Annotated in this window: 47 protein-coding genes and 2 rRNA genes (1 of these 49 running past the window's edge); 34 read left to right on the forward strand and 15 right to left on the reverse strand. The window is 70.5% G+C overall.

Features of this window, described 5'->3' with window-relative positions; all coding sequences use genetic code 11:
* A 23S ribosomal RNA gene (locus tag ABZX37_RS31735) occupies window positions 1-95 on the forward strand; the annotation flags it as partial.
* An 87-nt stretch (window positions 96-182) separates the two neighbouring features.
* Window positions 183-299: ribosomal RNA gene (rrf, locus tag ABZX37_RS31740) — 5S ribosomal RNA — on the forward strand.
* A gap of 233 nt (window positions 300-532) precedes the next feature.
* Here the strand turns inward: rrf and ABZX37_RS31745 are convergent.
* Window positions 533-2,362 (reverse strand): hypothetical protein, encoded by a 1,830-nt coding sequence (locus ABZX37_RS31745; RefSeq protein WP_354745783.1) that lies wholly within the window; start codon window positions 2,360-2,362, stop codon window positions 533-535.
* Window positions 2,363-2,392: 30 nt separating this feature from the next.
* Here ABZX37_RS31745 and ABZX37_RS31750 point away from each other — a divergent pair, with 30 nt between their 5' ends.
* The 9 genes from ABZX37_RS31750 to ABZX37_RS31790 all read left to right on the forward strand — a co-directional run bounded on the left by ABZX37_RS31750 (window position 2,393) and on the right by ABZX37_RS31790 (window position 11,180).
* Window positions 2,393-2,956: a hypothetical protein gene (locus ABZX37_RS31750; RefSeq protein WP_354745785.1), complete on the forward strand. Its 564-nt coding sequence runs from the start codon at window positions 2,393-2,395 to the stop codon at window positions 2,954-2,956.
* On the forward strand, window positions 2,949-3,926 hold the full coding sequence (locus ABZX37_RS31755) for an HAD-IIA family hydrolase (RefSeq protein WP_354745787.1): 978 nt from the start codon (window positions 2,949-2,951) through the stop codon (window positions 3,924-3,926). The genes ABZX37_RS31750 and ABZX37_RS31755 overlap by 8 nt, the downstream gene beginning before the upstream one ends.
* A 16-nt stretch (window positions 3,927-3,942) precedes the next feature.
* On the forward strand, window positions 3,943-4,149 hold the full coding sequence (locus ABZX37_RS31760; RefSeq protein WP_354745789.1) for a hypothetical protein: 207 nt from the start codon (window positions 3,943-3,945) through the stop codon (window positions 4,147-4,149).
* A 5-nt stretch (window positions 4,150-4,154) separates the two neighbouring features.
* Window positions 4,155-4,982 (forward strand): TlyA family RNA methyltransferase, encoded by an 828-nt coding sequence (locus ABZX37_RS31765; protein ID WP_354745791.1) that lies wholly within the window; start codon window positions 4,155-4,157, stop codon window positions 4,980-4,982.
* Window positions 4,979-5,908 (forward strand): NAD kinase, encoded by a 930-nt coding sequence (locus ABZX37_RS31770; RefSeq protein ID WP_354745793.1) that lies wholly within the window; start codon window positions 4,979-4,981, stop codon window positions 5,906-5,908. The genes ABZX37_RS31765 and ABZX37_RS31770 overlap by 4 nt, the downstream gene beginning before the upstream one ends.
* A gap of 97 nt (window positions 5,909-6,005) precedes the next feature.
* Window positions 6,006-7,790, forward strand: coding sequence for a DNA repair protein RecN (gene recN, locus ABZX37_RS31775; protein ID WP_354745795.1), 1,785 nt, complete (start codon window positions 6,006-6,008; stop codon window positions 7,788-7,790).
* Window positions 7,791-7,800: 10 nt separating this feature from the next.
* On the forward strand, window positions 7,801-8,949 hold the full coding sequence (locus ABZX37_RS31780; RefSeq protein WP_354745797.1) for a DUF1266 domain-containing protein: 1,149 nt from the start codon (window positions 7,801-7,803) through the stop codon (window positions 8,947-8,949).
* Between the two features lie 102 nt (window positions 8,950-9,051).
* Complete coding sequence (gene steA / locus ABZX37_RS31785) at window positions 9,052-10,236, forward strand: putative cytokinetic ring protein SteA (protein ID WP_354745798.1); 1,185 nt, start codon at window positions 9,052-9,054, stop codon at window positions 10,234-10,236.
* Window positions 10,233-11,180 carry a copper transporter gene (locus tag ABZX37_RS31790; RefSeq protein ID WP_354745800.1) on the forward strand — a complete coding sequence of 316 codons (948 nt, stop codon included), beginning with the start codon at window positions 10,233-10,235 and terminating at the stop codon, window positions 11,178-11,180. The genes steA and ABZX37_RS31790 overlap by 4 nt, the downstream gene beginning before the upstream one ends.
* A 212-nt stretch (window positions 11,181-11,392) precedes the next feature.
* On the opposite strand, the gene ABZX37_RS31795 is transcribed toward ABZX37_RS31790, so the two are convergent.
* Window positions 11,393-13,303, reverse strand: coding sequence for a glycosyl hydrolase family 18 protein (locus tag ABZX37_RS31795; protein ID WP_354745802.1), 1,911 nt, complete (start codon window positions 13,301-13,303; stop codon window positions 11,393-11,395).
* Window positions 13,304-13,686: 383 nt separating this feature from the next.
* Here ABZX37_RS31795 and ABZX37_RS31800 point away from each other — a divergent pair, with 383 nt between their 5' ends.
* Window positions 13,687-14,823: an acyltransferase gene (locus ABZX37_RS31800; protein ID WP_354745803.1), complete on the forward strand. Its 1,137-nt coding sequence runs from the start codon at window positions 13,687-13,689 to the stop codon at window positions 14,821-14,823.
* 4 nt (window positions 14,824-14,827) lie between these two features.
* Here ABZX37_RS31800 and ABZX37_RS31805 read toward each other — a convergent pair whose 3' ends face one another.
* Both ABZX37_RS31805 and ABZX37_RS31810 read right to left on the reverse strand, forming a co-directional pair.
* Window positions 14,828-15,538 carry an aspartate/glutamate racemase family protein gene (locus tag ABZX37_RS31805; protein WP_354745804.1) on the reverse strand — a complete coding sequence of 237 codons (711 nt, stop codon included), beginning with the start codon at window positions 15,536-15,538 and terminating at the stop codon, window positions 14,828-14,830.
* On the reverse strand, window positions 15,538-16,965 hold the full coding sequence (locus ABZX37_RS31810) for an NCS1 family nucleobase:cation symporter-1 (RefSeq protein ID WP_354745806.1): 1,428 nt from the start codon (window positions 16,963-16,965) through the stop codon (window positions 15,538-15,540). Before ABZX37_RS31810 ends, ABZX37_RS31805 begins: the two co-directional genes overlap by 1 nt.
* A 114-nt stretch (window positions 16,966-17,079) precedes the next feature.
* On the opposite strand from ABZX37_RS31810, the gene ABZX37_RS31815 reads away from it, so the two are divergent.
* Both ABZX37_RS31815 and ABZX37_RS31820 read left to right on the forward strand, forming a co-directional pair.
* Window positions 17,080-17,781, forward strand: coding sequence for a GntR family transcriptional regulator (locus ABZX37_RS31815; RefSeq protein WP_354745808.1), 702 nt, complete (start codon window positions 17,080-17,082; stop codon window positions 17,779-17,781).
* A gap of 167 nt (window positions 17,782-17,948) precedes the next feature.
* Entirely contained in the window at window positions 17,949-18,794 is an 846-nt protein-coding gene (locus ABZX37_RS31820; protein ID WP_354745810.1) for an alpha/beta hydrolase, read from the forward strand.
* Here ABZX37_RS31820 and aroA read toward each other — a convergent pair.
* Window positions 18,787-20,073, reverse strand: a complete 1,287-nt coding sequence (gene aroA / locus ABZX37_RS31825) for a 3-phosphoshikimate 1-carboxyvinyltransferase (protein ID WP_354745812.1) — start codon at window positions 20,071-20,073, stop codon at window positions 18,787-18,789. The two genes, ABZX37_RS31820 and aroA, sit on opposite strands and share 8 nt — an antisense overlap.
* A gap of 97 nt (window positions 20,074-20,170) precedes the next feature.
* On the opposite strand from aroA, the gene ABZX37_RS31830 reads away from it, so the two are divergent.
* The 9 genes from ABZX37_RS31830 (at window position 20,171) to ABZX37_RS31870 (ending at window position 29,640) form a co-directional block, all read left to right on the forward strand.
* Entirely contained in the window at window positions 20,171-21,871 is a 1,701-nt protein-coding gene (locus ABZX37_RS31830) for a CTP synthase (protein ID WP_354745814.1), read from the forward strand.
* Entirely contained in the window at window positions 21,868-22,500 is a 633-nt protein-coding gene (locus ABZX37_RS31835; protein WP_354745816.1) for an NUDIX hydrolase, read from the forward strand. The genes ABZX37_RS31830 and ABZX37_RS31835 overlap by 4 nt, the downstream gene beginning before the upstream one ends.
* A 40-nt stretch (window positions 22,501-22,540) precedes the next feature.
* A complete protein-coding gene (gene xerD / locus ABZX37_RS31840) occupies window positions 22,541-23,473 on the forward strand; it encodes a site-specific tyrosine recombinase XerD (RefSeq protein WP_354745818.1) in 933 nt (310 codons plus the stop codon).
* Between the two features lie 132 nt (window positions 23,474-23,605).
* The gene (locus tag ABZX37_RS31845) at window positions 23,606-24,637 is read left to right on the forward strand and encodes an AAA family ATPase (protein WP_344277542.1); all 1,032 of its coding nucleotides are present in this window, start codon (window positions 23,606-23,608) and stop codon (window positions 24,635-24,637) included.
* Window positions 24,634-25,050: a cobyrinic acid a,c-diamide synthase gene (locus tag ABZX37_RS31850; RefSeq protein ID WP_354745820.1), complete on the forward strand. Its 417-nt coding sequence runs from the start codon at window positions 24,634-24,636 to the stop codon at window positions 25,048-25,050. Before ABZX37_RS31845 ends, ABZX37_RS31850 begins: the two co-directional genes overlap by 4 nt.
* Window positions 25,050-26,030, forward strand: a complete 981-nt coding sequence (locus ABZX37_RS31855; protein ID WP_354745822.1) for a segregation/condensation protein A — start codon at window positions 25,050-25,052, stop codon at window positions 26,028-26,030. Before ABZX37_RS31850 ends, ABZX37_RS31855 begins: the two co-directional genes overlap by 1 nt.
* A 26-nt stretch (window positions 26,031-26,056) precedes the next feature.
* Complete coding sequence (gene scpB / locus ABZX37_RS31860) at window positions 26,057-26,908, forward strand: SMC-Scp complex subunit ScpB (protein WP_354745908.1); 852 nt, start codon at window positions 26,057-26,059, stop codon at window positions 26,906-26,908.
* Window positions 26,898-27,650, forward strand: coding sequence for a pseudouridine synthase (locus ABZX37_RS31865; RefSeq protein WP_182896874.1), 753 nt, complete (start codon window positions 26,898-26,900; stop codon window positions 27,648-27,650). The genes scpB and ABZX37_RS31865 overlap by 11 nt, the downstream gene beginning before the upstream one ends.
* 88 nt (window positions 27,651-27,738) lie before the next feature.
* Window positions 27,739-29,640 (forward strand): Xaa-Pro dipeptidyl-peptidase, encoded by a 1,902-nt coding sequence (locus tag ABZX37_RS31870; protein WP_354745824.1) that lies wholly within the window; start codon window positions 27,739-27,741, stop codon window positions 29,638-29,640.
* Between the two features lie 60 nt (window positions 29,641-29,700).
* Here ABZX37_RS31870 and ABZX37_RS31875 read toward each other — a convergent pair whose 3' ends face one another.
* Genes ABZX37_RS31875 through ABZX37_RS31885 form a run of 3 tightly spaced genes read right to left on the reverse strand, consistent with a single transcriptional unit; the run spans window position 29,701 to window position 31,778 of the window.
* A complete protein-coding gene (locus ABZX37_RS31875; protein ID WP_344277524.1) occupies window positions 29,701-30,891 on the reverse strand; it encodes a cation:proton antiporter in 1,191 nt (396 codons plus the stop codon).
* Complete coding sequence (locus ABZX37_RS31880) at window positions 30,891-31,373, reverse strand: cation:proton antiporter regulatory subunit (protein WP_354745826.1); 483 nt, start codon at window positions 31,371-31,373, stop codon at window positions 30,891-30,893. The genes ABZX37_RS31875 and ABZX37_RS31880 overlap by 1 nt, the downstream gene beginning before the upstream one ends.
* Before the next feature lie 36 nt (window positions 31,374-31,409).
* The gene (locus tag ABZX37_RS31885; RefSeq protein ID WP_354745828.1) at window positions 31,410-31,778 is read right to left on the reverse strand and encodes a DUF4267 domain-containing protein; all 369 of its coding nucleotides are present in this window, start codon (window positions 31,776-31,778) and stop codon (window positions 31,410-31,412) included.
* A gap of 195 nt (window positions 31,779-31,973) precedes the next feature.
* On the opposite strand from ABZX37_RS31885, the gene cmk reads away from it, so the two are divergent.
* The 5 genes from cmk to ABZX37_RS31910 all read left to right on the forward strand — a co-directional run bounded on the left by cmk (window position 31,974) and on the right by ABZX37_RS31910 (window position 40,496).
* Entirely contained in the window at window positions 31,974-32,699 is a 726-nt protein-coding gene (gene cmk, locus ABZX37_RS31890) for a (d)CMP kinase (RefSeq protein WP_354745910.1), read from the forward strand.
* Entirely contained in the window at window positions 32,696-33,352 is a 657-nt protein-coding gene (locus ABZX37_RS31895; RefSeq protein WP_354745830.1) for a lysophospholipid acyltransferase family protein, read from the forward strand. Before cmk ends, ABZX37_RS31895 begins: the two co-directional genes overlap by 4 nt.
* Window positions 33,353-33,367: 15 nt before the next feature.
* On the forward strand, window positions 33,368-34,852 hold the full coding sequence (der, locus tag ABZX37_RS31900) for a ribosome biogenesis GTPase Der (protein ID WP_354745832.1): 1,485 nt from the start codon (window positions 33,368-33,370) through the stop codon (window positions 34,850-34,852).
* Window positions 34,853-35,170: 318 nt separating this feature from the next.
* Window positions 35,171-39,058 (forward strand): Pls/PosA family non-ribosomal peptide synthetase, encoded by a 3,888-nt coding sequence (locus tag ABZX37_RS31905; RefSeq protein ID WP_354745834.1) that lies wholly within the window; start codon window positions 35,171-35,173, stop codon window positions 39,056-39,058.
* An 82-nt stretch (window positions 39,059-39,140) separates the two neighbouring features.
* On the forward strand, window positions 39,141-40,496 hold the full coding sequence (locus ABZX37_RS31910) for a M1 family metallopeptidase (protein ID WP_354745836.1): 1,356 nt from the start codon (window positions 39,141-39,143) through the stop codon (window positions 40,494-40,496).
* Here the strand turns inward: ABZX37_RS31910 and ABZX37_RS31915 are convergent.
* Window positions 40,427-41,671, reverse strand: coding sequence for a glycosyltransferase (locus ABZX37_RS31915; RefSeq protein WP_354745838.1), 1,245 nt, complete (start codon window positions 41,669-41,671; stop codon window positions 40,427-40,429). The two genes, ABZX37_RS31910 and ABZX37_RS31915, sit on opposite strands and share 70 nt — an antisense overlap.
* A 60-nt stretch (window positions 41,672-41,731) precedes the next feature.
* Window positions 41,732-42,457: a hypothetical protein gene (locus ABZX37_RS31920; protein ID WP_354745840.1), complete on the reverse strand. Its 726-nt coding sequence runs from the start codon at window positions 42,455-42,457 to the stop codon at window positions 41,732-41,734.
* Between the two features lie 249 nt (window positions 42,458-42,706).
* Here ABZX37_RS31920 and ABZX37_RS31925 point away from each other — a divergent pair, with 249 nt between their 5' ends.
* Window positions 42,707-45,004, forward strand: coding sequence for a hypothetical protein (locus tag ABZX37_RS31925; RefSeq protein ID WP_354745842.1), 2,298 nt, complete (start codon window positions 42,707-42,709; stop codon window positions 45,002-45,004).
* Between the two features lie 20 nt (window positions 45,005-45,024).
* The gene (locus ABZX37_RS31930; protein ID WP_354745844.1) at window positions 45,025-47,313 is read left to right on the forward strand and encodes a Tat pathway signal sequence domain protein; all 2,289 of its coding nucleotides are present in this window, start codon (window positions 45,025-45,027) and stop codon (window positions 47,311-47,313) included.
* 1 nt (window position 47,314) lies between these two features.
* Here the strand turns inward: ABZX37_RS31930 and ABZX37_RS31935 are convergent, their stop codons facing one another.
* The 5 genes from ABZX37_RS31935 to ABZX37_RS31955 all read right to left on the reverse strand — a co-directional run bounded on the left by ABZX37_RS31935 (window position 47,315) and on the right by ABZX37_RS31955 (window position 53,695).
* Window positions 47,315-49,045, reverse strand: a complete 1,731-nt coding sequence (locus ABZX37_RS31935; protein WP_354745846.1) for an FAD-dependent monooxygenase — start codon at window positions 49,043-49,045, stop codon at window positions 47,315-47,317.
* 18 nt (window positions 49,046-49,063) lie between these two features.
* Window positions 49,064-50,971: a maleylacetate reductase and hydroxyquinol 1,2-dioxygenase domain-containing protein gene (locus ABZX37_RS31940; protein ID WP_354745848.1), complete on the reverse strand. Its 1,908-nt coding sequence runs from the start codon at window positions 50,969-50,971 to the stop codon at window positions 49,064-49,066.
* 94 nt (window positions 50,972-51,065) lie between these two features.
* Window positions 51,066-51,947, reverse strand: a complete 882-nt coding sequence (locus ABZX37_RS31945) for an AraC family transcriptional regulator (RefSeq protein WP_354745850.1) — start codon at window positions 51,945-51,947, stop codon at window positions 51,066-51,068.
* 42 nt (window positions 51,948-51,989) lie between these two features.
* Window positions 51,990-52,814: an NAD(P)-dependent oxidoreductase gene (locus ABZX37_RS31950; RefSeq protein ID WP_354745852.1), complete on the reverse strand. Its 825-nt coding sequence runs from the start codon at window positions 52,812-52,814 to the stop codon at window positions 51,990-51,992.
* Between the two features lie 83 nt (window positions 52,815-52,897).
* Window positions 52,898-53,695 (reverse strand): IclR family transcriptional regulator, encoded by a 798-nt coding sequence (locus tag ABZX37_RS31955; RefSeq protein ID WP_116199354.1) that lies wholly within the window; start codon window positions 53,693-53,695, stop codon window positions 52,898-52,900.
* Between the two features lie 129 nt (window positions 53,696-53,824).
* On the opposite strand from ABZX37_RS31955, the gene ABZX37_RS31960 reads away from it, so the two are divergent.
* The 4 genes from ABZX37_RS31960 to ABZX37_RS31975 all read left to right on the forward strand — a co-directional run.
* Window positions 53,825-54,757 carry a 5-dehydro-4-deoxyglucarate dehydratase gene (locus tag ABZX37_RS31960; RefSeq protein WP_354745854.1) on the forward strand — a complete coding sequence of 311 codons (933 nt, stop codon included), beginning with the start codon at window positions 53,825-53,827 and terminating at the stop codon, window positions 54,755-54,757.
* Window positions 54,757-56,013, forward strand: a complete 1,257-nt coding sequence (locus tag ABZX37_RS31965) for a glucarate dehydratase family protein (RefSeq protein WP_354745856.1) — start codon at window positions 54,757-54,759, stop codon at window positions 56,011-56,013. Before ABZX37_RS31960 ends, ABZX37_RS31965 begins: the two co-directional genes overlap by 1 nt.
* 4 nt (window positions 56,014-56,017) lie before the next feature.
* Entirely contained in the window at window positions 56,018-57,166 is a 1,149-nt protein-coding gene (locus tag ABZX37_RS31970) for a hypothetical protein (protein ID WP_354745858.1), read from the forward strand.
* Between the two features lie 415 nt (window positions 57,167-57,581).
* Window positions 57,582-57,671, forward strand: partial view of an aldehyde dehydrogenase (NADP(+)) gene (locus ABZX37_RS31975; protein ID WP_354745860.1) — the 5' end (the start) only. It continues 1,365 nt past the right edge of the window; 90 of the gene's 1,455 nt are visible here — the first part of the coding sequence; it begins with the start codon at window positions 57,582-57,584; the stop codon falls past the right edge of the window.

Raw genomic sequence — 57,671 nt, forward strand, 5'->3', positions numbered from 1 at the left:
GCCCCCAAGAGACGATTGGGTTGATAGGCCAGAAATGGAAGCACAGTAATGTGTTGTCGAGTTGACTGGTACTAATAGGCCGAGGACTTGCCCACGAAGATGTTACGCATCCACTCTACGGTTCTGAAACACCACACCGGCTGTCACCGTCTAGGTGGCGGGTGTGTGTTGTTTCGGAGTGTTTCGGTGGTTTTAGCGTCAGGGAAACGCCCGGTCCCATTCCGAACCCGGAAGCTAAGCCTGACTGCGCCGATGGTACTGCAACCGAAGGGTTGTGGGAGAGTAGGACACCGCCGAACTTACTTGAAGGAAGTCTGGGCCCCGGTCCGAGAACCCACGCGGTTCTCCCGGGGCCCAGACTCATGTTCGCGTCCGCTCGAGCAGGGCGCGGGCCGGCCGCAGGTCCGCCCGCGCGAGGTTGCTCCGAACGGGCCCGTAGGATAGTCAATTGGCCCTCGTACCGGGGGCCGTCCTCAGAATTCCAGAGTTGTCTATGGCAGGAGGCCAGGTGTCCGAGTTCGGTCGACGAGACTCAGCGGATGAGGGGTCCGGTCGGTCGGGACGCCGCGACCAGGACTCCCGCGGCGGCAGGTCCGACGCGCCCCGGGGAGACCGGCGCGGCGCGCGGCAGGACCGCGGCGGACGGGACAACGCCCACCAGGGCCGGCCCCGTCGGGACGACCGCGGCGCACGCGGTTCCGGCGGCTTCGCCGGCCGCCCCGGCCAGGGCGACGGTCCCCGCGAACAGCGCGGCGGATACGCCGGCAAACGCGACGACGACCGCGACTTCCGCCGCCGCGGCAAGCGCGAGTTCGACCGTCCGCAGGGCAAATCCTACGGCGACCGCTCCGGCGGACCCGGCGGCAAGTCTTCCTACGGCGACCGCTCCGGGCGTCCGGAAGGACGCTCGTCCTACGGCAACCGTTCCGAGGGGCGCTCCTCGTACGGCGAGCGTTCCGGCGGGCCCGGCAAGTCTTACGGTGACCGTTCGGGCCGTCCGGAAGGGAAATCCTCCTACGGCGACCGCGGGCGGCCGCAGGGCAAATCCTCGTACGGCGAGCGGTCCGGCGGGCGCTGGAACGACGACCGGCGCGGTGGCGACGACCGCCGTGGCGGTTACTCGGGCGGCGACGACCGGCGCGGGCCGGGCGGATACCGCGGCAAGGACTCCCAGGGCGGCGGTTTCCGCGACGATCGGCGCGGTGGCTACGGCGATCGCGACAACCGCGGCGGCAAGCCGGGTGATCGCGACAACCGCGGCAGTTATCGCGACGACCGCGGCGGCAAGCCCGGCGGGTACCGGGACCGGGACGACCGCGGTCCGCGTGACGGTGGATTCCGTGGCGGGAACCGGACTTCCGGTGGATTCCGCGACGATCGCACCGGCGGGAACCGGGGAGAGCGGCGCGACGACCGCGGGTTCCGTAGCGACCGCAATGACCGCGACGACCGCCGGGACAACCGTTCGGGCGGCTTCCGCGGCGATCGGCGCGACGAGGGCGGTTACCGCGGCGGGGATCGCCGGGACGATCGCTCCGGCGGGTTCCGCGACAACCGGCGGGACGACCGGCCGGGCGGGTACCGCGGCGAGCGGCGCGACGAAGGCGGTCACCGCGGTGACCGTCGGGATGACCGCTCGGGCGGGTTCCGCAACGACCGTGACAACCGTCGGGACGACCGTTCCGGCGGGTTCCGCACTGAGCGTCGTGACGAGGGCGGTTACCGGGGCGACCGGCGGGACGACCGGTCCGGCGGTAAGCGGCCTGGCGGCGACCGTCCGGGCGGGTTCCGGCGTGATCGCGACGGCGACTCCGGCGGGTTCCGCAAGGATCAGCGTGACAGTGGTTTCCGGAAGGACCGTCAGGACGACGGCTTCCGGGGGCGACGGGACGAGGTCGAGGAGACCCAGCCAGCCGCCGAATCCGCGGTAGCCGACGAGGCAACTGCGAGCGCTGACGTCCCGGCGGAGCGCGTCGAGCGTGCCGAGGTAGCTGAGGGCCAGGAGCGACGCGACACCAGTGAAGACCGGGGCGAGCGGCAGGACCGTCGGGAGCGCGACAACCGCAGCGACCGCGGCGGCCGGGACAGCCGGGGAGACCGCGACAGCCGTGACCGTCGCGACCGCAGGGACGACCGTCCCCGCACCAAGCGGCCGGTGACTGTCGAGGAGCAGGACGCCGCTCTGGCGCGCGAGCTGCTCGAAGCGCCGGAACTGCCCGAGGACATCGAGTTCTCCGACCTCGACGAGGAAGTCCGCCGTGAGCTGCGGACCCTGCCGAAGGGGCTCGCGGAGACCGTCGGGAAGCACCTGGTCGCCGCCGGCGGGCTCGTCGACAGCGATCCGGAGGCCGCGCTCGAGCACGCCCGGTACGCGAAGACCAAGGCGTCGCGGGTGCCGATCGTGCGCGAAGGGCTCGGGCTGGTCGCCTATCACGCGGGCAACTGGCAGGAAGCGCTGTCCGAACTGCGCGCCGTCCGGCGGATGACGCGCAGCGACGAGCACATCGCGATCATCGCGGACGCCGAGCGCGCGCTGGGCCGCCCGGAGCGCGCTCTGGACCTCGCCAAGGAGACCGACAAGGAACGGCTCACCAAGGCGACCCAGGTCGAGCTGGCGATCGTCGCGGCGGGTGCGCGGCGCGACCTCGGGCAGCTGGACGCGGCCGTCGTGTCCCTGCAGGGGCCGGACCTCGCGGCGGCCAAGCGCGACCCGTGGAGCGCGCGCCTGTTCTACGCCTACGCCGACAACCTCGAGGCCGCCGGGCGCAAGGAAGAGGCCGTGCAGTGGTTCCTGAACGCCGCTGAGGCCGACGCCGAGGACGAGACCGACGCCGCCGAGCGCGCCGCGGACCTCGCGAACGAATCGAACGAGGCGAACGCGCCGAAGGAGCCAGCCGAGTCGGCCGAGGCAGCGGAGCCGACCGAGTCAGGCGAGCCGACCGGGTCGGATGACTGACGTGGCCTACGACGCGCTGCTGTTCGATCTCGACGGCACCGTGTACCACGGGCCGCAGGTGATCGACGGGGCCGCGGAAACCGTGGCCGCCGTGCGCGAGCAGGGCACGGCGGTCCGGTTCGTGACCAACAACGCGTCAAAGGCCCCGTCCGCGGTCGCCGAGCACCTCCGGGACCTCGGCATCACCGCGGACACCGACGAGGTGCACACGAGCGCTCAGGCGGCAGCCGCGCTCCTGCGGGACCGGCTGCCCGCCAGCGCGAAGGTGCTCATCGTCGGCACGGCCTCGCTCGGCGACCAGATCACCGCGGCGGGGCTCGAGCCCGTGCGGACCGCGGGCGACGACGTTTCCGCTGTGGTGCAAGGACATTCGCCGGAAACCGGATGGGCGGACCTCGCCGAGGCGAGCATCGTGATCCGGGCGGGCGGGCTGTGGGTCGCCACGAACACCGACACCACGCTGCCGACCGAGCGCGGGCTGATGCCGGGCAACGGATCCATGGTCGGCGCGCTGAAGATCGCCACCGGCGCGGAACCGGTGGTCGCCGGGAAACCGGAGCCGTTGCTGTTCGAGACGGCTGCGCGCTCGGCGAAGGCGAAGCGTCCGCTGGTGGTCGGGGATCGGCTCGACACCGACATCGCGGGTGCGGTCGCGGCGGGTCTCGACTCGCTGTGCGTCCTCACCGGGATCGCGACTCCGGCGACGCTGCTCACCGCGATTCCGGCGGAACGGCCTACTCATCTGAGTGCGGATCTCACCGCGCTCGCGCGGCCAGCGGACGAATTGCGCGTCGGAAAGCGGTCCGGCTGGGAAATCAGCGAAAACGACGTGCTGACCGTGCGCGGCGAAGGGGACAAGCTCGACCTGCTGCGCGCGCTGTGCGATTCGGCGTGGCGGACCGGGGCGACCCAGGTGCGCGCGGAAGGCGACGCGGCCGCGTCGGCAGTGACCGGGCTCGGGCTCGCCTGACTGGTAGTTTGGGCCTGTGCACCCGAACGTTCCGCGGCCGGTTCCCGGACCCCCGCTGATCCCCGGACCCGGCCCGCAGCAGACTGACCCGCGGGCGGGCATCGACGAGGCCGTCGCCGGGCTCGACGACCTCGACACGCTGCCGCCCGCCGAGCACGTGGACCGCTTCGAGGCCGTGCACACCGAGCTGACCGTGGCCCTGTCCAGCATCGACAAGGTCTGACCGGCGTGGCCAAACGGGCCAGGCTCGACGCGGAACTCGTGCGGCGCGGACTCGCCCGCTCCCGCGAACAAGCCTCCGTGCTGATCACCGGCGGCAAGGTCACCGTGCGCGGCATGGTCGCCACGAAACCCGCCACCGGCGTGGAAAACGACGCGCCGATCGTCGTGAAGGACGAGGACGACCCGGGCTGGGCGTCGCGCGGCGCGCACAAACTCCTTGGCGCGCTTGACCGTTTCGGGCCGGAAGGGCTGACCGTCGAGGGCCGCCGCTGTCTCGACGCGGGCGCATCCACTGGCGGGTTCACGGATGTCTTGCTGCGGGGCGGCGCGGACAAGGTCATCGCCGCGGACGTCGGGCGCGGGCTTCTCGTGTGGAAGCTGCAGACCGACGATCGCGTCGTGGTTCTCGACCGCACGAACGTCCGCAACCTGACTCCGGACGTCCTCGGCGGCCAGGTCGACCTCGTCGTCGGCGACCTTTCCTTCATCTCGCTCAAGCTCGTGCTGCCCGCGCTCGCCGCCTGCGCCCGCGACGGCGCGGATCTCGTGCCGATGGTCAAACCGCAGTTCGAGGTCGGCAAGGACCGGCTCGGCAGCGGCGGCGTGGTCCGCGATCCCGAACTGCGCGTCGAATCCGTGCTGGGCGTGCTCGCCGAAGCCGCGAAGCTCGGCCTGTCGCTGCGCGGGGTCGTCGCGAGCCCGTTGCCCGGGCCGTCCGGGAACGTCGAATACTTCGTGTGGCTCCGCAAAACGGGGCCGGAAGACAGCGGCATCGACGACATCGGCGATGCCGAGCGGCTCGTTCGCGCCGCAGTCCAGGAAGGACCTCAGTGACCGCCGACCGTGAAGTGCTCCTCGTGGTGCACCCCGACCGGGACACCACCCGGGAGGCCGCCCGCGAGGTGTCCCAGCGATTCGCGAAGGCCGGGATCCGGCTTCGCGTGCTCGACGAGGACGTTCTCCGGCTGATCGACCCGGACGGCTGCATGGCCAAGCCGTGCACCGTGGTCGCGCCCGAGCACAATCCGGCCGAGGGGGCCGAGCTCGTGTTCGTGCTCGGCGGCGACGGAACCCTGCTGCGCGCCGCGGAACTCGCCCGCCCGGCCGAGGTGCCGGTGCTCGGCGTCAACCTCGGCCGCGTCGGCTTCCTCGCCGAGGCCGATTCGGACGCGCTCGCCGACGCCGTGCAGCGCGTGGTCGACCGCGAGTACCACGTAGAGGACCGGATGACGGTCGACGTCACGGTCACCGTCGACGGCGCGGAGATCTACCGCACCTGGGCGCTCAACGAGGCCAGCGTCGAGAAGTTCAGCCGCGAGCGGGTGCTCGACGCGCTGATCGAGGTCGACGGCCGTCCGGTGTCGTCCTTCGGCTGCGACGGCGTCCTGTGCGCGACGCCGACCGGCTCCACCGCGTACGCCTTCTCCGCGGGCGGGCCGGTGCTGTGGCCGGACGTCGAGGCGCTGCTGGTGGTGCCGAGCAACGCGCACGCGATGTTCTCCCGGCCGCTGGTCGTGTCGCCCGGGTCGGTGATCACCGTCGGCATCGACCCGACCGGTCCGAAAGCGGCGCTGACCTGCGACGGGCTGCGATCGTTCGACTTGGCGCCGGGCGCTTCGGTGCGCGTGGTGTGCGGCAGGCAGCCGGTCCGGCTGGTGCGGCTGTGGGACGGCGTGTTCACCGACCGGCTGGTGTACAAGTTCGGCCTGCCGGTGCGCAGCTGGCGCGACCGGCGCGGCGGGGAGCGTCCGGGCAGCTGATTCGCGACGCGCCCGCACAAGTGTTCGACCAGCGAAAAGAAGAGTTAGCGGACCTCGGGCGCACAGAACGTCGGTGCGGGCCGCTACCGTATGCGTCGTGCTGGCCGAGATGCGCATCCAGGGCCTCGGAGTCATCGAGGAAGCCCTGCTGGAACTGCACGCGGGCTTCACCGTGGTCACCGGTGAGACGGGTGCGGGCAAAACCATGGTCGTCACCGGGCTGCATCTGCTTTCGGGCGGACGGGCCGAGGCGTCGAAGGTCCGGAACGGGATGCTGAAGGCATTCGTCGAGGGCCGGTTCACCGTGGGCAAGGACGACGCGGCCGCCCGCATCGTCACCGATTCGGGGGCCGACGTCGACGAGGACGGCAGCGTCATCGCGCTGCGCACCGTCGCGGCCGACGGGCGCTCGCGGGCGCACCTCGGCGGCCGGTCGGTGCCGGTCGGGGTGCTGGCCGAGCTGTCCGAGCAGGTGATCGCCGTGCACGGGCAGAACGACCAGCTGCGGCTGCTGCGCCCGGCCGAGCAGCGCGCGGTGATCGACCGGTTCGCCGGCGAGGACGTCGGCGGGCCGCTCGCGCGGTACCGCCAGGTCCGCGAGGAATGGCTGGCCGTGCTCACCGAGCTGAGCGAGCGCTCCAACCGCTCCCGCGAGATGGCGCAGCAGGCGGACCTGCTGAAACACGGGCTGAACGAGATCGACGCGGTCGCGCCCGAACCGGGCGAGGACGTCGAGCTCACCGAGCAGATCAAACGCCTGGCCGCGGTCGACGAACTCCGCGCGATGGCCACCGAATCGCACGCGGCGGTGTCCGGCGCGCAGGACGGCGACCCGGACGCACCGGGCGCGCTCGGCCTGGTCGGCGAGGCGGTGCGAAGGCTCGCCTCGGCGGAGGATTCCGCGCTGCGCGACCTCGTGCCGCGGCTGGAGGAAGCTTCCACGCTGCTGAGCGACGTCGGCGCGGAGCTGGGTAGCTACGTCGAGAATCTGGACGCGGACCCGGCGCTGCTGGAGAAGGTGCTCGCGCGCCAGGCCGATCTCAAACGGCTCACCCGCAAGTACGCCGCCGATGTCGACGGCGTGCTGGCGTGGGCCGAGGACGCGCGGCGCCGGCTCGAGTCGATGGACACCTCCGAAGAGGCATTGGCCGGGTTGGCGTTACGCCGCGACGAGCTGGCTGTGCAGCTGGTCGCGCACGCCACCGAGGTTTCCGCCGCGCGCGGCAAGGCGGCCGCCGAGCTCGCGACGGCGATCACCAAGGAACTGTCCGGTCTCGCGATGGGCCAGGCGGAGCTGGAGATCACCGTCGAACAGCGTCCGGCCGAGCACGGCGACCGGCAGGCGCTCGCGATCGACGGACACGCGGTGCACGCGGGCCCGGACGGCGTCGACGAGGTGGAACTGCTGCTGCGGGCGCACAACGGCGCGCCGCCGCTGCCGGTGCACAAGGCCGCCTCGGGCGGTGAGCTGTCGCGCGTGATGCTCGCGATCGAGGTGGTGCTGGCGCACGCGGACACCGTGCAGACGCTGGTGTTCGACGAGGTCGACGCCGGGGTCGGCGGCCGGGCCGCGGTGGAGATCGGACGGCGGCTGGCGCGGCTCGCGCGCACGCACCAGGTCCTGGTGGTCACGCACCTTCCGCAGGTCGCCGCGTTCGCCGATCAGCATCTGGTGGTGGACAAGGGAACCAGCGGCGGCGTCACGCGCAGCGGCGTGAAGACGCTCGACCAGGGCGACCGGGTGCGCGAGCTGGCGCGGATGCTCGCGGGCATGGACGGCACCGAGACCGGCCGCGCGCACGCCGAGGAATTGCTTGCCACCGCGGAGAAAGACAAGGCGAAGAACACCGGCGCGAAGCGCAAGCGCGCGAAGAAGGGCTGAGGCGGATTCCATGACCTGGGCCACGCTGGCCGACGTCGAAGCCGAACTCGCCCGCGCGCGGCGGGAGGACGATCTCGACCGCTTCCTCGAACTCCTCGGCGACGAGGAGCTCTTCGTGCCGATCCACCGGGACGAGGCGGAGCGGCTCGCGCGGGAGCGGACCTGGTCGCCCGCGAAAGCCTGCTGCGCGCACGGCGGCGAACCGTCGCTGCAGGTGTTCACCCGCGGCGCGCTGCCGGATTTCGGCACCGACGTGGTGTTTCTCAGCGGGGATCTCGACTGGGCCACGCACGGTCTCGGCCACGGGGAACAGGTTGTGTTCAACCGCGGCACGCTCGCCGAATGGCGGGTGGGCGCGAACGCCGTGCTGCCGTGGGTCGACGCGAACCCGCACCGGGTCACCGCGGTGGAGCAGCAGGTCGAGCGGCTTTACACGGCCAGGTACGGGCTTCTCGACGGTCCGGTCGCGCACGCGCTCGCGTGCGGCGCGCACCAGGCGGTGCTGTCGGCCGAACCGTGGAACGTCCTCGACGCGCGCTACCACGATTACGTCGCCGAGGTCCGCGGCCTGCGCGACTGGTGGGGCGTCGCGGACGCGACCAGCTGGCGGGCCGCGATGGACCGGCTGCTCGGCGATTCCTACCAGCTCACCACCGGAAACCTCGTGCTCGTGCTGCGCGCCCGCAGCGGGCTGGCGCTGGACGTGTACGGCTGGGTCGAAGTGGTCCGGGAATGGTGCGCCGAAAACGACGCCGAGGACCAAGCCGAGCCGCTCGTCGACGCGGTGCGCCGGATCGTGCGGTACGAACAGCGGTTTCGCGCCGACGGCCTGCTCGCTCCGGACGGCGTGGTGGACAGCATCATCGGCTGGGACGTCGGCCGCGCGGTCGAACTGGCGCGCTGGGGCCTGGCGGTCGGGTACTGCGACGCGCTCACCGCGGAATTGATGGTGCTGGAGGCGGGCGCGATCGCCCGCCGCTACCACGAATCGTGGGCGGAACTGGCCACCGGCTATGTGCTGGGCAGGCTGCTGGCGCTCGACGGCGAGGAGTTCGGGCCGGAGTACGTTTCGGCCGCCCGGGTCCGCCACCGGCTGCTGAACGATCCCGCGAGCCCCTGGTCCACCCTCGATTTCGGAGCGTGCGGACCGCACAGTTAATCCCGGCTCCGCACTCCGCGCGACATGGCTCACCACAATGAGTCATGTCCGCTTCGGCGCGTCGGCTCCGTACCCACGCACAAATTTGTCACCATCAGCCACATGAAGCTCACTGGTCTTCTCGCGCGGAACCACGAAGCCCTTCCCGGCGTCATCGGTGTCGCGCGGGTCGACCGGCGCACGCGGGAGCTGCTGCGCCGGGTCAGCGCGGGCGACATCGTCGTGCTCGACCAGCTCGACCTCGACCGGGCCACCGCCGACGCGCTGGTCGCCGCCGAGGTCGCCGCGGTGGTCAACGCCTCGCCGTCGATCTCCGGCCGGTTCCCCAACCTCGGCCCGGAAATCCTGGTGGCGGCGGGCATCCCGCTGATCGACTCGGTCGGCGGCGAACTGCTGCGCACCGTCAAGGACGGCACGAAGCTGCGCGTGCACGAGGGCGCGGTCTACCTGGGGGAGCGGCAGCTGGCGACCGGGGTCGAGCAGACCCCGGAAAGCGTCGCCGACCAGATGATCGAGGCCAAGGCCGGGATGTCCACCCAGCTGGAAGCCTTCTCCGCCAACACGATCGAGTTCCTCCGCCGCGAGCGGACGCTGATCCTCGACGGCGTCGGCGTGCCGGAGCTGAAGGTCCCGGTGCGCGACCGGCACGTGCTGGTCGTCGCCGCGGGGAACGGGCACGCCGAGGACCTCAAGAAGCTCAAGAAGTACATCGGCGAGCACCGGCCGGTGCTGGTCGGCGTCGACGCCGGCGCGGACACCCTGCGCGCGCAGGGCTACCAGCCGGACGTCATGGTCGGCGACCCGACCGGGATCGGCACCGCGACGCTGCGCAGCGGCGGCGAGGTCGTCGTCCCCGCGCAGCCGGACGGGCACGCCCCGGGCGTCGAGCGGATCCAGGACCTCGGGATCGGCGCGGTCACCTTCCCCGCGACCGGCAACGCCGAGGACCTCGCCCTGCTGCTGGCCGACGCGCACGGCGCGAGCCTCGTCGTCACCGTCGGGTTCCAGGCCACGCTGCGGGAATTCCTCGACCACGGCCGGTCCGGGTCGAACCCGTCCACGTTCCTCACGCGGCTCAAGCTCGGCACCAAGCTGGTCGACGGCAAGGCCGTCGCGACGCTGCACCGCAGCCGGGTGTCGCTCGGCGCGGTCGCCCTGCTCGTCCTCGCCGCCATCGTCGTCGTCGTGGCCGCGCTGCTGGTCTCCGACGTCGGCTCCGTCTACCTCGAGTGGATCCAGCACACCTGGTCCACGTTCGTCGCCTGGGTGAAGGGTCTCTTCACGTGATTTCCCTGCGGTACCACATCGTTTCCATCACCGCGTGCTTCCTGGCGCTGGCCGTCGGCGTGGTGCTGGGCTCGACCGCGCTCAACGGTTCGCTGCTGTCCGGGCTCGCGGACCAGAAGAAAGACCTCGGCACGCAGGTGTCCGACCTCGAGGCGCAGCGCAACGCGCTCAAGGCGCGGCTCTCCGACGCGGACGCGTTCGCCGGGACGATGGGCCCCAAGGTCGTCGCGGGCGCGCTCGACAAGCGCAGCGTCGTCATCGTCACCACGCAGGACGCGCGCCCGGCCGACCGCGACGCGCTCAAGAAGCTCGTCGGCCAGTCCGGCGCCTCGGTGACCGGCGAATTGCAGCTCACCAACGCGTTCACTGACCCGGCGAAGGCCGACCAGCTGCGCGACGTCGTCACGCGGCTGCAGCCGGCCGGGGCGAAGTTCCCGACCGCGGGCGACTCCGGCACGCTCGCCGGCGCGCTGCTCGGTTCGACGCTGCTGCTGGACAAGGCGAGCGCGAAACCGCAGTCGAGCGGCGACGAACTCGCCGCCGCGCTCGGCGGACTGACCGACGGCGGCTTCGTGAAGCCGAGCCAGGGCGTGCAGCCCGCGCAGCTCGCGATCGTGCTGACCGGAGCCCAGGAAACCGGCGACGGCGCGGGGGACCGGGCCGCGACGATCGCGCGGTTCGCGGCACAGATGGACCGTTCCGGTGCGGGCACGGTGCTTGCCGGCGACCCGGGTTCGGCCGAGGGCGCCGGTCCGATCGGCGTGGTGCGCGCGGACACCTCGGCGACGTCGATCCTGTCCACTGTGGACAACGCGGATTCGGCGGCGGGCCGGGTCGCGACGATTCTGGCGCTGCAGGAACAGCTCAACGGCGGTTCCGGTCGTTACGGCATCGCGGGCAACGCACAGGCGATCGCGCCGGGCGTGACCGCTTCGGGGAACTGAACGAGAGACTTTCCGCCTCCCGCAGAAGAGTCAGCGGCGGTACTGGATTCCCTTCGAGGGTGGGGGAATCCGGTACCGCCGCTGACTTTGTCGCGCCCGTCGCGGTCGGGCGGACGTCGGCAATGCGGACAAGAGTCGGCGGCGGCACCGGATTCCCTTCGGGGTAGGGAAATCCGGTACCGCCGCCGATCATTCACGCGCCTGCTGCGGGGTCAGCAGGCGCCGTTGTCAGCCCAGACCGCGGCGCTGCCGGGCTGTTCGCCTCGCGTCCACCACTTGGCGGACCAGCGGTGGCCGTTGAAGGACACCACCGCGCCCGCGTTGTAGGACTGGGAGGTGTTCCACGCGGCCGGGCACGCGGTCGTGGGACCGCCGCCGCCCGCGCAGGCTCCGTTGTCCGTCCAGACGTCGGCGCTGCCGGGCTGCTCGCCCTGCGTCCACCACTTCGCCGTCCAGGTGTGGTTGTTGTACGACACGACCGCGCCGCCGTTGTAGACCTTGCCGGAGTCCCAGGCCGCCGCTGTGCACTGGCCGCCCGGCGGAGTCGTGGGAGTGGTCGGCGTAGTGGGCGTGGTCGGGGTCGTCGGAGTGGTCGGCGTAGTCGGGGTCGTGGGTGTGGTCGGCGTGGTAGGCGTGGTAGGCGTCGTCGGGGTGGTCGGCGGCGGGCCGGAACAGCCCTCCGTCGGCGCGGCGAGCCCGTCCACGACGGCGTGGAACAGCGTCGAATCAGGGTCGAGGTCATACAGCGAGAACATCATCGCGCCGCCGAGGCCGTTGCAATGGATGTAATCGGTGCGCGCCTTGATCGACTGTTTCGACGAGCCGCCGTAGAAGCTCGTCCCGTCGTAGAACCACGCGGATTGCGTTGTCGGGTCCCAGAACGTCGTCGACGGATTGTCGACCACGCCGGAAAGTTCCTTGTACATCGCGACCCCGGGAACGTTGCCGCTCAACGGATGCGGAGCGGACGGACCGGTGGCCGTTTGGTACAGCCCGTGGTTCGAGCCCGCGGGCACGCCTGTCCAGCCGCGATAGTAGAACGGAATGCCCAGGGTCAGCTTCGACGCCGGGAACCCGCCGGGGATGCCGTACGCCGGATCCCCTTGCGTGTAAGCCTTCATCACCTGATCGATGGTGTATTTCTCGGTGCCCGGCGGGATCGTCGGGGACGGGTCGTTCGGCGCCGGGTAAAGCGGGTCCTGGAAGTTCGTCGGACCGGTCTTGTCCCACGCGCCGTGCATGTCGTAGGTCATCGGGTCCGCGAAGTCCATGTACTGGTGGATCTTGTCGGTCTCGATCTTCGCGATCTTGTCCTGGCCGCCGGGCAGGGCGGCCGAGAGCGCGTAGTGCTTGCCCAGTGCGTCCATCTGGCTGCGGAACTCCGCCAGCAGCGCGGTGAAGTTCTGGGTGTCGTTCGGGCTGTAGTGGTTGCCCGTGTGCCCGCCGGGGTGCGCCGGGTACTCCCAGTCGATGTCGAACCCGTCGAAGATGTTCGCGGCGGTGCCGGGGCCGCCGAAGCCGCCCGCGTTCGGGATGTTGCCCTTGATGAACATGTCGATGCAGGAGCTGACGAACTTCTTGCGCGAGGCGTCGCTCGCCGCCGCGTCGGAGAAGTACTTCGAATACGTCCAGCCGCCGAGCGACAGCAGCACCTTCAGGTTCGGGTGCCGTGCCTTGAGTTCCTGCAGCTGGTGGAAGTTGCCGACGATCGGCATGTTGTAGGTGTCGGCGGAGCCGTCGACGCTGATGTCCGAGCCGAACGACTTCTGGTAGTCGGCGAACTGGTCGCCCGCGCCGTCGCCCGCGTTCGGGTCGTCCTCGCCGCCGGGGTCGGGGGTCGTCGCCTTGGTCGTCTCGAAGCAGGTGAGGTTGCTCGGGTCGATGTTCTCGAAGTCGTAGAGCAGGTAGTCGATGTTGTCGGCGATCTTGTCGACGTTCTTGAGGTAGTAGGCGTTCTGGTAGATGCTCCATTGGTCGAAGTAGGCGATGCGCATCCCTCCCGAGGAGGGCGCGGGCGTCGCGGTGGCCGGGGCGGGCCGGGCCAGGATGGTGAGACCGGCCACGACCACGGCGGCCAGGGCGGCGCAGGCCACGGCCAGCGGTCTCAAGGTCCGGTGGGGCATAAGCGTTTCTCCCTCGCACAAGCGAAGTCCGCCTGCCGCACGGGAATGCGCGGCAAGCGTCGGACAACGGGTGATCACTGCAGGAGCGGGGGCCGGCCCGCATTCGAATGTGAACCAGGGCACAGCCGGAGTCAATACTGTGGACTAGACCAATTTCCAGGCCGGGGCGTTTTGTGGTGAAGTGTCCGGAAACGCCCGACGAACGGCCTGTTCCAAGCGGGGCGAGTGGTCCGGTGGCATCGGTTCACCCGTACGGGTGTGGCTGACCCGACACCCGATCCGTGCGGCATCAGGCGAGTCTCAGGAAGATCATGGGTGGCTCACAGCTGCGCACGAGAGCCTGGCACCATGAGCGCCAACGACCCCGGGAGCACGGCCGAACGATGACCACTACCGAGATCCCGCTCGTCCGCACGGACGAGCCGGCGCCCGCCAGATCGCCGCACCTGCGGCAGCTCGATTTGTACCGCGTCGTCACGTTCGCCCTGGTCATCCTCATCCACGTGATCGGCTCCACGACGTTCCAGCAGGACGTGGTCGCCGACGCGATCCAGACGCCGCTGCACCTGACCCGCGAAGCGTTCTTCGCGCTGACCGCGTTCGTGCTCGTGCTGGGCTACCGGGACCGTCCGGTGCTGGCCGGGAAGTTCTGGCGCAAGCGGTTCCCGCTGGTCGCGGTGCCGTATGTGGTGTGGACGGTCATCTACCGGGTTTATTCGCTGATCACCTCGGATCAGCCGTTCGGGTCGATCGGCGCGCAGCTGCGCACGCTCGGACTGGACCTGCTCACCGGAAACGCCTGGTACCACATGTATTTCATGCTGGTGACGCTGCAGGTGTACCTGCTCTTCCCGTTGCTGGCCAAGCTGTTCGACCTGATCCGCCGGCGTCCGTGGACGGTGCTGGCGGTCTCCGGCACGATCCAGGCGGCGGTGGCGATCTTCATGAGCTACCCGCCCGCCGTGCTGGGCTACGGCTTCGTGAGCCAGTTCTTCGCGACTTTCGTCGTGTACCAGTTCTATATGCTGCTCGGCACCGCGGCGGCGCTGCACTTCGAGGCGGTGCACGCCTGGCTGCGCACGCATTCGCGCTGGGTGCTGCTGGCGATGGCGGGCGGGCTCGTGATCGCGGAGACCGGCTACTTCGTGAGCGTCCGCTTCGGGGAGTGGCCGGAGATGGCGTCGGACGCCTTCCGCCCTTACCTGATCCCGTGGTTCGTCGCGGCGATCGCCGGGATCTACCTGGCGGGCGCGCGCTGGGCGGAGAGCAGGCAGCGCGGCGGGCGGTTCGTGTCCTGGGCGGTGAACCGGTCGTTCGCGGTGTTCCTGACCCACCCGATCGCGATCGCCGTGCTGGACCCGCTGTTCGTGTACGTCGGCGACAAGTTCGGCGCGCCGTGGACGACGCTGGTGGCGTACCCGGCGACGATCGCGCTGACCTTCGGGATCGTCGAGGTGCTGCGGCGGCTGCCGTGGAGCAAGGCGCTGACCGGGCGCGCGCGGGTGCCGGTGCGCGCCTGAGCGGTCATTCGCCGGGCCAGGTCCGGTGTTTGTCGAGCGGGCGGGCGTAGGACCCGGCCCGGCTGGTGCGCAATCCCAGCGCCACCAGGGATTCCGCGAGCCGGACCGCGGCGGCGACGCCGTCGACCACCGGGATGTCGAGCATCGCCGACATCTTGCGGTCCAACCCGGTCATCCCGGCGCAGCCGAGCACGAGCACCTCGGCCCCGGCGTCTCGGGCCCGCGATCCCGCGGTGAGCAGGGCCGATTCGGTCCGTTCCTCGTCGCGCAGCTCCAGCACGCTCAGCCCGGTGCCGACGACCGCGACGCAGTTCCGGTCCACTCCGGCCGAATGCAGGCTGTCCTCGATCAGCCCGCACGTGCGGTCCAGCGTCGTCACCACTCCGTACCGGCGGCCGAGCAGTCCGGCGAGATGCGCCGCGGCCTCGGTGATGTCGACCACCGGCACGTCCAGCAGTTCCCGCGCGCCCTCGCGGCCGTGCTCGCCGAAACCGGCGAGGACGACGGCGTCGAACGTTTCCTCGGTGGTGCGCAACAGGTCCAGCACCGCCGCCGCGGACAGGAAGCTGTCCAGCCAGCCCTCGGCCGATTCCGGGCCCCACTTCGGCGTCAGCGCGACGATTTCGGTACCGGGGCTGGCTGCGGCCCGCGCTCCGGTCTCGATCTCCTTCGTCATGGCCTCGGTGGTGTTGCAGTTGGTGACGAGGATCCGCATCAAGCCCTCCGCTGGCGGTACGAAACGGCGTAGTAGAGCAACCCGGCGCTGGCGGTGCCGAGGAACCAGGAGTACGGCGCGGCCGGGGCGAAGAACGGCACCAGCGCGATCACCGCGGACAGCACGGCGCACGGCAAGAAGGTCGCCATCGCGCGCGGATTCACCTTGGGGTACTTGCCGTCGCGGACGAACAACTGCTCGACGTCGACCTCGCCGCGGCGGATCAGGTAGTAGTCGACGATCATGATCCCGAACAGCGGCCCGAGGAACGCACCGAGCCCGCCGAGGAAGTAGTTGACCACCACCGGCGACGAGTACAGCTTCCACGGCAGCACGCACAGCGCGGCGACGGCGCTGATCATCCCGCCGACGGTGAACGAGATCCGCTTCGGCCAGATGTTGGCCAGGTCGTAGGCGGGGGAGACGAAGTTCGCGACGATGTTGACGCCCATGGTGGCGATGGCGAAGGTCAGCGCGCCGATGATCAGCACCGGCGTGTTGTGCACCTTGGCGAGCAGTTCGGCCGGGTCGGTGATCGCCTCGCCGAACACCTGCAGGCTGCCCGCGGTGACGATCACCGACAGCAGCGCGAACGCCGTCGAGTTCACCGGGAGGCCCCAGAAGTTGCCGCGCCGCACCGTTTTCTGGTCCGGGGCGTTGCGGGAGAAATCGCAGAAGTTGAGCATCAGCGTGCCGTAGGTGGACAGGATCAGCCCGGCCGCGCCGAACCACTGCCGCACCTGCTCGCCGCCGGACAGGCGCCGCGGGCTGCTGGTGAACGAGATGTGCCAGTGGCTCGCGGCGAGGATCCAGACCGCGAGCGCGATCATCACGACCCAGATCAGCGGGCCGCACCAGTCCTGGAACTTCCGCACCGCCTCCATGCCTCGGGTCAGCACGAACGCCTGCACCAGCCACAGCGCCACGAAACACATCCAGCCGAGCGCGTGCAGGCCGAGGAAACTGTGCTCGGTCAACGGTTTCAGGCCGGGGTCGATCGCCAGCACGAGCAGCGTGATGGCGACGCTCGCGAGATAGGTCTGGATGCCGTACCAGAAGATCGCGATCACCGCGCGGATCAGCGCCGGGAGGTTCGCGCCGAACGTGCCGAAGCTGATCCGCGCCACCACCGGGAACGGGACGCCGGTGCGCTGCCCGATCCGGCCCATCAGGTTCATCCCGAAGAAGATGATCACGAACCCGAACAGCAGCGCGGTGAACACCTGCCAGGCCGACAGCCCGAGCACGAACAGCCCGGCGGCGAAGGTGTAGTTGCCGAGGTTGTGCACGTCCGACATCCAGAGCGCGAAGATGTCGTACACCTTCCAGCGGCGCTCCTTGGCGGGCGCGAGGTCCTCGTTCCACAGCCGGGGATCGGGTTCGGCGGTGCGGGTCGCGCTGGTTTCGGTGGACGGGGCGTGCGTCATTGCAGACCTCCGGTCGACGTGCCGGCAGCTTTGGTATCCCAAACTTGGGATCCCAAATATCGCTCCGCGTGGCTGCTGAGTCAACCCTCTACCCGATAAACTCGCCGATGTCCGATGTCGGCGAGAGGGGGACCGGTGGGTGCCACCGAGGATCGGCAGCCGCTGGCGGCGACGCGTGCCCGGGTGCTCGACGAGCTGCGCGAGCGGATCCTGACCGGGCGGCTGCGGCCGGGGGACCGGCTGGTCGAGCGCGAACTGGCCGAGGATCTCGGGGTCTCGCGGGTGCCGGTGCGCGAGGCGATCCGCAGTCTCGAATCCGAGGGGTTCGTGGTCGTGCCCTCGCCCCGGCGGGTGGTGGTGCGGCAGTTGGCGCGGGTGGATGTCGAGGAGCTGTTCGACGTCCGAGAGGCGCTGGAAAGTCTCGCCGCCGCGCGCGCCGCGGAACGGGCCGGGAAGCCGGAGATGCGGCGGCTGGAGCGGCTGCTCGCCGAGTCCGCGCGGGTCACCCAGAGTGGTGATGGTGCGCGGATCTCCGAGGTCAACAGCAGGCTGCACGACGAGATCGTCGCCGTCTCGGGCAACCGGCTGCTCACCACGATGCTGCATCCGCTCGAAGGCCAGCTGCGGTGGCTGACCAGTCAGAACGAGCACTGGGACGAACTGCTCGACGAGCACCGCCGTCTGGTGGACGCCATCGGATCCGGTGACGTGGAGCGGGCGCGCGAATACGCCGCCGAGCACGTCCGGGTCAACCGCGCGGTGACGTTGCGCGACCTCTTCGGCGACGACGAGCAGGACGAGCGTCCGGCGGGCTGAGCTGGGACGGACGCGCTGTCGACGCTGTCACGCCCGTCGGTCAGGTGCGGCGGGCTTCGAGGCGGGCCGCCCGCCAGCCCCGCACGGCCTGCGCCAGCGCGCCTGCCACCCGCACTGCTGGACCCGCTCTAGTAAGGTGACCCTAACTTCGCGTGAAGGGGTCGCTGATGGCGCACGTGCAGGGCGAGCCGGAGTGGGTGTCCACAAGGGACGGACGACGGCTGTACACGATGGTGTTGCCCGGTCCCGGCTCCGGTCCGACGGTCGTGTTCGAGGCCGGGGCGGGCGCGAGCCGCTCTTCGTGGGGGCTCGTGCAGCCGCTGGTCGGCGAGTTCGCGCGGGCGGTGGTCTACGACCGCTCCGGGCTCGGTCGCAGCGCGCCGGATCCGTCCGGGCGGACGCTGGACCGGATGGCCGACGACCTCGTCGACCTGCTGCGCCATTGCGGGCCGGGGCCGTACGTGCTCGTCGGGCACAGCGCCGGGGGACCGATCGTGCGGCTCGCCGCGTCCCGGACCTCGGCGAAAATCGCGGGTCTCGTCCTGGTCGACCCGACCGACGAAGCGGCGGATGTCTTGTTCTCGCCCCGATTTCGCAGTGCCGAGCGGGCTTTTCTCCGCACTGGCCGGGTTCTCGCGGCGACTGGGTTGCTGAAGTTCTTGTACCGGCCCATGGTGCGTGCCGCGCCCGAGGACGTCCGGCGCGATCTGGTGCGCGAAGGCTTTACGCCGCAGGTGCTGCGCACGCAGACCGAGCAGGCGCGGACGTTCCTTGACGAGCTGGCTGCCTGGCGGACGAATCCGCCCGCGCCGGGCGACTGTCCGGTGACGGTCGTGTCCGGCGGGCGTGCTGGGGACGGGATGAACGCCGCGGTGCGCGCGCAGGCGAATGCCGCGCACGCGCAACGGGTTTCGCCGCACGGACGGCATCGGATCGCGGAGAAATCCGGGCACCTGGTGCCCGTCACCGAACCCGAGGTGGTCGCCGACGAAATCCGCCGGATGCTCAGCTGACGGCGTCGGTCCAGGTCTCGACGAACTTCGGGAACGTCTTGCCGACGGTGTCCGGGTTCTCGACCAGCACACCGGGCACGCGCAGCCCCAGCACCGCCGCGGCCATCACCAGCCGGTGGTCTTCGTAGGTGTGGAAAACGCCGCCGTGCATCGGAGCCGGGGTGATTTCCAGGCCGTCTTCGAGCTCCGTGACGCCCGCGCCCAGCCCGGACAGCTCGGTGGCCAGCGCCGTGAGCCGGTCGGTCTCGTGGCCGCGCAGGTGCGCGACGCCGGTGATGCTCGACGCGCTCTCGGCGAAGCACAGCATCGCCGCGATGACCGGGGTCAGTTCGCCGACCTCGTGCAGGTCGAGGTCGATGCCGGGGAACGCGCCGCCGCCGGTGACGGACAGGCCGGTGTCGTCCAGGGTCGCCTTCGCGCCCAGCTCGGCGACCAGGCCGCGCAGCCAGTCGCCCGGTTGCGTGGTCTGCTTCGGCCAGCCCTGCACGCGGACGGTCCCGCCGCCGACCACCGCGGCGGCCACGAACGGGGCCGCGGTGGACAGGTCCGGCTCCACGACGTACTCCGGGCACGAGAGTTTCGCCGGCTCCACGTGGAATTCCGTGCCGGTACGGTCCACTGTGGCCCCGAACCGGCGCAGCATGTCCAGCGTCATCGCGATGTGCGGTTCGCTCGGCGGGGCGCCGCCGACCAGCCGCACCGTCACGCCCTGCTCGAACGCCGGACCGGCGAGCAGCAGCGCGGACAGGAACTGGCTGGAGGCCGACGAATCGAGGTCCACCCGGCCGCCGCGCAGCCCGCCGGTGCCCTCCACGGTGAACGGCGGCGCGCCGCGTCCGCCGTCGTCGATCCGCGCGCCGAGCTTGCGCAGCGCGGCCAGCAGCGGGTCGATCGGACGGCGGCGGATCGCCTCGTCGCCGTCGAACCGCACCGAGGCGTCGCCGAGCGTGGCGAGCGCCGGGGTGAACCGCGCCACGGTGCCCGCGTTGCCGAGGACGACCTCAGTCTCGTCGCCGCGGCCGCTGATGGTGCCGAGCGGGTGCACGAGGAAGCCGTCGATGGTCTCTTCCGACCGCGCGCCCAGCGAGGCGAGCGCGCCGAGCATCAGCCGGGTGTCGCGCGAATCGAGCGGATGGCGCACCCGGGTGGGCGCGCTCGCGAGCGCGGCGAGCACGTAGGCCCGGTTGGTGATCGACTTCGATCCGGGGACGCGCACCGCGGCGTCCAGAGAGGCGCCCGCGACCGGGGCGGTCCAGTGGTCATCGCGGAGGTTCGGCACGCCGCGAAGCCTAGCGCGGCGGGGGCGAACCGATTCCGCCGCGCCGGGGAGAGGCGTCGGCGAGCGATCTGGCGGGAGTGGGATATGCTGGCGGCCCGTGGGACTTCAGTCGCGGGCTACCAAGTATGTCTTTGTCACCGGAGGCGTTGCCTCCTCTCTGGGTAAGGGTCTGACGGCGTCCAGCCTCGGACAGCTGCTCACTTCGCGCGGGCTTCGCGTGACGATGCAGAAGCTCGACCCGTACCTCAATGTCGACCCCGGGACGATGAACCCGTTCCAGCACGGCGAGGTGTTCGTCACCGACGACGGCGCCGAGACCGATCTCGACATCGGGCACTACGAGCGCTTCCTCGACCGCTCTCTCGACGGCAAGGCGAACGTCACCACCGGTCAGGTGTACTCGGAGGTGATCGCCAAGGAGCGCCGCGGCGAGTACCTCGGCGACACCGTCCAGGTGATCCCGCACATCACCGACGAGATCAAGGCGCGGATCACCGCCGCGGCCGGGCCGGACGAGAACGGCGTCGCGCCGGACGTGGTGATCACCGAGGTCGGCGGCACGGTCGGCGACATCGAGTCGCTGCCGTTCCTCGAGGCGTGCCGCCAGGTGCGCCACGACGTCGGCCGCGACCAGTGCTTCTTCCTGCACGTGTCGCTGGTGCCGTACCTCGCCCCCTCGGGCGAGCTCAAGACCAAGCCGACCCAGCACTCGGTCGCGGCGCTGCGCAACATCGGCATCCAGCCGGACGCGCTCGTGTGCCGCGCGGACCGGGAGATCCCGGACGACCTCAAGCGCAAGATCGGCCTGATGTGCGACGTGGACACGGAGGCGGTCATCGCCTGCCCGGACGCGCGCTCGATCTACGACATCCCGAAGGTGCTGCACCGCGAGGCGCTCGACGCCTACGTGGTGCGCCGGCTGGGCCTGCCGTTCCGCGACGTCGACTGGACGGTGTGGGGCGACCTGCTCGACCGCGTGCACAACCCGAGCGAGATCGTCCGGGTCGCGGTGGTGGGCAAGTACATCGACCTGCCGGACGCGTACCTCTCGGTCACCGAGGCGCTGCGCGCGGGCGGGTTCGCGCACCGGGCCAAGGTCGAGATCGTCTGGGTCGCCTCGGACGACGCGCAGACCGAATCCGGCGCGGCGTCCGTGCTGTCCGATGTGGACGGTGTGCTGATCCCGGGCGGGTTCGGCATCCGCGGCATCGAGGGCAAGGTCGGCGCGATCCAGTACGCGCGCACGCACGGCGTGCCGCTGCTCGGGCTGTGCCTCGGCCTGCAGTGCATGGTGATCGAGAGCGCCCGGAACCTGGCGGGCATCGAGGGCGCGAACTCGGCCGAGTTCGACGAGGACACCAAGCACGCGGTGATCTCGACCATGGCCGACCAGCGCGACGTCGTCGCGGGGGAGCGGGACATGGGCGGCACGATGCGGCTCGGCGCGTACCCGGCGAAGCTCAAGGCCGGTTCGCAGGTGGCCAAGGCGTACGGCGCAAGCGAGGTGTCCGAGCGCCACCGGCACCGCTACGAGGTGAACAACGCCTACCGCAAGCAGATCGGCGACGCGGGCCTGGTGTTCTCCGGCACCTCGCCGGACGACCGGCTCGTCGAGTTCGTCGAACTGCCCGCGGACGTGCACCCGTTCTTCGTGGGCACCCAGGCGCACCCCGAGCTGAAGAGCCGCCCGACCCGGCCGCACCCGCTGTTCAGCGCGTTCGTGAAGGCCGTCGTGGACCGCAAGGTCGCCGAGCGGCTCCCGGTCGAACTGCCCGAGACGCCCGTGGCGGCTCGGTGAGCGCGCCCGGCACGCACGAGTTCTCCGTGGCCGGCAGCACGGTCGTCCACGTGGGACGCGTCGTCGGCCTCCGGGTCGACGACGTCGTGATGCCCGGCGGGGAAACCGCCAAGCGCGAGGTGGTCGAGCACCTCGGCGCGGTCGTGATCGCCGCGCTGGACGGCGAGGACAACGTCACGCTCGTCCACCAGTACCGGCATCCGCTCGGGCGCAGGCTGTGGGAGCTGCCCGCCGGGCTGATCGACCACCCGGGGGAGGACCCGGTCGACGCGGCCCGGCGCGAGCTGGCCGAGGAGGCCGGGCTCGCCGCGGGCAGCTGGGACACGCTGGTCGACGTCGCGGCCTCGCCCGGGTTCACCGACGAGGTGGTGCGCGTCTTCCTCGCGCGCGATCTGTCCGAAGTGGACCGTGACGTGCTCGGCGAGGAGGAGGCCGACCTGGTGGTGCGGAAGTTCCCGCTCGCCGAGGCGGTCCGGATGGCATTGGCGGGTGAGCTGGTCAACGGGGCGACCGTCTCGGGAGTGCTGTCGGCGCACGCGGTGCTGACCGGTGCGGCGGAGACGCGCCCGGCCGACGCGCCGTGGCAGGACCGGCCGTCCCGGTTCGCCCGCCGACTGGCCGAGGGCTGAATTTCCCGGTTCTGTCGGTGTGCCGTCCTAGAGTGGCGGCGTGGATGAAGCGGGTGTCGAGGTGCGGGGCGCGATCGCCACGTACCTCGACCACCTCGTCGTCGAGCGCGGCACCGCCCGCAACACCCTCGACAGCTACTCCCGCGACCTCCGCCGCTACGCCGCCCATCTGGAAGCGGCGGGGGTCGCGAGGCTGGCCGAGGTCACGCCCGCGCACGTCACGTCGTTCGGCGCCGCGCTGCGCGAGGGCGACGAGGAACACCAGCCGCTGGCCGCGTCGTCGGCCGCGCGAGCGCTCGTCGCGGTGCGGGGGCTGCACAAGTTCGCGCACGCCGACGGTCTCACCGAACACGACCCGGCCCGCGACGTCCGTCCGCCGGCCGCGGCGAAACGACTGCCCAAGGCGTTGCCGGTCAGGGACGTCCTCAAGCTGCTCGACACTCCGCCGCCGGACGGCGAACGCGCCTTGCGCGACCGCGCGCTGCTGGAGCTGCTGTACTCGACCGGAGCCCGGATTTCCGAGGCGGTCGGGCTCGATGTGGACGACGTGGACGACACCGAGCGCACCGTTCTGCTCGACGGCAAGGGCGGCAAACAACGGCTGGTTCCGATCGGCCGTCCCGCGTTGGAAGCACTCGACGCGTACCTGGTCCGAGCCCGTCCCGCGCTCGCCGCGAACGGCCGCGGCACCTCCGCGATCTTCCTCAACGCCCGCGGCAGCCGGCTTTCCCGGCAGAGCGCGTGGCAGGTCCTCAAGGACACCGCCGAGCGAGCCGGGATCACCGCCGCGGTCTCGCCGCACACCCTGCGCCACTCGTTCGCGACCCACCTGCTGGAGGGCGGCGCGGACGTCCGCGTGGTGCAGGAGCTGCTCGGCCACGCCTCGGTGACCACGACCCAGGTGTACACGCTCGTGACGGTGACGACGCTGCGAGAGGTCTACGCCACCGCGCATCCGCGCGCGCTGGGCTGAACGCTCAAGGCGTCCTAGAGCCTTCCCACGCTGCGGTGACTCGGCCCGCGCGGTCCGGCGCGGCGCTTTGCCGGTGCTCCGGAAATCCGCATAGGCTGCCGGAGACCCCGCCGAACAAGGAGCTTTCGCGCCATGTCGACACCGACCCCGAACCAGCCGGAGGACCCGGCAGCGCCAGCCGGGCCAGCCGGGTCCGCCGGGACCTCCGGTTCGGCCGCGGCGAACCTCGAGCACGCGCGGATCGCCACCCCGGCGGACCACGAGGGCGACGAGCCGGAACGGCCGCTGACCCGCGCCGAACGCGCCCGGATGCGGGCGAAAGAGCGCGCGGAGAGCGGGATCGGGCCGACCGGGCGCCCGCTGCGCGAGATCCCCGAGCCGCCGCCGCTGGAGCGGCACGGCCCGGCGCAGGTGCTCGCGATGTGCAACCAGAAGGGCGGCGTCGGCAAGACCACGTCCACGATCAACCTCGGGGCCGCGCTCGCCGAATGCGGCCGTCGCGTGCTGCTGGTCGACTTCGACCCCCAGGGCGCGCTGTCGGTCGGGCTCGGCATTCAGCCGCACGAACTGGACCAGACGGTCTACAACGTCATCATGGAGCGCTCGGTCCAGATCGAGGACGTGCTCCGCAAAACCCGCGTCGACGGCGTTGACCTGCTGCCGAGCAACATCGACCTGTCCGCGGCGGAGGTCCAGCTCGTCGCAGAGGTAGGGCGCGAGCACACGTTGTTACGGGTCCTTCGTCCGGTGATGAACGACTACGACTATGTTCTTGTCGACTGCCAGCCCTCGCTCGGCCTGTTGACGGTGAACGCATTGACCGCCGCGGACGGTGTGATCATCCCCCTGGAGTGCGAGTTCTTCAGTCTGCGAGGCGTCGCGCTCCTGATCGACACGATCGAGAAGGTGCAGGAACGCCTCAACCCCAAACTGGACATCACGGGGATTCTCGCCACGATGTACGACCCGAGAACCCTGCACTCGAAGGAGGTCATGGCTCGCGTGGTCGAGGCATTCGGCGACACCGTGTTCGACACGGTGATCAACCGCACCGTGCGGTTCCCCGAGACGACGGTCGCGGGCGAGCCCATCACGACCTGGGCCCCCAAGTCCGCCGGCGCCGCGGCTTACCGCGCGCTGGCCCGCGAGGTGATCGCTCGGTGAGCAGGCGCGCTTCCCTGCCCGGAGCGTCGGAACTCTTCCGCCTCACCTCCAGCCCGGCGACCCCAGCACTAGAACGTCCCTCCGTGCCCGCTCCGGCGGAACCGGTGGTCCCGCGCAGCACACCGAGCGCTCCGGCGGACACCGACCAGCTGGCCCGCAACGCGGCGCGCAGCGGGTCCGGGCGCACCAAGCACGACGCGAAGATCACCGTCTACGTGTCCGGCGAGGAACTGCTCGCGATGGAGCAGGCCCGGCTGAACCTCCGCGCCAAGCACGAGCTGGTCGTCGACCGCGGCAGGCTGGTCCGCGAGGCGGTCGCCGTGCTGCTCGCCGACTTCGACCAGCGCGGCGAGGAATCCGTGCTGGTGCAGCGATTGCGGTCCGGCGCCGAGGACGGCGGAACCGAGGACTGATGGACGAACCGGCATCGGCCGAGCTGCCGGAGCCGGAAGCGGCAGTCTCGGATAGCACCGCGGCCGCGGAAGTTCCGGAGGACACCGCTGCTCCGGAGGCTCCCGAGGCAGCCCCGGCCGAGCACGAGACGGTGCACGGCGGGACCATCCCCGAGGGATACGCCGCCGCCGACGAGAACGCCTCGAAGTTCAAGGTGCGGCTGCAGAACTTCGAGGGCCCGTTCGACCTGCTGCTGCAGCTGATCTCGCAGCACCAGCTGGACGTCACCGAGGTCGCCCTGCACACGGTCACCGACGATTTCATCGCCTACACCCGCGCGCTCGGCCCGGACTGGAACCTCGACGAGACCACCGAATTCCTGGTGATCGCGGCGACCCTGCTCGACCTCAAGGCCGCGCGGCTGCTGCCGTCGGCCGAGGTCGAGAACGAGGACGACCTGGCCCTGCTGGAAGCCCGCGACGTGCTGTTCGCGCGGATGCTGCAGTACCGCGCGTACAAGCAGGTGGCCGCGCTGTTCGGCGAGCTGGAAGAGGGCGCGCTGCGGCGGTACCCGCGGTCGGTGGCGCTGGAGGAGCGGTATCTCGGGCTGCTGCCGGAGGTGATGCTGGGCGTCACGCCGGAGCGGTTCGCGGAGATCGCGGTCGCGGTGTTCCGGCCGAAACCGCCGCCTCAGGTGTCGATCGCGCACATCCACATGGGACGGGTGTCCGTGCGCGAGCACGCGGCGCTGCTGCGGCTGAAGCTCGCCGAGGCCGGGCAGGCGACGTTCAAGGAACTGACCTCCGACTGCGAGCACACGGTGGAGGTCGTGGCCCGGTTCCTCGCGCTGCTGGAGCTGTACCGCGAATCGTCGGTGCAGTTCGACCAGCTGGAGGCACTGGCGGAACTGCACGTCCGCTGGACCGGCGGCAGCGTGGCCGAGGCGTCCGCCGCCGCCGAGCACGACCGCGCGGCGGCCGAGGAGGAGGAATACGGGTGAGCACCGAAGACGACCGCGCACCGGCGGTGGAGGAGACTCCGGCTGCTCCGGCGGAAGAGGCTCAGATCGAGGCCGGACAAGCCGCGGCCGAGCCGGTCGAGGATGCCGCGGCCGAGCCGGAAACCCCGCCGCAGCCCGGAAACGAGGCCGAGGCGGACCCCGTTGACGCCGTCGAGCCGGAACCGGCGCCGGAATCCGAAGCCGCGGAGCCAGCCGAGGCCGAGCCGGAAACCGCTGAAGCCGCACCGGAAGCTGACGGAACCCCGGATGCCGAGCCGGAAGCCGAGCCAGCCGACGACGAAGGACTGGTCGCCGTGGACAGCGGCCTGCCCAGCGTCGAGTCGGACGAGGCGCTCGAAGCCGCCCTCGAAGCGCTGCTGCTGGTCGTGGATTCGCCTATCGCGGAGGATTCCCTCGCCGAAACGCTGCAGCAGCCGGTCGCCAGGGTGACCGTCGCGCTGCGCACGATGGCGCAGAAGTTCACCGAGCGCGCGAGCGGGATCGACCTGCGGCGCGTGGGCGAAGGGTGGCGGTTCTACACTAGGGACACCTACGCCCCGTTCGTGGAGAAGCTCCTGCTGGACGGCCAGCGGTCGAAGCTGACCAGGGCCGCGCTGGAGAGCCTCGCCGTGATCGCGTACCGGCAGCCGGTCACCCGGGCCCGGGTCGCCGCGGTGCGCGGGGTGAACGTGGACGGCGTGATCCGGACCCTGCTGGCGCGGGGGCTCATCGAGGAGATGGGCACCGACCCGGAGACCACGGGCACGCTGTACGTGACGACCGAGCTGTTCCTGGAGCGACTGGGGCTGTCGTCGCTGAACGACCTTCCCCCGATCGCTCCGCTGCTACCCGAAGTGGACACCATCGATGACATCTGACGAACACCCCGACGGCATCCGCCTGCAGAAGGTCCTGTCGCAGGCTGGCGTGGCGTCGCGCCGGGCGGCCGAGGACCTGATCGCGGCCGGCCGGGTGGAGGTGGACGGCGAGGTCGTCACCGAGCTGGGCCGCCGCGTGCACCCGGACGAGGCGGTGATCCACGTCGACGGCACGCGGGTCAACCTCCGCGACGACCTCGTGTACCTCGCGTTCAACAAGCCCAAGGGCGTGCACTCCACGATGTCGGACGACCGGGGCCGCCCGTGCGTCGGCGACTACCTGCGCGGCCGGTGGGAGGAGACCCCCGGCGTCGTGCACGTCGGGCGGCTCGACGAGAACACCGAGGGCCTGCTGCTGCTGACCAACGACGGCGACCTCGGGCACCGGCTGATGCACCCGTCGTACCGGGTGCTCAAGACCTACTTCGCCGAGGTCGAGGGCCTGGTGCCGCGCGGGCTGGGCAAGGAGCTGCGTGCGGGCTGGGAGCTGCCGGACGGGATCGTGAAGGTCGACCAGTTCCGGGTCAAGGACATGCATTCCGGCCGGAGCATGATCGAGCTGGTGATCCACGAGGGCCGCAAGCACATTGTCCGCAGGCTGATGGCGGCCACCGGGCACCCGGTCCGCAAGCTCGTGCGCACCGCGGTCGGCGACGTGCAGCTCGGCAATCAGCGCCAGGGCACCATCCGCAGGCTCAACCGCGGCGAGGTCGGCACGCTGTACCGCACCGTGGGACTCTGACCGGTTCCCCACTTTCGGCCCTGATGCGGGGCACCGGTGCCCCGGTTGAGTTGTCGGCACCCGACGACGACTCTGGAGGGCGACGGGAATGCGTGTGCTGACAGGGCTGTGCGCCGCCGCGGTGCTGGCCGCAGGAGCGGTGGTGCCGGCGGCCGCTACGGCCGCCCCGGCGAGAACCGGAAGCGAACCGGTGTACGACTACGCCGGGGCGATCCGCGAAACCGTGTGGGTCGACATCGGCCGGGACGGCGACGGGGACGGCGTCCCGGACCGGGTCGCCGCCGACATCGTGCGGCCGAGGGAACCGGCCGCGGCGGGCAAGAAGATCCCGGTGATCATGGACGCCAGCCCGTACTACTCCTCGGTGGGGCGCGGCAACGAAACCCAGTTCAAGACCTACGACGCGCAGGGCCGCCCGGTCGGTTTCCCGCTGTTCTACGACAACTACTTCGTGCCGCGCGGGTACGCGACGGTGCTCGTGGACCTGGCGGGCACCAACCGGTCGACCGGGTGCGTCGACGTCGGCGGCGGCTCGGACGTCCAGTCGGCCAAGAAGGTCGTGGACTGGCTGAACGGCCGCGCGACCGGCTACACCGCGAAGACCGGCGGCACGAAGATGTCGGCGGACTGGAGCGACGGCGGCGTCGGGATGATCGGCAAGTCCTACGACGGCACCATCGCCAACGGCGTCGCCTCGACCGGCGTCGAGGGGCTCAAGACCATCGTGCCGATCTCCGCGATCAGCTCCTGGTACGACTACTACCGCTCGGACGGCGCCTCGTTCGGCTTCAACCCGGACGGGCTCGCGCAGACCGTCGAGCGGCGCAACGGCGGCCAGGATTGTTCGGCGCAGAACCGGAAACTCGCCGACGGCGCGACCGCGAACGGCGACTACGGTCCGCTGTGGGCGGAGCGCGACTACGTGGCGAACGCGAAGAACGTGCGCGCCAGCGTGTTCGTCTCGCACGGCGTGAACGACCTGAACGTCATGCCGATCAACTACGGCCAATGGTGGGACGCGCTCGCCGCGAAGGGCGTGCAGCGCAAGATCTGGCTCGCGCAGACCGGCCACGTCGACCCGTTCGACTACCGGCGCACCGAGTGGGTCGACACCTTGCACCGGTGGTTCGACCACTACCTGATGGGCATCGACAACGGCATCGAGAAGGAACCGATGGCGACCGTCGAGCGCCAGCCGGACCAGTGGGCGAACGAAGCGACCTACCCGGCTCCGGGCACTAAGGCCACGGTCCTGCGTCCGCAGCCCGGCCCTACGCCTGGCGTCGGCACGCTCGGCACCGCGGGCAGCCGGGGCACCGCGTCGTTCACCGACAACCCGCAGGTGGGGGAGAACGACTGGGCGGCGAATCCGTCGGCCACCTCGGCGAACCGCGTGCTCTACAGCACCGCCGCGCTCACCTCGCCGGTGCAGGTCTCGGGCACCTCGTCGATCACCGTGACGGCAACGCCGAGCACCTCGACCGCGCGGCTGTCGGCGATGCTGGTGGACTACGGCCCGGCGACGATCCGCAACTTCTCGGGCCCCGGCGAAGGAATCGTGACCGGCACGGACCGCACGTGCTGGGGTTCGAGCACCGACGGCGACAGCGCTTGCTACAAGGTGACCAGCGCGGACACGAAGAACGTGGACTACACGATCATCAGCCGCGGCTGGGCGGACCTGGCGAACTACCAGTCCCTGAGCCGGGAAGCGAAGCTCACGCCGGGCAAGGCGTACACGATGACGTTCCGGCTCGCGAGCACGGACCACGTCGTCCCGGCCGGACACCGGCTGGCACTGGTGATCGGCGGGACGGACAACGGTTTCGTCACCGCGCCCGCGAATCCGCCGAAGCTGACCATCGACCTGGCCAAGACCTCGGCCCGGGTTCCGCTGGTCGGTGCGGTTCCGGCGCGCCCGTGGACGGAATCCGCTCCGGCGGGTCCGCTGGCGCACGTTCCCGCGGCCGCGCGCTTCGACCTGCGCTGACAAAAGCCGTGAGGGGAACCCTGAGGGACTCTGATTCCCTCGGGGTTCCCCTCACGGACGTCAGCTGGCGGTGACGGTTTCCTTCGCGGCGGCCTTGCGCTGCAAGGCTTTCGCGATCGGCTCGACCACTCGCGCCGCGGTCGGGCCGAGGATCGCCATCAACAGCACATAAGCCGTAGCGAGCGCGGCCAGTTCGCCGTCCACCGCGCCAGCTGTCACCGCCAGCCCGGCGATGACGATCGAGAATTCGCCCCGCGCGACCAAAGCCGCACCGGCACGGGCCCGGCCCAACCGGCCGATCTTCTGCCTTCGCGCGGCCCACCACCCGGTGGCCACCTTCGTCAGCGTCGTCACCACGGCGAGCACCGCGGCCCATCCGAGCACCGGCGGGATCGACGCCGGGTTGGTGTTCAGCCCGAAGACCACGAAGAACATCGCCGCGAACAGGTCCCGCAGCGGCTCCAGCAACCGGGTCGCGTTGTGCGCGGTCGACCCGGACACCGCGATGCCGAGCAGGAACGCGCCTACCGCGGCGGAGACCTGCAGCGCCGACGCGATCCCGGCCACCAGCAGCGCCGCGCCGAGGATCTTGAGCAGGAACACTTCCCGGTCGTCGCTGTCCACCAGCGCCGAGACGTAGCGGCCGAACTTGAGCGCGATCACCAGCACCACGGTGATCACGAGCAGCGAGATGCCGACCGCCTCCAGCCCGCCGAGCAGGCTGACCCCGCCGAGGATCGCGGTGAGGATCGGCAGGTACAGCGCCATCACGAGGTCCTCGAACACGAGGATCGACAGCACCACCGGCGTCTCGCGGTTGCCGAGCCGGCCGAGGTCGCCGAGGACCTTCGCGATGATGCCGGACGACGAGATGTACGTGACGCCCGCCATCACGAACGCGCCGATCGGGCCCCAGCCCAGGATCAGCGCGACCGCCGCGCCGGGCGCGGCGTTGAGCACGATGTCCACCAGACCGGCGGTCCAGGACCGCCGCATGCCGGTGAACAGTTCGGCCGCGGAGTACTCCAGGCCGAGCAGCAGAAGCAGCAGCACCACGCCGATTTCGCTGGCGAGGTGGGCGAAATCGCCGATGTCGGCGAGGGGGATCAGGCCGCCGGAGCCGAAGCACAGGCCGCCGAGGAGGTACAGGGGGATGGGGGAGAGGCCGATCCGGCCGGCGAGCCTGCCGAGCGCGCCGAGCACGAAGAAGACCGCGCCGAGTTCGACCAGGGAGAGTGCGGTGTGATCCATCAGCCGTGCTTGAGGATCTTGGCGGCGGCTTCCAGGCCCTCGGACGTGCCGACCACGACCAGCAGGTCGCCGGCGGTGAAGAGGAAGTCCGGCGTCGGCGACGGGTGCACCTGGCCCGCCCGCATCACCGCCACGATCGAGACGCTGGTGCGCGTGCGCATCGCGGTGTCGCCGAGCGAACGGCCGTCGAACGGGCTGTCCGACGTGATCGGCAGCTGCTTCGTGTTGATGCCCGGCAGCTCGCGGTGCTCCTCGTTCAGCTGCGCGACCAGCTGCGGCGCGCCCAGCAGGTTCGAGAGCGCGCCCGCCTCGTCCGCGGTCAGCGGCAGCGACGCGAGGCAGGCGTCCGGATCATCCGATTTGGAGACGATCAGCTCGATCTTGCCGTCCCGCTGGGTGACGACGCCGATGCGGCGTCCCGCGCGGGTGGCGAAGTCCTTGCGGACACCGATTCCGGGAAGGGGGGTGACTTCGACGTTCACGTCAGCCACGGTAACTCATTGTCCGATTCGCGGCGTTCAGCCCAGCAGGAACAGCGCCGCCGTCACGGCCATGAGCGCGGCCGTCGCGCCGTGCACGCCGTAGGCCATTCCCTTCTTGCCCTTGTGCCGCAGGATGATCAGCATGTCGCAGACCGGCATGACGGTCGCGGCCAGCAGCAGCCAGCCGACCAGCTGCGGGCTGCCCGCCAGCATCGCGACGCCGAGGATCAGCCCGGTGCCGAGGTCGCGGTCGCCCTTGATCTCGAAGAACGCCGTCGAGCCGGTCGGGATCTCCCGCAGGCCGAACGTCGCGGCGGTCTTCGCCGGGGCGAACAGATAGGTGAAGCCGACGTAGATGATCCCGAGGACAGGGATGGCGGCGAGGACGTAGGCGGCGATCAGCATGGGGACCCTCCGAGGGAGTTAGCAGTGCTAGGAGCGAGTGCAACGCTAACTTAGCGGCGCTAGCTTGTCTAGCGCTGCCTGAACTTGCGCCGCGGACACCGCCTGAGGTGCCGGGATCGGCTACGGGCAGAATGAACCGGACCGGGAGTGCGGACGAACGTGAGGAGAACATCGGTGACGGGAGCCCTACGTGGGGTGGTCGCGCTGGACGGCCCGTCGGGAACCGGCAAGACCACGGTGGCGCGCAAGCTCGCCCGCCGGCTGAGCGCCCGCTACCTCGACACCGGAGCGATGTACCGCGTCGTCACGCTGGCCGTGCTGCGGGCCGGGATCGACCTCGCCGACGAACACGCGATCGGCGCGCTCGCGCACGACGTCGACTTCGCGCTCGGCACCGACCCGGAGCGGCCGGACGTGCGGCTGCACGGCGAGGACGTGGCCGCCGAGATCCGCGGCCCCGAGGTGACTGGCGCGGTGTCGCCGGTGTCGGCCGTGCCGCAGGTGCGCGAGGTGCTCGTCGCCCGCCAGCGCCGGATCATCGCCGACGCGATCGAGGACGAGGGCGGCATCGTCGTGGAGGGCCGCGACATCGGCACCACTGTCGCGCCGGACTCGCCGCTCAAGATCTACCTGACCGCCTCGGCCGAGGTCCGCGCCGCGCGGCGGAACACCCAGGACTCCGCGGCGGGCCGCGCCTCGAGCGTCGAATCCGCCCGCGAATCGGTGGAGCGCCGCGACCGGATCGACTCCACCCGCGCCGCCTCGCCGCTGCGCGCGGCCGGGGACGCGGTCCAGGTGGACACCTCGGAGCTGACGATCGACCAGGTGATCGTCGCGCTGGCCGAACTCGCCCGCGGCCGGGGCCTGCTCGGCGACTGCCCGGCCGAACCGGCCGCCGCCGAAGCCGGGGTCAGCCGGTGAGCGGCGCCCTCCCCGAGGGGGCGAACGGCCTCCTGCACGACATCGGCCGGATCTCCGGCCGGTATTATCTGCGTCCGGCGTTCCGGATCCGGGTGCACGGCCGCGACCGGGTGCCCGCCGACGGGCCGCTCGTGGTGATCGCGAACCACAGCTCGAACGCCGATCCGCAGCTGGTGATCGGAATGCTTCCGCGGCGCAGCGCGTTCTTGGCCAAGGCCGAGCTGTTCACGGGGATCGGAGGCCGGTTCCTGCGGGCGATCGGCCAGATCCCGGTCCGCCGGGGCGAGATCGACCGGACGCCGCTGACCACGGCGGTCGGGGTGCTCAAGGCGGGCGGGGCGATCGGGATCTTCCCGGAGGGCACGCGCGGCGAGGGCGACGTCGGGGCCGCTGAACGCGGCGCGGCGTGGCTGGTGCGCGCTTCGGGAGCCACCGTGCTGCCGATCGCGATCCGCGGGACGCGCAAGCCCGCCGACGGCAAGCGCCGCTGGCGCCCGCGCGTGGACCTCCTCTTCGGGGAGCCGTTCGCGATGAAGGTCGGTCCAGGCCGCAAAGGCCTGGACCAGGGCACCGAAGAGCTCCGCGCGCAGCTCGCGGCGCTCGTACAGGCTTTGGACGACTGGCGCGGCGAACACGGGTTCGCCACGCCGTAGGTGAAGTGGGAAACGATGACAGGGTTTGACGCTGCCGCAGACAGTGCGGTGGACGGTCTCGGCGAGGTCGACGGAAGCTGGTCGGACGAGTCCGAGTTCGCCGCGCTCGACGCGCAGATCGAGGCCGAGGAAGCCGACGGCCGGGCGGCCGCCGCGCAGCCGGTGCTCGCCGTGGTCGGCAGGCCGAACGTGGGCAAGTCCACGCTGGTCAACCGCATCCTCGGCCGCCGGGAAGCGGTCGTGCAGGACGTGCCGGGCGTGACGCGCGACCGCGTCGCCTACGACGCGTTCTGGGCCGGTCGCCGGTTCACGCTCGTCGACACCGGCGGCTGGGAGCCCGACGCCACCGGCCTGCAGGCCTCGGTCGCGGTGCAGGCCGAGATGGCCATGCAGACCGCGGACGCGGTGCTGCTGGTCGTCGACGCGACGGTCGGGGCCACCGCCACCGACGAGGCCGTCGCGCGCGTGCTGCGCCGCTCCAAGAAGCCGGTGCTGCTGGCCGCGAACAAGGTGGACGACGACCGGTTGCTGGCCGACACCGCGTCGCTGTGGTCGCTGGGCCTCGGCGAGCCGTACCCGGTCAGCGCGCTGCACGGGCGCAGCTCCGGCGACCTGCTCGACGCCATCATGGCCGCGCTGCCCGAGGCGCCCCGCGAAGCCGGCACAGTGACCGCCGGGCCGCGCCGCGTCGCGCTGGTCGGCAAGCCGAACGTCGGCAAGTCCAGCCTGCTCAACCGGATTTCCGGCGAGCAGCGCTCGGTGGTCGACTCGGTCGCGGGCACCACGGTCGACCCGGTCGACTCGCTGGTCGAGCTGGACGGCGAGGTCTGGCGGTTCGTGGACACCGCGGGCCTGCGCAAGCGCGTCAACTTCGCCGACGGCGCGGAGTACTACGCGTCGCTGCGCACCAAGACCGCGATCGACGCGGCGGAGGTCGCGCTCGTGCTGCTGGACGCCTCGGAACCGCTGACCGAACAGGACCTGCGGGTGCTGACGATGGTGGTCGAGGCGGGCCGCGCGTGCGTGCTCGTGTTCAACAAGTGGGACCTGGTCGACGAGGACCGCCGGTACGCCATGGTGCGCGAGCTGGACCGCGGCCTCGTGCGGGTGCCGTGGGCGGAGAAGGTCAACGTCTCCGCGCTCACCGGGCGCGCGGTGCGCAAGCTCGCGCCCGCCCTGCGCACGGCGCTGTCGTCGTGGGACCAGCGCGTCTCGACCGGCCAGCTCAACGGCTGGCTGTCCGACCTCGTCGCGGCCACGCCGCCGCCGGTGCGCGGCGGCAAGCAGCCGAAGGTGCTGTTCGCGACGCAGGCGGGCATCCGTCCGCCGACGCTGGTGCTGTTCACCACCGGGTTCCTCGAGGCCGGCTACCGCCGGTTCATCGAGCGGAAATTCCGCGAGCAGTTCGGCTTCGCGGGAAGTCCCGTCCGGGTGAATGTGCGCGTCCGCGAAAAGAAGCAGAAGCCGAAGGCCGGCGGAAAAGCGGCCCGCAACCGCTGACCGGCAAACGCCCCAATGCCACATTGGGTGCATTGGACGCACCCAATGTGGCATTCGGTGCGTGAGATGCACCCAATGCCACATTGGGGTTATCCCTTGCCGGACCTGCGCTTGGTGACGTCCGACACGCGGCCGTTACCCGGACGCGACCTGGGCTTGATTGCCGCGTAAGGTGGACGGTCGCTACGGGCGCCTCATTCGGACGGCAAGCCCGAATGACGCTCGCGAAAGGTGAGTGATGGGCTTGCGCGCCCAGAGTTCGTCCCTGTCCCGTTCGTTCCGGAATACCGGAGCGCGCCCGGCCGCCGAGGTGGCCCGGTGACGCTGACCGCCGATTCCGGCAGCACCGAAGCCCTGACTCTCGCCGTCGAGGCCGCGCTCTCGCCCGCTCTGTTCGAGACCGCCGCCCCGGCCGCCGAGCGCACCCTCCTGGACATCCTCACCGCCACCGCGGAGAAGCACCCGAACGCCGCCGCGCTCGACGACGGCACCGGTCCGCTGAGCTACCGCCGGCTGACGGAAGAGATCGACGCGTACGCCCGCAAGCTGCGCGAACACGGCGTCGGCCGCGGCGACCGGGTCGGCATCCGGATCTCCTCCGGCTCCGCCGAGCTGTACGTCGCGATCCTGGCGACGCTGTCGGTCGGCGCGGCGTACGTGCCGGTCGACGCGGACGACCCCGACGAGCGCGCTGAGCTGGTGTTCGGCGAGGCCGGCGTCGCCGCGATCGCCACCGACGGCGAGATCACCGCCACTGGGACCCCGAGCGGCGCCATCGGCGAGCCCGGTCCGGCCGACGACGCGTGGATCATCTTCACCTCCGGTTCCACCGGCAAGCCGAAGGGCGTCGCGGTCACGCACGCCTCGGCGGCGGCCTTCGTGGACGCCGAAGCACAGCTTTTCCTGACCGACGAACCGATCGGCCCCGGAGACCGGGTGCTGGCCGGGCTGAGCGTCGCGTTCGACGCCTCCTGCGAAGAGATGTGGCTGGCCTGGCGGCACGGCGCCTGCCTGGTGCCCGCGCCGCGCGCGCTGGTGCGCACCGGCGTCGACCTGGGCCCGTGGCTCGTCGCGCAGGGCATCACTGTCGTGTCGACGGTGCCGACGCTGGCCGCGCTGTGGCCGGCGGACGCGCTGGAAGACGTCCGTCTGCTCATCTTCGGCGGCGAAGCCTGCCCGCCGGAGCTGGCCGAGCGCGTGGCCGTCGAAGGCCGCGAAGTGTGGAACACCTACGGCCCCACTGAGGCGACCGTCGTCGCCTGTGCCGCGCAGATGACCGGCGAGGGTCCGGTGCGGATCGGGCTGCCGCTGGTCGGCTGGCAGCTCGTCGTGGTGAACGAAGAGGGCGAGCCGGTCGCCATGGGCGAGACCGGCGAGCTGGTCATCGGCGGGGCCGGGCTGGCCCGCTACCTCGACGCGGAGAAGGACGCGCAGAAGTTCGCGCCGCTGCCGTCGATGGGCTGGGAGCGCGCCTACCGCAGCGGCGACATGGTCCGCGCGGAGCCGGAAGGCCTGCTGTTCCTCGGCAGGCTCGACGAGCAGATCAAGCTCGGCGGTCGCCGGATCGAGCTGGGCGAGGTCGACGCGGCCCTGCAGGCGCTGCCCGGCGTGCGCGGCGCGGCCGCCGCGGTCCGCCGCACCAAGGCGGGCAACCAGGTCCTGGTCGGCTACATCGTCTCCGACGACGGCGAAACCCTCGACACCGACGACGCCGCGACCCGGCTGCGGGCGCAACTGCCCGCCGCGCTGGTGCCGCTGCTCGCGACGATCGAGGACCTGCCGACCCGCACGTCCGGCAAGGTCGACCGCAACGCGCTGCCGTGGCCGCTGTCCACTGTGGACGCGAGCGCGGCCGGGCTTTCGCCGACCGAGGCGTGGCTCGCCGAAGGCTGGAGCGAAATCCTCGGCGTGTCGGTGAGCAACGCCAGCGCCGACTTCTTCACCAACGGCGGCGGCAGCCTCACCGCGGCGCAGCTGATCGCGCGCATCCGCACCCGCCACCCCGAGGTGTCGGTCAGCGACATCTACCAGAACCCGAAGCTCGGCGCGCTGGCCGCGAAGCTGGACGCGCTGAGCGGCGAGGAGACCGAGCGCCGCGAGATCGCGCCGACGTCGCGCCGCGCCGGGCTCGTGCAGTCCCTGCTGATGGTCCCGCTGATGGGCCTCGTCGGGCTGCGCTGGACCACGCTCGCCGCCGCCTGCTCGAACGTGCTGGCGCTGCTGGGCATTTCCTGGGCGCCGACGCTGAACTGGGCTTGGCTGGCGCTCGCGTGGCTCGTGCTGTTCACCCCGGCGGGGCGGATCGCCATCGCCGCGGGCGGCGCGCGCGTGCTGCTGTCCGGGGTGCGTCCCGGCACATACCCGCGCGGCGGGAGTGTCCACTTGCGACTGTGGACCGCCGAGAAGCTCGCTGAGTTCAGCGGTGCGGACAGCGTCGCGGGCGCGTCGTGGATGACGACCTACGCGAAGGCGCTCGGCGCGCGCATCGGCAAGGACGTCGACCTGCACTCGCCGCCGCCGGTCACCGGTTTCCTCAAGCTGGGCCGCGGCGCGGCGGTGGAGCCCGAGGTCGATCTGTCCGGCCACTGGGTCGACGGCGACGTCGTGCACATCGGCAAGACGCGGATCGGGGCCGAGGCCCGGGTCGGCGCGCGCAGCACGCTGTTCCCCGGCGCCCGGATCGGCAAGGGCGCGGAGATCGCCGCCGGTTCGACCGTGCGCGGCGCGGTCCCGGCGGGCCAGCGCTGGGCCGGTTCGCCCGCGGTGCGCTCGGACGTCAAGGACGCGCTGAAGTGGCCGTCGAGCCGTCCGCCGCGCTCGCGGTTCTGGGCTTCGGTGTACGGCGCGACCTCGGTGCTGCTCGGGCTGCTGCCCGGGATCGCCGCGCTGCCCGGCGTCGCGGTGATCGGGTACGCGGTCGCCGGCGCCTCGAGCTTGAGCGCCGCGCTGGGCCAGGCGCTGCTGTTCGTGCCGGTCGCGACCGTCGCCTACTTCCTGACGTACGCGCTGCTCGTGCTGGCCGGTGTCCGCGCGCTGGGCGTCGGCATGGTCGAGGGCTACCACCCGGTGCACGGCCGCGTCGCGTGGCAGGTCTGGGCCACCGAGCGGCTGATGGGGATGGCCCGCGAAGGCCTGTTCCCGTTGTACGCCAGCCTGTTCACGCCGGTGTGGCTGCGGCTGCTCGGCGCGAAGGTCGGCCGCAACGTCGAGGCGTCCACCGTCCTCGCGCTGCCGAAGATGACCAAAGTGGACAGCGGCGCGTTCCTGGCCGACGACACCATGGTCGCCACCTACGAACTGGGCCACGGCTGGCTGCACGCCGCCCCGGCGCGCATCGGCAAGCAGGCGTTCCTCGGCAACTCGGGGATGACCGCGCCGGGCCGTTCGGTGCCGAAGCGCGGGCTGGTCGGGGTGCTGTCCTCGACGCCGGCGAAGGCGAAGAAGGGCTCGTCGTACCTGGGCATGCCGCCGCTGCCGGTGCGCCGCGCGGTGGAGGAGAGCGACACCAGCCGCACGTACACGCCGCCGCTGCACCTCAAGGCGGCGCGGGCGCTGGTCGAGCTGTGCCGGATCCTGCCGGTGATGTGCGCGGTCGCGCTGACCGTCGGCGTCGCGTTCGCGCTGCTCGCGCTGGCGGCGTGGGGCGGTTTCTGGGCGGCCGCGCTGCTGGCCGGGCCGGTGCTGCTGGCCGCCGGGATCGTCGCGGCGCTCACCGCGACCGCGGCGAAGTGGCTGCTGGTCGGCAAGTTCCGTGAGATCGACCATCCGCTGTGGAGTTCGTTCGTGTGGCGCAACGAGCTGGCTGACACGTTCGTCGAGGCGCTCGCGGTGCCGTGGCTGATCGGGTCGCTCGGCGGCACGCCGCTGCTGCCCGCGTGGCTGCGCACGATGGGCGTCAAGATCGGCCGCGGCGTGTGGCTCGACACCTACTGGCTGCCCGAGTCCGACCTGGTCGCTCTCGGCGACGGCGCGACGATCAACCGCGGCTGCGTCGTACAGACGCACCTGTTCCACGACCGGATCATGACCATGTCGCGGGTGACGCTCGAAGAAGGCGCGACGCTCGGCCCGCACGGGATCGTGCTGCCGGGCGCGAGCATCGGCGCGCGCACCACGGTGGGCCCCGGCTCGCTCGTGACGCGCGGCGACGCGGTGCCCGCCGACAGCCGCTGGCTCGGCAATCCGATCTCGGCCTGGCGGCGGTGAGGGCACGACCGTTGCGGACCCCGTCCCGGCGCCTCATCCTGGAAAAGATCACGGTGACGGGCGAAAGCGGGTTTCGGTGCGGGTGAACGGGAAAACGGCCGCGCCCGGAGCGGAGACCTCGGGCGACGGGTACCTCCCCGCGCACGGGAACGGCGGCTACCGGGTCCGGCACTACGACCTCGATCTCGACTACCGCATTGGTCCGAACAGGTTGTCCGCGACCGCGGTGCTCACCTGCGAGGCCACCCAGGCCCTTTCGCGGCTGACGCTCGACTTCGGCGAGTTCCGGGTGTCGCGCGTGCTGGTCGAGGGCAAACCGGCGAAGTACGTGCGGCGCGGCCTGAAGCTGCAGGTCAAGCCGGCGCGGTCGATCCCGGCCGGGACCGAGTTCGAGGTGGAGGTCCGCTACGCGGGCAACCCGAAGCCGGTCGGCAGCCGGTGGGGCGACATCGGCTGGGACGAGCTGACCGACGGCGCGCTGGTGGCGAGCCAGCCGGTGGGCGCGCCGTCGTGGTTCCCGTGCAACGACCATCCGGCGGACAAGGCGAGCTACCGGATCGCGGTCGCGACGTCGTCGCCGTATCTTGTTGCGGCGACCGGGAATCTCGTGTCGCGCTACCAGTCGGCGAGCACCACGAAGTGGGTGTTCGAGCGGCCGGAGCCGACCTCGACGTACCTGATGAGCGTCCAGATCGGCCGGTACGAAGACCTCGAATTGTCCGACGGTGCCTGGATTCCGGAGCTCACCGCGGACCGCCCGGTCGGCGTCGTGCAACGGGCTGCGGTGCCGCCGAGGCTGCGGCGGGCGTTCGCGCGGGACTTCGGCCGCCAGGGCCGGATGATGGACGCGCTGGAGGACTGGTTCGGGCCTTACCCGTTCGGCGAGTACGTGGTTGTCGTGACCGACGATGACCTCGACGACCCGATCGAGGCGCAGGGGATGGCCATCTTCGGCGCCAACCACGTGGACGGCAAGCGCACCCACGAGCGGCTCGTGGTGCACGAACTGGCGCACCAGTGGTTCGGCAACAGCCTGACTGTCGCGGACTGGCAACACATCTGGCTCAACGAGGGCTTCGCCACCTACACCGAGTGGCTGTGGTCGGAACGGTCCGGCGGCGAGTCGACCGACGCGTTGGCCCGGGCGTGGTACGCGCGGGTGCGAGCGAAGCCGGCGGACGTGACGATCGGTGATCCCGGTGTGGCGCGGATGTTCGACGAGCGGGTGTACAAGCGCGGTGGGCTGACGCTGCACGCGCTGCGCAAGGAGATGGGTGACCCGGCGTTTTTCGCGCTGGTGAAGGCGTGGGCGGTGGAGAACCGGCATGCCGCGGTGACGACGGAGGAGTTCGTCTCGCTGGCGGAGTCTTATGCGGGGCGTTCGCTGCGGGAGTTTTTCGCGGCTTGGCTGGAACGGGTGGAGTTGCCGCCGCTCTGAGCCCGCGCGTAACTTTCGGCGAGCGGGACCACTCCGTCGACGGCTTCCATGCGCTCGCACTCCTGACGGACCGCCGCGGACGCGGCCCGGTGCGCGGGATCGTGCAGGGCCTGCAGCGCGGCGGCGGCGATCTGATCGGCGTTGATCTCGTCGCCGCTGAGCGGGATCGTCAGTCCCGCTGCTGCCGCGCTCGCGGCGTTGAGGGGATGCTCGGCGCCGAGGACGAGGGACACCATCGGCACGCCCCCGTAGATCGCGCCGAGCATCGTGCCCAGACCGGCATGGCTCACCACCAGCGACGCTTTGGCCAAGGCGTAGGACTGGGGCACGAAACGTTCGACGCGGATCGCGGGCGGGACCGGACCGATCGCGTCCGGGTCGACAGTGTTGCCGACCGTCAGCAGGACATCCGCGTCGAGCCCGGCTAGCCCGTCGATCACCGCCTGACGCGGTTTTCGGCTGCGGTTGAAGACGGTGCCGAGCGTCGCGTAGACGAGCGGACGATCGCGGCCTAGCGCCTCGAGCCACGTCGGACCCGGCTCGTCCGGCCGCTCGGCCAGCGGAAGCCGGAAGTGCCGCAGATTCGTGTCCTTCTCGGCCCCGGCGAACCACAACGGGGGCAGGCCGGTGAGCGTCAGATGCTGCTTCCATACTGTCTCGGCGTCGTCGAGTTCGAGGCCGAAGGTCTTCGCCGCCGTCCGGTAGCGGTCGAGCGTCCGCGGCCAGTCGATCACCGTTCCCCAGCTTCGCGCGTCGGCGGGAAGGGCCGACCACGACGCGCAGATCACCGGAATGCCCGCGACCTGGCCGGCGAGCGTGGCCCCGTTCTCCGCGAACTCGCGGATCAGCACGTCCGGCCGCCACGTCTCGAACGACGCCAGCAGATCGCGGGTCGCGGCCGGATTCCAGCGCGTCCAGCTGAGTTCGTTCGCGTACTCCAAGCCCTGGCCCCGGCGCGCGAACTCGACGAATTCGGGGAAGGTCGCGTCCACCTTCTCCCAGGTGAAGTTCTCGCCGACCGCGGTGAAGCCGAACCCGGCGGCCTCGACCGCCCCGGCGAACGCGGCGCTGCTCGCGACCCGCACCTCGTGTCCGGCCCGTCGGAACGCCGCGGCGTAGGGGACCATCGGATCGAAATGCCCGTGCCCGGGCTGGGTCGTGAGAAGAACGCGCATCGAGCCCCTCCGATTCTCCTTGTTCGATTCTGCTTCGCTCTGCCGGGTCAAGGGCTCGACCTAACGGATTTCCTTTCTTGCCGTTGAGGTCTCGCGAGGACCGCGAAGCGCGGAATCCGGTTCCTCGAGCTCGCTCTTGGCACGAATCTCCTCGAGGACAGTCGCCGGGCTGGTCAGCAGGTCCGGACGGCGGAGAAGGACAAGCTGCTGCGCGGGGCTCAGTTGCTGGACGACCAGCACTCCGTCCGTCTTCACGACGAGCAGCGCGCCAATCCTGAGCACGGCGTTGGAATAGGGCGACAGCGAGCTCAATACGGGAGCCAGGTTCGACATCATGGTTGAGGTGACGTTCGCGTCTGTCGCATGAACCAGCCGGGCCGCCGCCGCGTGCGTCGCGAGTTCCTGGATGCCCTGGCCTGCCGGGGACTTGGCGAAGAAGACCATTTTCGCTCGCATGTGCCGGAACCAGGACTTGATGACCGGGTCGCTTCGGTCGAAGATCTGGCCGTTCAGGCGATTGACGAAGTCTTCGACCGACTTCTCGACGCGCTGAGCGCCCTGCTTTTTGTCCAGGTAGAGGGAAACAGGGATTGCCTGTATTTCCACTTGGCCGCGCTTGTCTTCTGCTTCTTGGAGAACTGTGCTCCAGGTGCTTGCGGAGGGATCCCTGGGCCGCTTCGTCGCTGTTGGGCGGGCGCTGGTCGGCTGAATCCTCGCCTCCTTTCGGTTCGGACTCCGGGTGTCACCTGGTCTCTGGCGCTGCTTCTCGTTCTCGCTGCCGCTCATGGGAATATTTTCCGGTGGGCGGCATCGGGACGCCATCCGTCAATTGATGGCTGAAGACTGCGTCTGCGTGCCCGACGGGATCGTCGGAAGGGGTTCACATATGTGAACGCACACCCGGCAGATCCCAGTCATCGGATGTCTGTGCGGCTTTCCGGGTGAACAACTCTGGCTTTCGCCTGCTCTGTCTGGATATATTCCGCTCACCTCGCGCCAGCGGGGGCGAAACGTAATATGAATCCGGAGGGCGTCATGGTCGGGGTGTCGCGGCGGACGGTGCTTCGATCCGTGTCCATCGCAGCCGGGGCGGCGGCGTTCGGCGGTCTTTGGGCGGAGGGTGCGCCACCCGGGTCGGCCGCGCAGCGCAGCAGCCCGCACCGGGACGTCGCGATGGACGCGCGGATGCGCTGGCAGCGGTTGCCGAAGAACTGGCAGGAAGCGCCGTTCCTCGCCAACGGCTACCTCGGCGTGCAGGCCTACGCCGGGCAAATGCCGCAGGTGCTCAAGTTCATGCTCAGCCACACCCAGGTCCAGGACCAGCGCAACCAGTGGGAAGCCGGGATCGGGTTGTCGCGGCTGCCGATCGGCGCGATCACGCTCACCTTCGCCGGAGCGATCACGGGTGTCGACTGGACGCTTGACCTGTATAACGCCGAACTCGGCGGCACCATCACCACCACGCGCGGTCAGGTCGCGTTTTCCGCGGTGGTGCACAACGATCTCGGCGTCCTGCTCGTCTCGCTCGACCCGAGCGCGGGCGAATCCGGGGCGGCGTGGGGCTTTGCGCCGTTGGTGTCGGCGACCACCCGGACGGTGCGCAAGCCGCCGGAGTACACCGCGAATCCGGAACCTGAGCAGGCCAACGGGTACTGTGCGCAGCCGTTGACAGCTGGGGGCGGGTATACGACGGCGTGGCGGGAGAAGCGAGTCGGCACGAAGCGGTTGTTCGCGGCGACGGTCGCCTATTCGTTCCCGCGTTCCACGCACACCCGCGACGCCGTATCGCTGGTCGATCGCACGCTCGCGATGAACCCGGATCTGCTGCTCGCCTGGCATCGCCGCTGGTGGAACAGCTTCCATCAGCGCAGTTTCGTGTCCGTGCCGGACAAGCAGGTCCAGCGGTTCTACTGGATCCAGCTGTACAAGATCGCCTCGGCGACCCGCAAGGACGGCCCGGTGACCGCCGAATGGGGCCCGTGGTTCCCGGAGGTCGGCAACAGCTGGACGGCGGTGTGGTGGAACCTGAACGTCCAGGTCACCTATCCGATCGTCAACAGCACCAACCATCCGGAGCTGGACGCGGTCACCGAGACATTCCGTCGCGACCATGCCAATCTGGAGGTGTCCGTTCCGCCTGCCTATCGGGACGGCGACACGTACGCGCTTTCGCATCCGGGGGACTGGCGGCTGCGGCCGGGCGGGGTCCGGACGGTCGGCGTTCCGGGGACGACGTCCAAAACGGACCAGACCGGGAACCTGTTGTGGGGCTTGCACAACGTCTGGCTCGCGTACCGGCATCACCTCGACCAGTCGGTGCTGCGCGACGTGCTGTACCCGACGCTCGCGAAAGCGCTCAACTTCTACCGGCACTTCCTCTTCACCGGACCCGACGGCCTGCTGCACCTGCCGCTGACGCGATCGCCGGAGTACGCCGACGCGACTGACTGCACGTATGACCTGTCGTTGATCCGCTGGGCCGCGACGACGCTGGCCGACTCAGCGCGGATCCTGCGGTTGAACGAGCCGCGCGTGCCGATGTGGCGGGAGATCGCGGCGAAACTCGTTCCATACCACGAGGATCCGGTTGACGGCGTGCTGATCGGCGACGGCGTCCGGCTCGCCGATTCGCACCGGCACTTCTCGCATCTGCTCTGGCTGTACCCGCTGCGCGAGCGGAACTGGGAGCGGCCCGCCGACCGGGACGTCATGACCCGCACCTTCCGGCATTGGTCGGCGGACCAATCGGCCTGGCACGGCTACAGCTACGCGGCCGCGTCGTCGATGAACTCGGTGATGGACCAGCCCGAGGAAGCCTTGCGGTACCTGAAGTTCTTCCTCGACCGGAACATCGTCGCGGACACTGAGCTGACCGCGAACACGATGTACCGCGAGGGTTCGAACTTCGCCGTCGAAAGCCCGATCACCGCCGCACAGTCCGTTGTGGACATGGTGCTGCAGGGTTCCGGGGGAGTGGTGAAGGCGTTCCCGTCGGTGTCGGCGAAGTGGCCGGACGCGTCGATCGCCGGGCTGCGCACCGAGGGTGCGTTCCTGGTGGACGCGTCGCGGCGGCGGGGCGCGACGGAGTTCGTGCGGGTGCGCAGCGAAGCCGGTGCGCCGCTGGTGCTGGACCACGGCATCGACGGTGAGATCGACGTGTGTGATCAGTGGGGGCGGCGGCTGCCATGGCGGCCGGCCGGTCCGCGGCGGATCGCGCTGGAGGTGCGGCGGGGCGGCACGGTCACGGTCACCCCGCGCGGTGCCCGGCCGGACTTCGGGCCGCGTGACGTTCCTTCGCTCGGCACCGTTCCAGCGTGGGGTTTGCCTGACTAGAAACCAGGAGGTTGGCGGACATGGACATCTCGCGCCGGACAGTGCTCGGCGGAGCCCTCGCCGGAATCGCCGCCGGAGCGGTCGGGCTGTCCCCGGCCGGCGCGGCGGAGATGAGCGGCGACAGCGTCGACTGGGCGGGTTTCCTGGCGACAGCGGACCTGCGCTGGCGGCGGATGCCGAAGACCTGGTATGAGGGACCGTTCCTGGGCAACGGTTTCCTCGGCTCCGGCATCTACGCCGAACCCGGGCGCAACGCGGTCCGCTTCAACGTCCAGCACAGCCAGGTGCAGGACCACCGGCCGCAATTCGGGTCGCTGTTCGGTCTGGCGCGACTGCCGATCGGGTACTTCACGCTCGAACCGGTCGGCGAGATCACCGGTCTCGACTGGCGGCTCGACGTCTGGAACGCCGAGCTGACCGGCACCATCACGACCGCGGCGGGCAGTCTGGAGCTGCGGGCGATCGTCCACACCGGACAGTCGCTGCTCGCGGTGGAGGTGCGGCCGTCCGAGGGCGAGCGCGGGTTCCAGTGGGTGTTCCATCCGGCGAAGGCGATCAGCCCGCGAGCTGACCCGGTGTGGAAAAAGCCGCCGCCGGAAGGATATCTGGAGAATCCGCCGGTCCAGGTGCAGCAGGCAGGCGACGCGCACCTCGCGGTACAGCCCCTGCTGGCGGGTGGCGAGCATGTGACGGCCTGGCGCGAAGTCACGCGGGGCAGCACGCGGACGTTGTACACGTCGGTCGCGTGGTCGCATCCGGAGAAGACCTCGGTGAGCCGGGCGCTGCACACGGTGCGGCGGGCCACCGCGATGGATGTGCTGACCTGGGACCACCGCCGCTGGTGGCACGACTACTACCGGCGCAGCTTCCTGTCCATTCCGGACACCCGGCTGCAGAGTTTCTACTGGATCCAGCTGTACAAAGTCGCGTCAGCCGCCCGGAAGGAAGCGCCGGTGATGGCGACTTCCGGCCCGTGGCTGGAAAACACGCCGTGGCCCGCGACGTGGTGGAACCTCAACGTGCAGCTGGAGTACTGGCTCATCCAGGGCTCCAACCACCTCGAACTCGACGCGGTCAGCTACGCGCTCGGCAAGTACCGGGATCGCCTGACCAGCCAGGTCGCCAAGCCGTACCAGTCCGATTCCGCGGGTATCCCGCGCACCACCGACATGACGCTGCTCAACGGCCTCGCCGACTCCACGAGCGGCTACCCGGTCGGCATTCCCGGCCAGGACACCCCGACGCCCGAGGTCGGCAACCTCACCTGGGCACTGCACAACGTCTGGCTGACCTACCGGCACACCATGGACCGTCAGCTGCTGCGCGACACGCTGTTCCCGCTGCTGCGCAAGGCGATCAACTATTACCTGCATTTCCTCACCCCGGGCGCGGACGGACGGCTGCACCTCCCGGCGACCTTCTCGCCCGAGTACGGCGTGAACGCGCCGGACACCAACTACGACCTCGCCCTGATCCGCTGGGGCTGCAAGACATTGCTGGACACCGCGCGCGAGTTGCGCATCGCCGATCCGCTGGCGGGGAAGTGGCAACAGGTGCTCGCCACGCTCACCGACTACCCGGCGGACGAGAACGGCTACATGATCGGCGCGGGCGTCCCGTTCGCGAAATCGCACCGGCATTACTCGCACCTGCTGCAGATCTACCCGCTGTACGAGATCACCTGGGAACAACCGGAACACCGCAAGATCATCGAAACCTCGCTCAACCATTGGGTCGGCTTCGAAGGAGCGTTGCAGGGCTACACGTTCACCGGCGCCGCGTCGATCTCCGCGCAGATGCTGCGCGGTGAGAAGGCCGCGTACTACCTCGGCGAACTCCAGAAGCGTTATATCCAGCCGAACACGATGTACAAGGAATCCGGCCCGGTGATCGAAACGCCGTTGTCAGCGGCGAAATCGATGCAGGACATGCTGGTGCAGAGCTGGGGCGGCGTCATCCGGCTGTTCCCCGCGGTGCCGGACGCGTGGGGCGACATCGCGCTGTGCGACTTCCGTACCGAAGGCGCGTTCCTGCTCAGCGCATCGCGTGAAGGTGGGAAAACGCGCTGGCTCCAGGTGCACAGCGAGGCCGGTGCGCCGTGTGTGCTGCGACCAGGGATCGAGGGCGAGTTGACCGTGACAGACGCTCATGGCCGTCCGCGACGCTGGCGGCGGCTGGCGAATGGTGACGTGCGGGTTGACCTCGGACGCGGTCAGGACGCCTATGTGTACCGCCGCGGCGACCGGCCGGACTTCACGGTCCGGCCGGTTACACCGAGCGGGGCGAACGATCCGTGGGGGATGCCGTGAGCTAACGGTCGAGGAGGCTGCGGAGTGCCGCCATCAGTCCGGTTCCGGCGGCGGGGTGACGCCAGGCGATGTAGCCGTCCGGCCGGATCAGGAGGCAGCCGTCTTCCTCGATACCGCTGATGCGCGCCCAGTCTCCGTAGGAATCGCGGGCCTCGGGCGAACCGATGGTGACGACCCTTAGGTCCAGCCCGAGGTCCGCACCGGCTTTCGCGGCGGCGTCACGCCAGGCACCGCCGTTGAGTCCAGTGAGGACAGTCCACCGGCAGCGGCCGACGAGATCCAATGTGGACACTCGGCGACCGTCGGGGCCGACAAGCCAGACGTGCGGCAGTTTCGCACCCGGCGTGGTCGTGGGCCGGTGATACAGCTCGGGATCCCGTACCGCCTCACTCTCGGCACCATCCGGGATGACTGCCGAAGAGACGTACCGCTGGTCCATCTCCACGCCGTGCGCGTTGAACTCGTAGTTCTTCAGTTCGATGGCTGCCTGCAACCGCTTCCGCCGCAACGCTCCGTCCTCGGTCGCAGCGGTGCAGGCGGCGAGACCAGCCGTGATGGCGTCCGAATCCGTGTCCCCGTCGACGCCGAGCGCGGTGAAGATCGGCCCGAACTGATCCCGGCTGAGGTTCGCCCGGTCCACGATCTGCTTGCCGACCGGCGCTCGCTCGGCGCTGTAACTGTCGAGAAGTCCTTCGCCCGCGTCGCCGCGGACGACCATCGCGAGCTTCCACGCCAGGTTGTACGCGTCCTGCACCGACGTATTGGACCCGAGCCCGTTGGACGGCGGATGCCGGTGCACCGCGTCGCCCGCGCAGAAAACGCGCCCGGAGGAATACTGCGTGGCGTAGCTGTGGTTGACCGTCCACAGTGAAGTCGAGGTGATCTCCACCGGCAGGTCCGGATCGCCGACAAGGTCCCGGACGATCCGCGTCGCCTCCGCGCTGTCCACTTCGGGCGGTGGCTGCGCGATGTCGTACCCCCAGGTCAGCAGCCATTCGTTCCAGGGCCGCACCATCCGCACCAGGCCCATTCCGATGCCGCCGAGGTGCGCGCCCGGCCGCATCACCCAGTACAGCACGCTCGGCCGGTGCGCGACGTACTCGGCAAGGTCCGCGGTGAAGGTGATGTTCATGCTGCCGGCCTTGCCGGACTGGCCGTCGATCGGCAGCCCGGCCTGCTCGGCGACGCGGCTGCGGGCGCCGTCCGCGCCGATCAGGTAGCGGGCGCGGAGGGTGAACTCGTCGCCGCGAACCCGGTCCAGCAAACGCGCGGTCACGCCGTCGGAGTCCTGGCTGAAGCCGAGGAATTCCGTGTCCAGGCGCAGTTTCGCCCCACGTGCGGCGGCGTTCGTGACCAGGATCGGTTCGAGGTAGGTCTGCGGCAGGTCGATCATGTGGCACGGGCTCGCCGACGCGTACTCGGTCGCGGAGCGGTCCGCGGTGCCCCAGCTGGCGATCCGGCCGATCTCCTCACCGGCGAGCGACGTGCACAGCACGGTGTCGCCCATCAGCTCCGGGGGAGTGCCCTGCGCGAGCGCCTGGTCTTCGAGGCCGAGGTCGCGCAAGACCTCCATCGTCCGCTGGTTGGTGATGTGCGCGCGGGGCGTGTGCGCCGTCCAGCCGTATTTGGTCGCGAGCACGGTGCGGACGCCGCAGGACGCGAGCAGCAGCGCGGCGGAACCGCCCGCCGGGCCGCTGCCGACCACGAGGACATCGGTGTCGTAACTGGTCATGGTGGGATTCCCGGGGAGTCAGGCGCGGGTGACGCGGAAGGTGAACTCGAGACGGCGCCAGGGTTCGCGCCCGTCCGGCGCGGGGCCGGTCTGCTCGGCGAAGTCGACGATCAGGCCGTCCTTCACGCCGAACACGGTGTCCGAATCGAGGTAGTCGCCGCCGCGGACGAACAGCTGGGTCACGAGCGTGCGATAGCCGGGTTTGGCGATCATGAAGTGCACGTGCGGCGCGCGGAACGGATGCCGCTCGACGGCGGTGAGCATCTGGCCGACCGGGCCGTCGTCCGGGATCGGGTACGCCGACGGCACGATCGTCCAGAACCGCAGCCTGCCCTCGGCGTCGGTGCGGAAGCGGGCGCGCAGCACCGGACCGTCCAGATCGGGCAGCTGGACGTCGTAGAAACCGTCCTCATTGGACTGCCAGACGTCCACGACCGCGTCCGGCACCGGGGTTCCGTCCGGCTCGGTCACCTGGACATCCGTCCACAGTGGAGTCCCGGGCAGTCCTTCGGCGAGATCCGCGCCCTGCTCGGTTTCCGGCGGGCCTTCGACATAGAACGGGCCCAGCACCGCCGACGGCGTGGTGTCGGGCGTGCGCGAGTTCGTGAGCACGTCGACCACGCTCGAAACGCCAAGGGTGTCCGAGAGCAGAATGAACTCCTGCCGCGTGTCCGAGCTGATCTGCCCGGTGCGGGTGAGGAATCCGATCGCGTGCTCCCACTCCTCCTGGGTGAGGTCGGTGCGCACGACGTAGGAATGCAGCGTGCGGACCAGCTCGGACAGCAGTTCGCGCAACCGAGGGTCCGGCGTGCCGGCGAAACTGTCCACGACCTCCTGGGTGAGCCCGCGCAGATCCGGCGGCGTGCCTTCGGCGGGGGCGGGGCGGGTGCCGGACCACGCGTGTCGCAGCAGCTCCTCGATGCCGTCGCGGGTCAGTTCGCGCGGATTCGGATACGGCGCGGCGGTGGCCAGTTCGGCGGCCTTGGCGAGATCGCCTTCGGCCAGGCCGATTTCGGCCAGCGAACGCGGCACAGGCAGGCTGGCGATCAGGTCGAACACCGCCGTCGGGGCATCGGGTGCGCCGAGCGCTTCGGCGATCCGCCGCATGGCCTCCCGAGCCTTTGGCGCGTTGTACGCCATGGCGTGCGGAAGGACGATCGTGTGCGTTTCGGCGTGCGGCAAACCGAAACTGCCGCCGAGCGTGTGGCACAGCTTGTGGTGCAAGCCCATCCCGACCGACCCGAGGCAGGAACCGGCCAGCCACGCGGCGCGCAACGCGTCGGTCCGAGCGTCCGCGTCGGACGGATCGGCGGCGATCCGCGGCAGCGCGGCGGCGAGCAGCCGGATCGCCGCCAGGGCGAGCTGGTCGACGATCGGGTTGGCCTCCGCCGAGTAGAGCGCCTCGACCGCGTGCGCCATCGCGTTGACGCCGCTGGCCAGCGAGGTCGGCACGGGCAGGCCGAGGGTGAGGTCGACGTCGTAGACGACCACCTCGGGCAACACCTTCGGCGATGACTGGGTGGTCTTGCGGCCGTTCTCGGTCTGGCCGACGACCGGCGTCATCTCGGACCCGGCGTAGGTGGTCGGCACGATGACCTGCGGGATGTCGGTGCGCAGCGCGAGCGCCTTGGCCAGTCCGGTCGCGGAGCCGCCGCCGATCGCGACGACGCCGTCCACCGAATGCTCGGCGACCAGTGCGAGCGCGCGTTCGGTGACCTCGACCGGGGTGTGCATGGTGGGCTCGCCGAAGCGGGCGGCGAGCAGCGGGCCGAGCGCTTCGGCGGTCCGGTCGGCCGCCTCGGCCGCGGACTTTCCGGCCACCAGCAGGACCCGGCTGGCGCCGAGCCGCTGCACCTCGTCGGGGACGACGGCGAGCGTGCCGCTGCCGAACACGACCCGGGCCGGGTTGGCGGTGTAGGTGAACATCGACGGTCCTTCCACGCGGGTACGTCGAGTATCCGGGTGACGACGACCCAGCGCCTGCACAGACATGCTGTGCGGGCTGCACGAAACGCGCGTGTCAGCCGTCCCGGCGAAGCGCGGCGGGCGTCGTGCCCAGGTGGGCGCGCAGGACTCGGGTGAGGTGCTCCTGGTGAGAGAAACCGCAGCGCACAGCGATGTCCGCGATCGGTTCGGTGCCGGTCCGCAGCAGCAATCCGGCTTGATCCACGCGCAACCGCAACAGGTACCGATGCGGCGGCAGCCCGGTGCGCGCCTTGAAGCGGCGGGCGAACCGGCTGACGCTCAACCCGGCCGCCGCGGCCAGTTCGGCCAGCCCGAGCGGTTCGGCAAGGCGTTCGTCCATCAGCTCGCGCACCTGGGCGAATTGCCGGTCCGTCAGTGCCTCGACCGATCGCGGCGCTAGGGGAGTGCTCCGCCCGGAACGGTGCTGCCGCGCGAGTTGCGCGGCGACGAGTGCGGCGAGCTGATCCGTGTACGCGCGAGCGCCCGGCTCCCATTCCCGCACGACGCTGTCGAGCGCGAGGACCAGTTGTTCGAGCAGCGGATCGACGCTGCCGAGCTCGTCGGCCAGCCGGACCGGAGCGTCCGATCCGGCGGCCTCCTGCACTGCCGAATCCGGCAGGTACACGTGCAGCGTGTCCAGCTCGCCGCCGAGTTCGACCGACAGTTCCTGGTGCGACGGCTGGAGAAAGAGCCCGCCCGCAGGGATCCGCCGGCTGCGCTCGCCGGGCGACCCGACGCCGCGGCGAACGGTGACCGGACCGGCGAGGTGCAGGATCAGCTGGTGCGTCCGAGCGGGCCCGAACTCCGCGCGATACGGCCGTTCGCGCTGTTTGGACAGATAGATCCGGTCCCAGCCGAGACCCGCGCTGGTGCGTTCGGGGCGGATCCACGGCAGGGAAAGGATGCCGTTCGTGTCGCCACGCCCCAGCTCGCCCACGGCGTCCTCCTCTTCGAGGGTCCCCGTGGGCGAGGGTACCTCTCAGAGCGGGTTGAACACGCCCAGCGGGGCGGTGCAGAACGGCCCGCCGATGTATTCGGCGGCCGCCCCGGTCGGCGCGGGCTTGTCGGCCAGCTGGTCGGCGTAGACCTCGGCGTTGTCGTGCGACTTGTAGCCCAGCGCCTCGGCCTCGGCGAGCGAGTAGACGCGGCGGGTGTTGTCCGAGACGCCCCAGATCATCCGGTAGCCCGGCGACGGCGCGCTCAGGCAGGCCTCGAACAGCCGCGCCCCGTCGTCCGGCGACAACCAGCTGGTCAGGCCGCGGATGCCGAGCGGCAGCGGGGTCTCGAAGCACGAGCCGATGCGGATGACGATCACGTCCATGTCGAAGCGCGACGCGTACAGGCTGCCCAGCGCTTCGATGGCGGCTTTGCTTACGCCGTAATAGGTGTCCGGTCGGGTGCTGGAGTCGGCGGGCAGGCCGCTCTCGCCCGCGTCGGCGTTCCGGCGGAAACCGACGGCGTGGTTGCTCGACGCGAGCACGACCCGGCGGATCCCGGCTTCGCGGGCGGCTTCGAGGACGGTGTGCGTGCCGTTGATGTTGACGTCGAGGGTGGCGTCCCACGACGCCTCGCGGCTGAGCCCGCCAAGGTGGATCACCGCGTCCGCGTCCGCGCAGGCCGCGGCCATCGCTTCGGGGTCGGTGACCGAGCCGGTCACGATCTCGACCGCTTCGCCGTCCTCGGCGGCGGGCTGCTCGGCGAGGTCGAGCAGCCGCAGCACCCGGCCGTCACGGCGCAGCCGCGGCCGCATCAGGGTGCCGACGACGCCGGCCGATCCGGTGATCAGCACACGCTGGTCTGGCATGGATTTCCTTCCATAAAAGCTCGTGAGTGCCTATCGCGGTGAGAACCGCGATAGGCACTCACGAGGGGCACGGGTGGCGGCGGTCAGCGGATTCCGGCGCGGCGCAGCTGCTGGCCGAGCTCGGCGGTGGTCTCGGCCAGCAGCTCGCCGACGCGCTCGACGTCGGCGTCGGTGACCTTGCCCAGCGGCATCGAGCAGCTCATCGCGTCGGTGCCGGGAATGCGGTACGGGATCACCGCGGCCACGCAGCGCACGCCGAGGGTGCCCTCTTCGATCTCGGCGGCGTACCCGCGTTCCCGGGTGCGCGCGAGGTCGGCGTGCAGCGCGTCGAGCGTGGTGATGGTGTTCGGGGTGAGCGCGACCAGCTCCTCGGGCATGAGCGCCTCGACCTCTTCGTGGGTCAGCTCGGCGAGCAAGGCCTTGCCCAGCGCGGTCGCGTGCGTGGGCAGGGTGCGGCCGACGCGCGAGATCAGGTGCGTGGAGTGCTGCGACTCGCGCGTCTCCAGGTAGACGACCTCGGTCCGGTTGCGGCGCGCGAAATGCGCGGTGAAGCCGGTCTTCTCGCGGATGCGCTCCAGCGCTTCGGTGGCGTAGGGGACGATCGCGTCGCGGTCGAGGTACGCGGTGCCGCAGATCAGCGCACGCACGCCGAGCCGGTAGCGCGCGGAGTTCGCGTCGGCCTCCAGCCAGCCCGCGTCCAGCAGGGTGCGCAGCAAACCGTGCAGACTGGAGCGAGGGAACCCGGTGCGCGCATGGAGATCAGACAGCGACAGCCACACGTCGTTCGCGGCGAACGTCTCGATCAGGTCGATGGCGCGCCGCGCCGACTTCACGCCCGCGGACTCCGCGGGAGCGGTGGCGGGGTCTGTCTTTTGCGCCATGCGCGTCCTCCAACCGGGCCGTTGACTTGTGAGTCCGGCCATATTAGCGTCCCGAACAGCGTTCTTGTGGGTGAACATAGTCACGATAACAGACTCCATTCAAGAATGTGAACATTGGAGCAGAAACTGATGGCACAGACCGCAATCGAGCTGGACGGCTTGCTGGCGTTCCCGCTGACCCCCTTCACCGAAGACCTCGAGCTCAACCTCGACGGGTTCGCGGAGAACGTGGAGAGCCACATCGCCGCCGGTGCGGGCGCGCTGTTCGTCGCGTGCGGCACCGGGGAGTTCAGCTCGCTGTCGGTCGACGAGGTCGCCACGCTGCTGGCGAAGGCGCGCGAGGTCGCTGGTGGACGAGTGCCGGTGTGGGTCGGCGCGGGCGGCGGCGCGGCCACTGCGCGCGCAGGCGTCGCGGCGGCGCAGGCGGGCAATGCCGACGGTGTGCTGCTGCTTCCGCCGTACCTGGTCACCGGGCCGCAGGAGGGGCTGGTCGACTACGTGCGCTACGCGGTCGGCGACACCTCGGTGCCGGTGATCGTCTACCACCGCAGCACCGGCGTCTTCACCGCGCCTGCCGCCGCGAAGCTGCTGGACATCCCGTCGGTGGTCGGGATCAAGGACGGCTACGGCGACGTCGAAACGATGACCCGGATCGTCACCACGATCCGCGCGCTCGGCACGCAGCGTTCCGCGGACTTCTTGTTCTTCAACGGCTTGCCGACCGCCGAGGTCTCCGCGAAGGCGTACGCGGCGGCTGGCGTCGCGCGCTACTCCTCGGCGGTGCACTGCTTCGCTCCGGAGATCGCGCACCGCTTCCACCGCGCGCTGGCGGAGGACGACAACGCGACGATGGACGCGCTGCTCGCCGGGTTCTACCTGCCGCTGGTGGCGTTGCGCGACGAGACGCCCGGCTTCGCGGTGTCGCTGGTGAAGGCCGCCGCCCGGCTGCGCGGCGACAAGGTCGGCACTGTCCGGCCGCCGTTGATCGAGCCGACCGCCGAGCAGATCGACCGGCTGGGCAAGGTCGTCGAGAACGGTTTCGCCGTGCTGAAAGGCCTCTGATGAAAATCCGGGACGTGGTGCTGACCCCGGTCGCCTTCGCGGACGCACCCCTGCTCAACGTGATGGGCGTGCACGAGCCGTTCGCGTTGCGCAGCGTGGTGCAGGTGGTGTGCGATGACGGCGTGGTCGGCCTCGGCGAGTCGTACGGCGACGCGGCGTTCCTCGGCGAGGTGCGCAAGGTGCTGCCGGAACTGGCCGGACACGACATTTTCGACCTGCCGGGCCTGAAGCGGATCATCGCGCGCAAGCTCGCCGGGACCGTGCTGACCGACGAGCACGGCCTGATCGGCGGGTTCTCCATCCGCAAGACGATCGCCAGCGTGTACTCGCTGTTCGAGGTCGCCTGCCTGGACGCACAAGGACACTTCCTCGGTCGTCCCGTCGTCGACCTGCTCGGCGGCAAAGCGCGCGACGCCGTCGACTTCTCCGCGTACCTGTTCTACAAGTACGGCGCGCACATTGGCGCGGACGAGGACAGCTGGGGCGACATCCTCACCCCCGAGGCACTGGTCGGTTCGGCTGGGCGAATGGTTGAGGAGTACGGGTTCCGCTCGATCAAGCTCAAGGGCGGGGTTTTCGCGCCGGAGCAAGAGATCGAGGGGATCCGTGCGCTGGCCGAAGCGTTCCCCGGGCACCCGTTGCGCATCGATCCGAACGCGGCGTGGACGCCCTCGACGAGTGTCCGCGTGGCCGCCGAACTCGACGGCGTGCTGGAGTACCTCGAAGACCCGACGCCGGGTATCGAGGGCATGGCTGAGGTCGCACGCGAGGCGAGCATGCCGTTGGCCACCAACATGTGCGTGGTGAACTTCGGCGACCTGGAGCCCGCGTTCCGGGCGCGCGCGATCGGTGTTCTGCTGTCCGACCACCACTTCTGGGGCGGAATGCGCGACACCCAGGCGCTGTCGGTGGCCTGCGAGAGCTTCGGCGTCGGGCTGTCCATGCACTCCAACAGCCACCTCGGCATCAGCCTCGCCGCGATGGTGCACGTCGCGGCGGCGACCCCGCACCTGACGTATGCCTGCGACACGCACTGGCCGTGGAAGACTGCCGACGTGATCGAACCGGGCGTGCTGGATTTCGCCGACGGAGCGGTGGCGGTGCCGGACCGGCCCGGGCTCGGGATCACGCTGGACCAGGACGCGCTCGCCAGGGCGCACGAGGACTATGTCCGATGTGGACTGACCAAACGGGACGATGTGACGTACATGCGCAAGTACACTCCCGGCTTCGAGCCGAACACGGCGAGGTGGTGAGCCGGTGAAGGCGACCGGATACGCGTATCCGTGGGACGTGCTCGGCGACACCGCGTTCGCCGAGCGGGTGCGGGATCTAGGGGTGGACGAGGTCGCGGTGGCCTTGGCCTACCACAGTGCCCGGGCCGCGACGCCGTGGTCGACGGACCAGACCTCGGTGGTCGCGCGGACGGCCGCGCTCTACCGGCCGGTGCGCGCGGAAGCGTGGGCGGGCCGGGATCTCGTACCCGCCGCGCCCGACTGGGTCTCTTCGGAGGACAGCGGCGGTGATGCGGTCCGGCGCCTCAACGACGCCGGAATCCCGGCCGCTGCGTGGATTGTGCTCACGCATAACTCTCAGCTGGGCACCGCGTTCCCGCAGTACGCCGTGCGCAACTGCTTCGACGAGACGTATCCGTGGGCGTTGTGCCCGGCGCAACCCGCCGTCCGCGAGTACGCGGCGACGCTGACCGCTGAATCCGTTGCGGGGTTGAAGCTTTCGTCGGTATTGCTGGAAGCGTGCGGCCCGCTCGGCGGCGTGCACCAGCACCAGCACGAGAAGACCGACGGCGTATGGGCTCCGGCCACCGCACGGCTGTTGTCGATCTGCTGCTGCGACGCTTGCGCGGAGGGCTGGACCGGCCTCGACCCGTCGGACGTCCGGGAAACCTTGCGCGCCGAGGTGCAGCGGCTGATCGCCACAGCGGATTTGTCGGTGGCCGAGGATAGACTTCCGGCTGAGTTGAAGAAAACGCTTTTGTCCGGACGGCAGCAGTCGACCGATGCGCTGCGCGCCGCGGTGCTGGCTGTGCTGGAGCCAGGTACGCGGATCGTGCTGCACGGTGCGCTGGACCCGTGGGTCACCGGCGCGCTGCCCGGCCTGACCCCGACGGCCGCCGACGACGCCGAGACGGTGGTGCTGCAGAACTGGGCTCCCGGTCAGGCGAGCGTCGACGCGGTTGCCGCTGCTCGGCAGGCGCTGCCGGAACGGGTCGCGATCGGCAGCTACATCACCGCGGTAGCGGCGAGCGCGGTGCCGGACATCGAGGCGTACGTGCTTGAGCTGGCCAAGGCCGGCGCGACCGAATTGCACCTGTACCACCTGGGCCTCGCCGGACCTGCGCGCTGGCCGGACCTGCACGCCGCCACGGCTGCCGCGCACTCGGTGTCGTGAAGCTTGTTTGGTGCGGAGATGCGTTGAGTCGTGAAGCTTCTGTTCCGGAGGTGGGAAGGTGCGCTGGTTGCGGGAGTCGCCGGGTCGAGCGGCTGGCTGCTGTCGCGCACGTGGTGTCGTGAAGCTTGTTTGATGAGGAGATGCGTTGAGTCGTGAAGCTTCTGCTCCGGGGGTGGGAAGGTGCGCTGGTTGCGGGAGTCGCCGGGCCGAACGGCTGGCTGCTGCCGCGCACGCGGTGTCCTGAATCTGTTTGACAAGGAGATGCTGTGAGCCGCGAAACTTCCGGAACGGAAGGGCATGCTGGCCGAGGCAGCCGCTCAGCGGTTCGTCGAAAGCACTCCGGCTGACCAGGCCGAGCGGCGCGCCGCCGCTGCCGCGCACTCGGCGTCCTGAACCTGTTTGACGAGGAGATCCATTGAGCCGCGAAACTTCCGCCCCGGAACTGGAAAGCGTGCTGGCCGCGGCCGCCGCAGCCGCGCGCCCGTTCGCCGAAAGCACGCCAGCC

Origin of the sequence: Amycolatopsis sp. NPDC004079 (assembly GCF_040610415.1) — a bacterium.
In the GTDB taxonomy this organism is placed as follows: Bacteria; Actinomycetota; Actinomycetes; order Mycobacteriales; family Pseudonocardiaceae; genus Amycolatopsis; species Amycolatopsis halotolerans.

What these genes read in the sequence shown, in the direction of transcription:
- ABZX37_RS31755 (WP_354745787.1), top strand. Translation starts at nt 2,949, where the DNA reads ATGACTGACGTGGCCTACGACGCGCTGCTGTTCGATCTCGACGGCACC.
- ABZX37_RS31780 (WP_354745797.1), top strand. Translation starts at nt 7,801, where the DNA reads ATGACCTGGGCCACGCTGGCCGACGTCGAAGCCGAACTCGCCCGCGCG.
- steA (WP_354745798.1), top strand. Translation starts at nt 9,052, where the DNA reads ATGAAGCTCACTGGTCTTCTCGCGCGGAACCACGAAGCCCTTCCCGGC.
- ABZX37_RS31795 (WP_354745802.1), bottom strand. Translation starts at nt 13,303, where the DNA reads ATGCCCCACCGGACCTTGAGACCGCTGGCCGTGGCCTGCGCCGCCCTG.
- ABZX37_RS31800 (WP_354745803.1), top strand. Translation starts at nt 13,687, where the DNA reads ATGACCACTACCGAGATCCCGCTCGTCCGCACGGACGAGCCGGCGCCC.
- ABZX37_RS31805 (WP_354745804.1), bottom strand. Translation starts at nt 15,538, where the DNA reads ATGCGGATCCTCGTCACCAACTGCAACACCACCGAGGCCATGACGAAG.
- ABZX37_RS31810 (WP_354745806.1), bottom strand. Translation starts at nt 16,965, where the DNA reads ATGACGCACGCCCCGTCCACCGAAACCAGCGCGACCCGCACCGCCGAA.
- ABZX37_RS31815 (WP_354745808.1), top strand. Translation starts at nt 17,080, where the DNA reads ATGTCGGCGAGAGGGGGACCGGTGGGTGCCACCGAGGATCGGCAGCCG.
- ABZX37_RS31820 (WP_354745810.1), top strand. Translation starts at nt 17,949, where the DNA reads ATGGCGCACGTGCAGGGCGAGCCGGAGTGGGTGTCCACAAGGGACGGA.
- ABZX37_RS31845 (WP_344277542.1), top strand. Translation starts at nt 23,606, where the DNA reads ATGTCGACACCGACCCCGAACCAGCCGGAGGACCCGGCAGCGCCAGCC.
- ABZX37_RS31855 (WP_354745822.1), top strand. Translation starts at nt 25,050, where the DNA reads ATGGACGAACCGGCATCGGCCGAGCTGCCGGAGCCGGAAGCGGCAGTC.
- ABZX37_RS31865 (WP_182896874.1), top strand. Translation starts at nt 26,898, where the DNA reads ATGACATCTGACGAACACCCCGACGGCATCCGCCTGCAGAAGGTCCTG.
- ABZX37_RS31870 (WP_354745824.1), top strand. Translation starts at nt 27,739, where the DNA reads ATGCGTGTGCTGACAGGGCTGTGCGCCGCCGCGGTGCTGGCCGCAGGA.
- ABZX37_RS31875 (WP_344277524.1), bottom strand. Translation starts at nt 30,891, where the DNA reads ATGGATCACACCGCACTCTCCCTGGTCGAACTCGGCGCGGTCTTCTTC.
- ABZX37_RS31885 (WP_354745828.1), bottom strand. Translation starts at nt 31,778, where the DNA reads ATGCTGATCGCCGCCTACGTCCTCGCCGCCATCCCTGTCCTCGGGATC.
- der (WP_354745832.1), top strand. Translation starts at nt 33,368, where the DNA reads ATGACAGGGTTTGACGCTGCCGCAGACAGTGCGGTGGACGGTCTCGGC.
- ABZX37_RS31915 (WP_354745838.1), bottom strand. Translation starts at nt 41,671, where the DNA reads ATGCGCGTTCTTCTCACGACCCAGCCCGGGCACGGGCATTTCGATCCG.
- ABZX37_RS31920 (WP_354745840.1), bottom strand. Translation starts at nt 42,457, where the DNA reads ATGAGCGGCAGCGAGAACGAGAAGCAGCGCCAGAGACCAGGTGACACC.
- ABZX37_RS31925 (WP_354745842.1), top strand. Translation starts at nt 42,707, where the DNA reads ATGGTCGGGGTGTCGCGGCGGACGGTGCTTCGATCCGTGTCCATCGCA.
- ABZX37_RS31930 (WP_354745844.1), top strand. Translation starts at nt 45,025, where the DNA reads ATGGACATCTCGCGCCGGACAGTGCTCGGCGGAGCCCTCGCCGGAATC.
- ABZX37_RS31935 (WP_354745846.1), bottom strand. Translation starts at nt 49,045, where the DNA reads ATGACCAGTTACGACACCGATGTCCTCGTGGTCGGCAGCGGCCCGGCG.
- ABZX37_RS31940 (WP_354745848.1), bottom strand. Translation starts at nt 50,971, where the DNA reads ATGTTCACCTACACCGCCAACCCGGCCCGGGTCGTGTTCGGCAGCGGC.
- ABZX37_RS31950 (WP_354745852.1), bottom strand. Translation starts at nt 52,814, where the DNA reads ATGCCAGACCAGCGTGTGCTGATCACCGGATCGGCCGGCGTCGTCGGC.
- ABZX37_RS31955 (WP_116199354.1), bottom strand. Translation starts at nt 53,695, where the DNA reads ATGGCGCAAAAGACAGACCCCGCCACCGCTCCCGCGGAGTCCGCGGGC.
- ABZX37_RS31960 (WP_354745854.1), top strand. Translation starts at nt 53,825, where the DNA reads ATGGCACAGACCGCAATCGAGCTGGACGGCTTGCTGGCGTTCCCGCTG.
- ABZX37_RS31965 (WP_354745856.1), top strand. Translation starts at nt 54,757, where the DNA reads ATGAAAATCCGGGACGTGGTGCTGACCCCGGTCGCCTTCGCGGACGCA.